This window comes from Myroides sp., from assembly GCF_032073645.1.
In the GTDB taxonomy this organism is placed as follows: Bacteria; Bacteroidota; Bacteroidia; order Flavobacteriales; family Flavobacteriaceae; genus Flavobacterium; species Flavobacterium odoratimimum.
Genome location: NZ_DAMANB010000017.1, coordinates 1 through 57,671 on the forward strand (window position 1 = coordinate 1; position 57,671 = coordinate 57,671).

The 57,671-nt window shown below is 34.0% G+C and carries 47 protein-coding genes (1 of these 47 running past the window's edge); 17 read left to right on the plus strand and 30 right to left on the minus strand.

The annotated features are described in order from the left end of the window. The first annotated feature begins 232 nt into the window (after positions 1–232). Genes murQ through RT228_RS12605 form a run of 4 tightly spaced genes read left to right on the plus strand, consistent with a single transcriptional unit; the run spans position 233 to position 2,488 of the window. Positions 233–1,051 (plus strand): N-acetylmuramic acid 6-phosphate etherase, encoded by an 819-nt coding sequence (murQ, locus tag RT228_RS12590; protein ID WP_313138693.1) that lies wholly within the window; start codon positions 233–235, stop codon positions 1,049–1,051. Beyond that, a complete protein-coding gene (locus RT228_RS12595) occupies positions 1,051–1,281 on the plus strand; it encodes a DUF6095 family protein (protein ID WP_006258491.1) in 231 nt (76 codons plus the stop codon). The genes murQ and RT228_RS12595 overlap by 1 nt, the downstream gene beginning before the upstream one ends. A gap of 4 nt (positions 1,282–1,285) precedes the next feature. Continuing rightward, the gene (locus RT228_RS12600) at positions 1,286–1,669 is read left to right on the plus strand and encodes a hypothetical protein (RefSeq protein WP_041893113.1); all 384 of its coding nucleotides are present in this window, start codon (positions 1,286–1,288) and stop codon (positions 1,667–1,669) included. 21 nt (positions 1,670–1,690) lie between these two features. Beyond that, positions 1,691–2,488, plus strand: a complete 798-nt coding sequence (locus RT228_RS12605; protein ID WP_058699701.1) for a TerC family protein — start codon at positions 1,691–1,693, stop codon at positions 2,486–2,488. Positions 2,489–2,547: 59 nt separating this feature from the next. Here the strand turns inward: RT228_RS12605 and RT228_RS12610 are convergent, their stop codons facing one another. Next, positions 2,548–3,228, minus strand: coding sequence for a TrmH family RNA methyltransferase (locus RT228_RS12610; RefSeq protein ID WP_006258494.1), 681 nt, complete (start codon positions 3,226–3,228; stop codon positions 2,548–2,550). Between the two features lie 41 nt (positions 3,229–3,269). On the opposite strand from RT228_RS12610, the gene RT228_RS12615 reads away from it, so the two are divergent. Then, positions 3,270–3,965, plus strand: a complete 696-nt coding sequence (locus RT228_RS12615) for an SIR2 family NAD-dependent protein deacylase (protein ID WP_006258495.1) — start codon at positions 3,270–3,272, stop codon at positions 3,963–3,965. Between the two features lie 59 nt (positions 3,966–4,024). Next, positions 4,025–4,447, plus strand: coding sequence for a hypothetical protein (locus RT228_RS12620; protein ID WP_006258496.1), 423 nt, complete (start codon positions 4,025–4,027; stop codon positions 4,445–4,447). A gap of 102 nt (positions 4,448–4,549) precedes the next feature. Here the strand turns inward: RT228_RS12620 and RT228_RS12625 are convergent, their stop codons facing one another. The 3 genes from RT228_RS12625 to ccsA all read right to left on the minus strand — a co-directional run bounded on the left by RT228_RS12625 (position 4,550) and on the right by ccsA (position 11,335). Further along, positions 4,550–5,860: a hypothetical protein gene (locus RT228_RS12625; protein WP_006264187.1), complete on the minus strand. Its 1,311-nt coding sequence runs from the start codon at positions 5,858–5,860 to the stop codon at positions 4,550–4,552. An 18-nt stretch (positions 5,861–5,878) separates the two neighbouring features. Continuing rightward, complete coding sequence (locus RT228_RS12630; RefSeq protein WP_058699700.1) at positions 5,879–7,612, minus strand: hypothetical protein; 1,734 nt, start codon at positions 7,610–7,612, stop codon at positions 5,879–5,881. A gap of 549 nt (positions 7,613–8,161) precedes the next feature. Next, complete coding sequence (gene ccsA / locus RT228_RS12635; protein ID WP_006258501.1) at positions 8,162–11,335, minus strand: cytochrome c biogenesis protein CcsA; 3,174 nt, start codon at positions 11,333–11,335, stop codon at positions 8,162–8,164. Positions 11,336–11,544: 209 nt separating this feature from the next. On the opposite strand from ccsA, the gene RT228_RS12640 reads away from it, so the two are divergent. Then, positions 11,545–12,744 (plus strand): pyridoxal phosphate-dependent aminotransferase, encoded by a 1,200-nt coding sequence (locus RT228_RS12640; protein WP_006258502.1) that lies wholly within the window; start codon positions 11,545–11,547, stop codon positions 12,742–12,744. Between the two features lie 631 nt (positions 12,745–13,375). Here RT228_RS12640 and RT228_RS12645 read toward each other — a convergent pair. The 6 genes from RT228_RS12645 to RT228_RS12670 form a co-directional block, all read right to left on the minus strand. Further along, on the minus strand, positions 13,376–15,334 hold the full coding sequence (locus RT228_RS12645; RefSeq protein WP_225581779.1) for an OmpA family protein: 1,959 nt from the start codon (positions 15,332–15,334) through the stop codon (positions 13,376–13,378). 15 nt (positions 15,335–15,349) lie between these two features. Then, positions 15,350–16,282 carry a type IX secretion system membrane protein PorP/SprF gene (locus RT228_RS12650; RefSeq protein WP_006265791.1) on the minus strand — a complete coding sequence of 311 codons (933 nt, stop codon included), beginning with the start codon at positions 16,280–16,282 and terminating at the stop codon, positions 15,350–15,352. A gap of 10 nt (positions 16,283–16,292) precedes the next feature. Continuing rightward, positions 16,293–17,540, minus strand: a complete 1,248-nt coding sequence (locus tag RT228_RS12655) for a gliding motility-associated C-terminal domain-containing protein (RefSeq protein ID WP_058699699.1) — start codon at positions 17,538–17,540, stop codon at positions 16,293–16,295. A 23-nt stretch (positions 17,541–17,563) separates the two neighbouring features. After that, complete coding sequence (locus RT228_RS12660) at positions 17,564–18,181, minus strand: hypothetical protein (RefSeq protein ID WP_058699698.1); 618 nt, start codon at positions 18,179–18,181, stop codon at positions 17,564–17,566. A gap of 101 nt (positions 18,182–18,282) precedes the next feature. Then, entirely contained in the window at positions 18,283–20,400 is a 2,118-nt protein-coding gene (locus RT228_RS12665) for a hypothetical protein (protein WP_058699697.1), read from the minus strand. A 32-nt stretch (positions 20,401–20,432) separates the two neighbouring features. Further along, positions 20,433–26,630 carry a DUF11 domain-containing protein gene (locus RT228_RS12670; RefSeq protein WP_058699696.1) on the minus strand — a complete coding sequence of 2,066 codons (6,198 nt, stop codon included), beginning with the start codon at positions 26,628–26,630 and terminating at the stop codon, positions 20,433–20,435. Between the two features lie 1,676 nt (positions 26,631–28,306). Here RT228_RS12670 and RT228_RS12675 point away from each other — a divergent pair. Both RT228_RS12675 and RT228_RS12680 read left to right on the plus strand, forming a co-directional pair. Further along, complete coding sequence (locus RT228_RS12675; RefSeq protein WP_006258511.1) at positions 28,307–28,477, plus strand: hypothetical protein; 171 nt, start codon at positions 28,307–28,309, stop codon at positions 28,475–28,477. Between the two features lie 386 nt (positions 28,478–28,863). Further along, entirely contained in the window at positions 28,864–29,955 is a 1,092-nt protein-coding gene (locus RT228_RS12680; RefSeq protein WP_313138694.1) for a LuxR C-terminal-related transcriptional regulator, read from the plus strand. A 326-nt stretch (positions 29,956–30,281) separates the two neighbouring features. Here RT228_RS12680 and hisIE read toward each other — a convergent pair whose 3' ends face one another. From hisIE to RT228_RS12765, 17 genes are all read right to left on the minus strand, one after another. Next, entirely contained in the window at positions 30,282–30,878 is a 597-nt protein-coding gene (gene hisIE, locus RT228_RS12685) for a bifunctional phosphoribosyl-AMP cyclohydrolase/phosphoribosyl-ATP diphosphatase HisIE (protein WP_006258513.1), read from the minus strand. After that, positions 30,875–31,627 carry an imidazole glycerol phosphate synthase subunit HisF gene (hisF, locus tag RT228_RS12690; RefSeq protein ID WP_006258514.1) on the minus strand — a complete coding sequence of 251 codons (753 nt, stop codon included), beginning with the start codon at positions 31,625–31,627 and terminating at the stop codon, positions 30,875–30,877. Before hisF ends, hisIE begins: the two co-directional genes overlap by 4 nt. After that, positions 31,621–32,334, minus strand: coding sequence for a 1-(5-phosphoribosyl)-5-[(5-phosphoribosylamino)methylideneamino]imidazole-4-carboxamide isomerase (gene hisA / locus RT228_RS12695; RefSeq protein WP_006258515.1), 714 nt, complete (start codon positions 32,332–32,334; stop codon positions 31,621–31,623). Before hisA ends, hisF begins: the two co-directional genes overlap by 7 nt. Continuing rightward, positions 32,331–32,912: an imidazole glycerol phosphate synthase subunit HisH gene (gene hisH / locus RT228_RS12700; protein ID WP_006258516.1), complete on the minus strand. Its 582-nt coding sequence runs from the start codon at positions 32,910–32,912 to the stop codon at positions 32,331–32,333. The genes hisA and hisH overlap by 4 nt, the downstream gene beginning before the upstream one ends. After that, positions 32,909–34,000 (minus strand): bifunctional histidinol-phosphatase/imidazoleglycerol-phosphate dehydratase HisB, encoded by a 1,092-nt coding sequence (gene hisB, locus RT228_RS12705; protein ID WP_006258517.1) that lies wholly within the window; start codon positions 33,998–34,000, stop codon positions 32,909–32,911. The genes hisH and hisB overlap by 4 nt, the downstream gene beginning before the upstream one ends. Continuing rightward, entirely contained in the window at positions 33,993–35,039 is a 1,047-nt protein-coding gene (gene hisC, locus RT228_RS12710) for a histidinol-phosphate transaminase (protein ID WP_006258518.1), read from the minus strand. The genes hisB and hisC overlap by 8 nt, the downstream gene beginning before the upstream one ends. Then, complete coding sequence (gene hisD, locus RT228_RS12715) at positions 35,032–36,321, minus strand: histidinol dehydrogenase (protein WP_006258519.1); 1,290 nt, start codon at positions 36,319–36,321, stop codon at positions 35,032–35,034. The genes hisC and hisD overlap by 8 nt, the downstream gene beginning before the upstream one ends. Before the next feature lie 11 nt (positions 36,322–36,332). Next, a complete protein-coding gene (gene hisG, locus RT228_RS12720) occupies positions 36,333–37,190 on the minus strand; it encodes an ATP phosphoribosyltransferase (protein WP_006258520.1) in 858 nt (285 codons plus the stop codon). Positions 37,191–37,533: 343 nt separating this feature from the next. Continuing rightward, positions 37,534–38,820, minus strand: a complete 1,287-nt coding sequence (locus tag RT228_RS12725; RefSeq protein ID WP_006258521.1) for a DUF6051 family protein — start codon at positions 38,818–38,820, stop codon at positions 37,534–37,536. Positions 38,821–38,928: 108 nt separating this feature from the next. Next, positions 38,929–39,399, minus strand: a complete 471-nt coding sequence (locus RT228_RS12730) for a hypothetical protein (RefSeq protein ID WP_006258522.1) — start codon at positions 39,397–39,399, stop codon at positions 38,929–38,931. A gap of 92 nt (positions 39,400–39,491) precedes the next feature. Then, a complete protein-coding gene (locus RT228_RS12735) occupies positions 39,492–40,937 on the minus strand; it encodes an aminopeptidase P family protein (protein WP_006258523.1) in 1,446 nt (481 codons plus the stop codon). A 37-nt stretch (positions 40,938–40,974) separates the two neighbouring features. Further along, positions 40,975–42,015, minus strand: a complete 1,041-nt coding sequence (locus RT228_RS12740; RefSeq protein WP_006258524.1) for a hypothetical protein — start codon at positions 42,013–42,015, stop codon at positions 40,975–40,977. Between the two features lie 257 nt (positions 42,016–42,272). Beyond that, positions 42,273–42,677, minus strand: coding sequence for a DUF2262 domain-containing protein (locus RT228_RS12745; RefSeq protein ID WP_006258525.1), 405 nt, complete (start codon positions 42,675–42,677; stop codon positions 42,273–42,275). Between the two features lie 2 nt (positions 42,678–42,679). After that, a complete protein-coding gene (locus RT228_RS12750) occupies positions 42,680–43,312 on the minus strand; it encodes a hypothetical protein (protein WP_006258526.1) in 633 nt (210 codons plus the stop codon). 6 nt (positions 43,313–43,318) lie between these two features. Beyond that, positions 43,319–44,995 (minus strand): hypothetical protein, encoded by a 1,677-nt coding sequence (locus tag RT228_RS12755; RefSeq protein ID WP_006258527.1) that lies wholly within the window; start codon positions 44,993–44,995, stop codon positions 43,319–43,321. A gap of 73 nt (positions 44,996–45,068) precedes the next feature. After that, positions 45,069–50,132 carry a DUF4132 domain-containing protein gene (locus RT228_RS12760; RefSeq protein WP_006258528.1) on the minus strand — a complete coding sequence of 1,688 codons (5,064 nt, stop codon included), beginning with the start codon at positions 50,130–50,132 and terminating at the stop codon, positions 45,069–45,071. 10 nt (positions 50,133–50,142) lie between these two features. Further along, positions 50,143–50,580 carry a hypothetical protein gene (locus tag RT228_RS12765; protein WP_006258529.1) on the minus strand — a complete coding sequence of 146 codons (438 nt, stop codon included), beginning with the start codon at positions 50,578–50,580 and terminating at the stop codon, positions 50,143–50,145. A gap of 349 nt (positions 50,581–50,929) precedes the next feature. Here RT228_RS12765 and RT228_RS12770 point away from each other — a divergent pair, with 349 nt between their 5' ends. Next, entirely contained in the window at positions 50,930–51,232 is a 303-nt protein-coding gene (locus tag RT228_RS12770; RefSeq protein WP_006258530.1) for a DUF6804 family protein, read from the plus strand. A 36-nt stretch (positions 51,233–51,268) separates the two neighbouring features. Here the strand turns inward: RT228_RS12770 and RT228_RS12775 are convergent, their stop codons facing one another. The 3 genes from RT228_RS12775 to RT228_RS12785 all read right to left on the minus strand — a co-directional run bounded on the left by RT228_RS12775 (position 51,269) and on the right by RT228_RS12785 (position 53,418). Continuing rightward, positions 51,269–51,853: a hypothetical protein gene (locus RT228_RS12775; RefSeq protein ID WP_006258531.1), complete on the minus strand. Its 585-nt coding sequence runs from the start codon at positions 51,851–51,853 to the stop codon at positions 51,269–51,271. A gap of 630 nt (positions 51,854–52,483) precedes the next feature. Beyond that, the gene (locus RT228_RS12780) at positions 52,484–53,098 is read right to left on the minus strand and encodes a class I SAM-dependent methyltransferase (RefSeq protein ID WP_006258532.1); all 615 of its coding nucleotides are present in this window, start codon (positions 53,096–53,098) and stop codon (positions 52,484–52,486) included. A gap of 2 nt (positions 53,099–53,100) precedes the next feature. Next, entirely contained in the window at positions 53,101–53,418 is a 318-nt protein-coding gene (locus RT228_RS12785; protein WP_006258533.1) for a rhodanese-like domain-containing protein, read from the minus strand. Positions 53,419–53,709: 291 nt separating this feature from the next. On the opposite strand from RT228_RS12785, the gene RT228_RS12790 reads away from it, so the two are divergent. From RT228_RS12790 to RT228_RS12820, 7 genes are all read left to right on the plus strand, one after another. Next, positions 53,710–54,045, plus strand: coding sequence for a PadR family transcriptional regulator (locus RT228_RS12790; RefSeq protein WP_006258534.1), 336 nt, complete (start codon positions 53,710–53,712; stop codon positions 54,043–54,045). Positions 54,046–54,071: 26 nt separating this feature from the next. After that, on the plus strand, positions 54,072–54,713 hold the full coding sequence (locus tag RT228_RS12795) for a hypothetical protein (protein WP_006258535.1): 642 nt from the start codon (positions 54,072–54,074) through the stop codon (positions 54,711–54,713). A 14-nt stretch (positions 54,714–54,727) separates the two neighbouring features. Continuing rightward, on the plus strand, positions 54,728–55,363 hold the full coding sequence (locus tag RT228_RS12800; RefSeq protein WP_006258536.1) for a hypothetical protein: 636 nt from the start codon (positions 54,728–54,730) through the stop codon (positions 55,361–55,363). A gap of 14 nt (positions 55,364–55,377) precedes the next feature. After that, on the plus strand, positions 55,378–56,097 hold the full coding sequence (locus RT228_RS12805) for a hypothetical protein (RefSeq protein ID WP_006258537.1): 720 nt from the start codon (positions 55,378–55,380) through the stop codon (positions 56,095–56,097). Between the two features lie 11 nt (positions 56,098–56,108). After that, positions 56,109–56,771, plus strand: coding sequence for a hypothetical protein (locus tag RT228_RS12810; protein WP_006258538.1), 663 nt, complete (start codon positions 56,109–56,111; stop codon positions 56,769–56,771). Positions 56,772–56,843: 72 nt separating this feature from the next. Further along, on the plus strand, positions 56,844–57,449 hold the full coding sequence (locus RT228_RS12815) for a hypothetical protein (RefSeq protein WP_006258539.1): 606 nt from the start codon (positions 56,844–56,846) through the stop codon (positions 57,447–57,449). Between the two features lie 6 nt (positions 57,450–57,455). Beyond that, positions 57,456–57,671: the 5' portion of a hypothetical protein gene (locus tag RT228_RS12820; RefSeq protein ID WP_006258540.1), read on the plus strand. 420 nt of this gene lie beyond the right edge of the window; only the first 216 of its 636 coding nucleotides appear in the window; its start codon is at positions 57,456–57,458; the stop codon falls past the right edge of the window.

Below are 57,671 nucleotides of genomic sequence, written 5' to 3' on the forward strand. Positions count from 1 at the left end.
TAGCGACACAAATTTCTATAACCCTTCTTTATTTTACAAAAGTCAAGACGACTTCGTAAAGAAATACTTACCTAGCTTAATAAAAGAATAAATATAATTTTAAAGAAAATTTCTCTTCTTAATAATCTGCTTTTTTGGCATAAAATTATATCGTTCCTCTACTACATAAATAAGGGTTAGTAAACTATTTTGCTTACTTTTGTGTTCATACTTTTTTAAAAACTATTCAAAAGTGAGTTTTATAAAAATTACAGAACAATCTTCTAATTATGATAATCTAGACAAGATGTCTATCCAAGAATTATTGTCTAATATCAATCAAGAAGATCTTTCTGTTCCCTTAGCTGTAGAAAAAGCAATTCCTCAAATAGAAAGGACAGTAACACAAGTTGTTTCTAAATTAAACAATGGAGGAAGACTATTCTACATTGGAGCAGGTACTTCAGGACGATTAGGAATCCTAGATGCTTCAGAATGTCCTCCTACTTATGGAGTATCACCTGATTTAGTTATTGGAATCATCGCTGGAGGAGATCACGCCATTAGACATGCTGTAGAAAATGCAGAAGACAATCCTTTACAAGGTTGGTTAGATTTACAACAGTACAATGTCAATTCAAAAGATATTGTCGTTGGTATCGCTGCATCTGGTACTACTCCCTATGTTATTAAAGCATTAGAACAATGCCAAAAAAATGCAATCACAACAAGTTGTATAACTTGTAATCCTCAAAGTCCTCTTGCTGAAGTAGCTGATTATCCTATAGAGGTGGTCGTAGGACCTGAGTTTGTAACAGGTAGCTCTCGTATGAAAGCCGGTACTGCGCAGAAACTCGTTCTTAATATGATTTCTACTAGTAGTATGATACAAATTGGTCGAGTAAAAGGCAATAAAATGGTCGATATGAAAATGACTAATGCTAAACTACAAGAAAGAGGAATACAAATGATTATAAACGAATTAAATATAGACTACACTATCGCTAAAGGACTTTTAGAGCAATATCAGAATGTCCGCTTAGCAATAGAAAGTTTTAAATCAACTAAATAATGGAAGAACCACAAACTGATCGAAAACTGTTGAGCAAAGGTGTAAAATACTTAATGATTACTTTACCCCTTATGTTTTTAGGCCCTATCGTTATCCATAGTTCTTTAAAAAATCAAGCTCATCCTTTTTTCTATCCTATACTTATTTTAGGATGTTTAATATGCTTAACTTCTATGCTATTATTTTTTAAAGGATTACAAACTATTATAAAATCACTTTTTGGAAATTAAAAACATGAAAACTAAACTACTTTACTTTTTACCTTTTTTATTTTTATTAGCCTCTTGTTATAATCAAGAAAGAAATTGTGCTAAATTTAAAACAGGTAAATTCGAATTTACTGCTGAAATTAATGGAGAAAAGAAAGTTTCTACTTTCATTAGAACTGAAGAATTAGAAATAGAAACATTCGAAGGTAAAACAGATAGTGCTGCTATACGTTGGGTAAACGATTGCGAGTTTATCTTAGAGAAACTTAATCCTAAGACTATGGCTGATAAAAAGCCTGTTAGCATTAAGATAATTACTACGGACGGAGATCTATGTACTTTTGAATATGGGTATGTAGGAGATGCAAGAAGAGAAAGAGGAACTATTAAAAAAATAGCTGATTTATAATCTAATCCACAACTAAATACTATGGAAGTATTTTTAACTGCAGATGCTATAGTAGCATTTATTACATTGACATTCTTAGAAATTGTATTAGGAATAGACAATGTTATCTTTATCTCAATCGTCACAGGTAAACTACCTGAAGAACAACGCAAAAAAGCAACAAAAATAGGGCTGTTTTTAGCCATGTTTATGCGTATTGCATTATTATTTGGTGTTACATGGCTTATCGCTATGAAAAAACCTTTATTTAGTGTCAATTGGAGTTGGTTTAGCGCAGACTTCAATGGTCAAGCATTAATCTTATTAGGTGGAGGTATCTTCTTGATTTATAAATCGACCAAAGAGATACATGAAAAAGTAGCTCACGTGCATGATCATCACCCTATAGATGAAGCCCCTAATGCAAAAAAAATAGCGACTAAATCATTTAGCAACATTATCATGCAGATTTTAATGATTGATATTATATTCTCTGTTGATAGTATTCTAACAGCTGTAGGTATGACTAATGGCTTACAAGGAGCTCTATATATTATGATTGCTGCAGTTATTGTTTCTGTTGGAGTGATGATGTTGTTTGCTATACCTGTAGGTAACTTTGTGAATAAGAACCCTTCTATTCAAATTCTTGCACTTTCATTCTTAATATTGATTGGATTCATGCTTACTACAGAGAGTATGCACATCTCACATGCTGTATTAGCTGGTCAAGAAATAGGAGCTGTACCAAAAGGGTATTTATACTTCGCTATTGCTTTCTCATTAGCTGTAGAGTTCATCAATATGAAACTACGCAAAAAAAGCAATCCTAGTACTTAAATAACATCACTTATATAAAAACAAAAACTCCTTCAATTGAAGGAGTTTTTTGTTTTATATTATTGCTTAGATTCTAAATAACGTTCAGTTACAAAATCAATATCTTTAATAGACTTTCTAGCCCAATCAATTCTTTTTGCAAGTATTTCTTCTTCCTTTAACCTCCACTCAACATCTGAGTTCCTTACTCTCGTAGTTAGATTCTGAATAATAATCGCAGCTGACACTGATATATTCAAACTTTCTGTAAAACCAACCATTGGTATTTTAATATAAGCATCTGCCTGTTCTATAATTTCAGGAGACAGTCCATTTTTTTCTGTACCAAAGAATATAGCAGAAGGCTTACTAATATCAAAGTCTTCTAAATGATTTGCTTCTACATGAGGAGTAGTTGCCACAATCTGATAGCCCTTCTTCCTGATATCTTCAATGGCTGTAGGTATAGATGCATAACGGTGAATATCTACCCACTTCTCAGCACCTAAAGCTATTTCTTTATCTATACGCTTTCCAAATTTTTGTTCTATAACATGTAAGTCTTGTACACCAAAAACCTCACAACTACGCATTACAGCACTCGTATTATGCAATTGATATACATCTTCAGCTACAACAGTAAAATGATTTGTACGATCCTTTAAAACTTCTTTAAAACGCTCTACTCTATTTTCAGTCAAGAAAGTCTCTAAGTATTCTAAATAATCAACGTCCTGAAATAGCTTATTTGAAATATTCATTATATATTTATTTTTAAGACAATTGCAAAGGTAAGAATATTATGGAAAAAAAATTAGTCGTCCTTTCAGGCGCAGGAATGAGTGCTGAAAGTGGTATTAAAACATTCCGAGATGCTGATGGATTATGGGAAGGTCATGACGTTATGCAGGTAGCTTCACCTGAAGGGTGGCAACAAAACAAAGAACTAGTCTTGCAATTTTATAATGATCGCAGACGCCAACTATTAAGTTGTCAACCGAATAAAGCTCACAACATTCTAGCTCAATTAGAACAACACTACAATGTAAGTATCATCACTCAGAATGTAGATGATCTTCACGAGCGTGCAGGATCTAATAATATTATTCATTTACATGGAGAACTATTGAAAGTGCGTAGTGAACAGAATGAAAAACTAATATACCCTTGGACAAAAGATCTCTTAGCAAATGACTCTAATGAACTCGGTCATTCACTTAGACCACATATAGTTTGGTTTGGAGAAATGGTTCCTGAACTAGAGAAAGCTATTCCATTAGTAGAAGAAGCAGATATCATCATCATCATAGGAACCTCTATGCAAGTATATCCTGCAGCCTCACTAATATCTTATGCTAGATCAGATGCTCAAGCCTATTATATAGACACGAACCCAGCGTTAGTTCAGCATACACCTTGCTCACTAACCGTTATTAAAAATACTGCTTCAGAAGGGCTAAATTCGATACTAAATGAACTAATAAAAAAGACACAATAATTTGTTAGAATTAAAAAAGGTACTACTTTAGAGTTCTAAACAATTAACTAATCAATTTTATGAAAAAACTTTTTTTATTCCTTATTACCTCAATCTCTTTGAGCGTTGTAAGCTGTTCTAGTGATGACAATAGTAAGAATGACCCAAAACCTACAGGATACCCTGAGCAAATAAACAATGTTGATTTCTCAAATAAACAACCTGGGGATACAGCTATTTTAAAAGGAAAAGGTTTTGATGAAAGTAAAGCTGGAGAATACACAATCAATTTTACTAAAAAATTACCAAGTAAAAAAACAAATGCTGAAAAAGGAACTCGTGCATTACAACCTGGAGCATCAGACACACCAACTCCTGCATATATTTTCAAAGTAACACCAACAGAAGTACACTTTGAAATCCCTAAAGATGCAGGTAATGGAAGAGTAGACTTCATCTATAAAAACTACATAACACCGATAGGTACTTACCAAGTTAAATAACATAAAAAAGGTCTCAAAAAATATTTTTGAGACCTTTTTTATTTAAAAGAGAAAGCCTTTAGACAATGTCTAGAGGCTTTTTACTACTCTTTGTTATAAGTTTTACTTTGTAAACTGAACAACTACCTTGTATGAACCAGCAGTAATTGGTGTATATAACCCTCCACTACCTAAAGAAAAATCTAGTAACCCTCTATCATACTTAATATCTGTAATACCTACAGTTATCAATTTTCCTTCTAAACTATACAATTTGATATCAAAAATGTTAAGTGCTTTAATACCTACTTCATCAGGAAATTCTACACCAACAACCTCAGCGTCTAGAGAGTTAACAGTTGCTGTGCTTGAAAACACATTAACTACTTTACCTTCATACTTAATATTTGTTTGTGTAATGGCACTACTAATATTATAACTAACAGCTTCTTTAAGTTCTTTTATAAAGTTTTCATTCTTTAATATTTCACGAAGCGTTTCTGTTATATTAATAATCTTTTTTTCTCTCTTACCTGTCGTATTATTGATTACATAAGAATATAAAACATCTTCAGTAACAGCATTTCCATCTTCATCATGATCACCATAAAATACATTACCTCCTTCTGTCAAAAACTTATTTACTGTTTCTTCAAAAATTTGTTGTACCTCTTGATTATTAGTAATGGTTTTCTTAACATCTCCAGTTATATCAAGATAAAAAGGAATTTGCTTTCCATCTTTATCTCTCTCTTCTCCTAAATACTCATAAAAAATCTGACCTTTCTTCAACTTTGTCTGGTCATAATTTAAAGATTTAACTAATTCTGGTTTTTGCCCATCAGCAATAACTTCTCCTCTATTAATTAAAGATTTTGTTTCTGCCTTTTGGATTACATTCGTCAAGTCAACAACCTCAGAACTAACAACGTTATCTTTATCATCTTTAACTAATGTATAAAATTGCTCTTTATCAAAATCATACAACACGACAGAAGTTCCTTTCAAAGATTCTCCAGGTTTAGTTTGATTAATAAGTTGATTAATGACCGCCCAAATTTCTTCTAGAGATTGATTACTATTGTTATCTCCAATTAGCTTTAAAATTTCACTTCGTGTTGTTAATCTATCCCAAGATGTACCAGACCACACATAAAACCCTTCCGATTTTCCAGCAAGATCTTTATCTTGTAAATTAGGATTAATATTAAATACAACTAATCCTTTAATCTTTAAGTCTCCTTTTTTTCCAATAACAGGATCTAATTCATTCAAATCTTTTAAATGAACTCTTGGAAAAAGCACCCCTCTATCCTTAGCGTGTATGTCTAAGACAGTACTCTCAGAAGGACTTAGTGTACCAACCCCTACTTGGGCATGTCCTATATAGGACATACCAAATAGAGCAGCACATGCTATTAAATACTTTCTCATAGTGCTTAACTTTTTTTATTATTGTTTTGTTGCCCCAAGATATTCAAAAACAACCTCATATTTATCATTAGGTAATGGATAATAACTGTTTCCAACACCAAAAGCAAATCTAAATTGATTATCACCAGGTGAAGTTACATCTGTAACTGTAGTGAATAATACTTGTCCATTTTTATCTAATACTGATGCTTTAAGTAATCTACCAAATTTATCAGCTTTATTCTCAACCCAAGAACCTTTCTTAGTTGCGTCATCTACTACAAATTTCATTGGTTTAGTAACTACATAAGTATTAGCAGCTAATTCAGAATCATAACCATCCGCATGGTTAACAAGTATCTCTGCAGTACCTTTATATACAGTATATCCATTGATAACTTCCCCAGTAGGTACATTAGTTTCTGTAGTCACTACAACTTTTGTTTTCTCATTGATTAACTCTGTTACTTTATCATTAGTTTTAATCGTTTCGATTATGTTTTCACTAATATCAATTGGTTTTTTTGTAAATGTTCCATCACCATTATCAATTAAATGATATAACACGAATTTACCATCACCTGTAGTGATTTCACCATAGTAAACATTACCTCCTTGAGTCAAATATCTATTTAACTCGTCTTTGATATCTTGATGATTAAATGAATTTTTAACCTCTTCTGTAATATTTAAATAATAATTTACAGGCTGCTGATTAGCATCTAATTCTTCAGATTTGTATTTAAATAGTATTTGACCTTCTTTAAGAGTTCCTAATGTAGCATCTGTATAAGTTCCCTCTTTTCCAGAAGCGTCAACAATCGTTTTCTGAATATTAGTTTTTGTTTCAAAAGTATTGAAATTCACTTCAGTTTTACCATTAGTTTTGTCAATATAGTATAACTTAACTTCATTATTAACTACTTCAGCAAAAACATTCCCTTCAGATTTAGTAATAAATTTATCAATAAACTTACGATTATCATTAAATACTTGTTCTAAGTTAGAACTTACAGTACCTACTACGTCGATTTTAAATCCTGAAGTAAAAGGAATCCCCTTAACTGGGTCATTAATATCTTTAATATCATTTCCAGCAATTAACCAGGCGTTAACTGCATCTTCATTGAAATAGTAATAAGCTTTTACTACTTCAACTTCAGTTTTACCAGTTTCATCATTTGGATCTTTTATTTTATGCATCTCTGCTTTCATAAAAGTTTTAGTCTCAGATAAGGCGATTAACTCAGCAAATGTAATTGCTTTTTGAGTATACCCTCCGCTACCATCAGGAACTAAATAAGAAAACTCTCCTTTACCATTTGCTCCTCCAGTAGGATTAAAAGCAACTAAATAACTTAGGTTAGCACCATCTACTATATTAGTTATCTTTTTTATTTCTGTATCAACATAATTCTTAAGTTCATCTATTTTTTGATTTAATACAGATTCAGAAGTAATAAGTTCCCATTTACTTTCTGCAGGAGTCGTAGTATTATTAGTCCAATAATAGAATCCTTTTGCAGCAGTACCTTTATCATTAAAGACCAACATACTTTCAGTTTTAGAATCCCCTTCTAAACCAAATACTTTAACATCATTTAAAGCAACTCTAGGAATCAAGACCCCTTTCTTACTCGCAGCAATATCTAATATTGCACTTTTATTAGGTACTAATGCAGTACCAACCCCCATACCAATAGGATCAGGAGTCTGTGCATACATACCAGCTCCTAGAGCTAACAAAAACAGAGTAGTAATTTTCTTTTTCATGTTTAAAAAAATTTATTTAAAATATTTTACTAATTAATCTGAAGTGATCACATTTTCCCCAAATCGTTAATCAAATCATAACATCCTATATAGACAATAAGCTTTAACCTAAAATCTTAAACAGTTTGTACTACAAAGTTATAAAAAAAACGACTTAACAAACATCAAATGTTAAAATTTAATTATTACTCACACAATTTAACCTTATTTAGAAAATATACTACAACAAGAGAAGTTTTTGTATATATATTTAAATTTTACTCAAAAAAGATGTATATAAAACACAAAACAAAACTAAACATTTTAAAGATTTCACCTTTAAAAACTACATTAAACAGAAAATTATATTTTTTAAGAAAATTAAAACACTAATTTTTCTAAAATAAAGAAACTAATCACAATATAGTTAATTATACCTATATAATATGTAATACATATCGTAGTTTCTCCTTCTATATCACAATTCTACTCTTGAATCAGATATAAAAACAAAAAAAGCCCAGCTTCTAAAAGAAGCTGGGCTTTAGATTATATTCTACTTAGAGAATACTATTTCTTCAAGTACTTTTTATATTTAATATAAGAGAAGACACTTAATACTATCACAAATCCTAATGACCACCATACAGCAGTAGGTGTGATCACTTTATCTCCTGATGCATAAGAGTGTAATCCACTTAAGTAGAAGTTAACACCGAAGTAAGTCATCATAATTGAATAATACGCTACTACACTGAATACATTATATAACCATGTACCTCGCATAGCAGGCACTAATCTGGCATGGATCACAAAAGCATAAATCATAATACTAATTAATGCCCATGTCTCTTTAGGATCCCATCCCCAGTAGCGTCCCCAGCTCTCATTAGCCCATTGACCTCCTAAGAAGTTACCAATAGTTAATAGAACTAGACCTACCGTTAATGTCATCTCATTAATATAAGTCAACTCCTTAATATTAAGATCCATTTTCTTCTTATTCTTATCATTGGTAAGAATCATTAAGAATAGAGTCACTATTCCTAATATCATACCTAATGTGAATGGACCATAACTACCTACGATAACTGCTACGTGGATAATCAGCCAATATGAATTCAATACTGGTTGTAAATTACCAATCGCAGGATCCATAAAGTTTAGATGTGCTCCCCATAATACTATAGCGGCCACGAATGCTGTTGAAGCAATCGTTAACTCAGACTTACGCCCAAAAATCAACCCAAATAATGTAGTTGCCCATGCCACGTAGATAACTGACTCATACGCATCACTCCATGGAGCGTGCCCTGATACATACCATCTCACAGCTAATCCTAATGTATGGATACCGAATAATAAGACTGTAGCCCAGCTACCAATTTTTATCATCGTCTTATTAATACGTCTTGGTTTTAATATCTCTGATATAATGAAGATGAATAAGAACACAGCAGCTAACATATAGTAACTATATAGTGTCTTAAATATATCGTACTTATTATATTGGATTTCGAAATGAATCTTTTTCTCAGAAGGTATTACAGTTTTACCATAAGCATTCTGATACGTTTTAATACTCTGTAAGAACTCATCTGCCTTCGCATAGTCCCCTGATTGTTTTGCCTCAAATAACGCTGGTACATACATTCTAGGCAATATGCTCTTCGTGAATGTAGAATCCATTCCTTTAAGACCAGCCTCGTTTAATTCTAATGGAGATACCCATTTATCATTATCGTGACCAGGTATAGGGAATATCGTAAGGCTACGTGTAGTGAATGCTGCATTCAATAGAGCCATCTTAGAATCCAAATCTAAATAGTCTTTCTCAAACTGATTTTTAACAGCAGAGTGATTAGCATCTTCTACTACTTTTGCTAATCTATAATTACCATTTTCATCAAAGAAATCAATAAACGCCGCATACTTAGCACCTTTAGGCAGCTTTAATGCCTCTAGTATTTTATCATTCCCTCTAGGTAGTTTTATCAATTCTGCATAATACCAGTAGTTAGGTGCTCCTTGTAATTGTTGAGCTACTGTGAACTGAGTCATCGATAGAAACACCTGATCAGGATTTAATCCTTTATAGTTTTCTCCTTTATATACTTTACGCAATAATTCTGAAGCAAAAGTATTCACTGGTTTCATACGACCACCAAAGTCCTGAATAACCAATTCTCCGAATCTTGCTGCATGTTCTTTATCTACAGCAGTACTCTTGATCAGCGAATCTATCACTACCTGATTAGGACGTGTAGGTGTCTCGTGATTATGTTGTGCGAATGCTCCTACTGATAAGAACAAGAACAACATCGTAAGTATAGAAGCTTTCTTCTCTCTAACTTTATCTAATTTTCGTTTCAAATCACCAAATCTTGTATTCTTATCGAATAAGATTACTATTAATCCTACATATAGTAAGAAGTACCCTATATAAGTAATCCACGTTCCCCAGAAGTCATGGTTCACAGATAGGATAGTTCCTTTCTCATCTCTATCGAACTCTGCCTGGAAGAATCGGTATCCTTTATAATCTAGAATATTGTTCATATAGATACGTGCATCGAAGTTCTCTGCTCCGTCTAATACAGTCACCTGACTTTCGAATGAAGCATAGCTACTCTCTGTACCAGGATATTTCTCAGCAATGAATTTATTTAACTTGATTTGGAACGGTGTAGTATACACTTTACTACCATACATCATCGTAAACTCTAAGTCACCTAGTTTAAATGACTGAGGTTCTCCCATTCTTCCTGCTTTACCCATTAGCGTTACTTCCTCCTCTTTTCCTTGAGAACGAACAGTAAGAACTAAAGCATCCGTATTTCTTTTATTCTTAAAGTCACCATCAGACTCTAGAACCATCTTTCCTTTAATAGGCATTTCTGGAATAACGAACTGTGTTCCTGCCATATTATATAATGATCTAAAGTTCAGAGGAGCTTTTGTACCAGCTACTACATCACCTGTCGCCTGTGTTGCCATCACCATATACGTTCCTCCAAAAGGTGTATCTAAAAAGAACTCATCCCCTTCTTTTGTGATATTGATTGCTCCATCAGTAGGCTTATTCAATGAGAATAATACATTGTGGATACTCACAACTTTTCCTTCTTCTAAGAAATGTTCATGACGATCTCCATCACCAGACTCTACTAATTTTAAGAACATTTTTCCATTAGGATCTTCTGCTATTGCCTCAGTAGCTCCCATGATAAAATCTTTATACTCTATCTCGTAATCGATACCATTAAAGTCTTCTCTTACTTTAAAGTGATTATTCGTCACAGGAGAGAATAATATTGGTCTCTCATACGTACGTCTACGTTGTTCCCCTTCATACTCACCATCTGTCATAACAGTAAGGAACGTTTTATCAGAAAAAATACTATCTGCCGTCTCCCCTTCTCTAATAGGCATCATTCCCTCGAAACTAATATAACGAGTAATGAAAGCTCCTAATAAAATTAAAATAAAAGCCGCATGCAGTAGTAATGTGGCCCACTTCTCCTTGCTCAGTAGTCTGTATTTCTTAATATTTCCTATAAAGTTAATCAAGAAAACAAACATAATAAACTCGAACCATTTAGTATTATATATTAAAATACGGGCAGTAGTTGTGTTATAACGATCTTCGATGAAGGTTCCTAGAGCTAATGCTACAGCATAAACTATAAAAAGAACCGCCATTAACCGTGTCGAAGAAAAAAAAGATATTATTTTTTTATCCATGAGTTGTTAATATGTTGTTTTAATAGTGCAACAAAAATAACCAAAAAGCCCAGTAATTCAGTATATTTAACTTAATATTTAGTAATCAATTTGTTGCAAATTTTTGCATAAAATAAGTTACATTTGCGATAGTAATATTCTAGAGGATTATTGATTTCTAATCCAATATTGATTTAGAGAGTTACTATGTTTATTTAAATTTCAAAACTATGCCAAAGATTTCAAACAAAGGGCTTCAAATGCCTGAATCACCTATCAGAAAATTAGTCCCTTTTGCAGAGGTAGCAAAGCAAAAAGGACACCATGTATACCACTTAAATATAGGACAACCTGATATTAAAACACCTGAAGGAGCTCTTAAAGCTGTAAAAGAAGCTAACTTCGAAGTATTAGAATATAGCCACTCTGCAGGAATCGAAAGTTATAGAATAAAGTTAGCTAAACACTATCAAGACCAAAATCTTAATGTAGATGTAGCAGATATTATCGTTACTACTGGTGGATCTGAAGCATTATTATTCGCTTTAGGAAGTACAATGGACCAAGGTGACGAAATCATCATCCCTGAGCCATTCTATGCTAACTATAATGGATTCTCTACTTCTAATGGAGTAAACATCGTACCTGTAATGTCTTCTATCAATGATGGATTTGCATTACCTGCTATATCAGAATTCGAAAAACTAATCACTCCTAAGACCAAAGCGATCTTAATCTGTAATCCTGGTAATCCTACTGGTTATTTATATTCAGAACAAGAGATGAAACAGTTAACAGATCTAGTGGTTAAACACGATCTATTCTTAATCGCTGATGAAGTATATAGAGAGTTCGCTTATGATGGATATAAGCATATCTCTGTGATGAGCATCCCAGAATTAGCGAATCACGCGATCATGATTGACTCTGTATCTAAGCGTTACAGTATGTGTGGTGCTCGTATAGGATGTATCGTTTCTAAAAACAAAGAGCTTATGGCTGCAGCAATGAAATTTGCTCAGGCGCGTCTATCTCCTCCTACTTTTGAACAAATCGCTGCTGAGGCTGCTCTAGACACTCCTAAATCTTACTTCGATGAAGTAATCACGGAGTACAAAGAGAGAAGAGATGTATTCATCACTGCGCTTCAACAGATAGAAGGTGTTCAAGTGACTATGCCACATGGTTCTTTCTACTGTGTAGCTAAGTTCCCTATTAAGAATGCTGATAACTTCGCTAAATGGTTATTAGAAGAGTATGACCTAAATGGAGAGACTGTAATGATCGCTCCTGCTGCAGGATTCTACTCTACACCAGGTGTAGGATTAAACGAAGCTCGTATGGCTTATGTTCTTAAAAAAGAAGACTTAATCCGCTCAGCTGAGATCTTAAAACAAGCTCTTAAAGTATACCAAACAATAGAAAAATAATCAATCTATTATCTATATGAAAACCACCTCTAAACAGGTGGTTTTTTTGTTGAAATAGTATATGAGATAATCATCACCCTATCTTCGAATCCTATTTCATTCTGTTGTGAATAATTCTTATCTCTTTTTTTCATTTTTAATGAGTTATGACGTACTTACCTAGTGTAAAAGACGTTTTATACCCTCTTTTTTTGATATTTATCCTTCATATCATCCATTTACACTTCTTTTTGAAAAAAAGTATAGTGTTTTTTTCCTTAAAAAAAAGCCTCTAAAAAAACATAAACATCTAACTATAAAAACATTAAATATAGAACACTTCAAAAATAGATAATACACGAATACCTCTCTATCCTAGTATATACAAGCCTTTGTCTGAATTCCTTCAACACTTCTTCAACAATACGACAAGATTGCTCTAGTTCAAGCCTGTTTTCTTGAAGAAGTCTTGAAGAGATCTTGTAGCGGTATTGAAGGGAGAGTACTGAAGAATAGAATTACAAAACAACCTCACTCTAATAGGGCTATAGAATCATTCCTTTCTGTCCGTTCTATGACATTTGACTAAAAAAGTAAAAAGCCAGTCTGTCATCACAAACTGGCTTTTTTAAAATTACTAACCGAAACAGTGTTATTCTATATTCAGAATAATAAACTCACTTCTTCTATTTTCTTGATGCTCTTTAATAGTACATGGTACTTTATTAGCACATTTATTAACTAACTGTGATTCTCCATACCCTTTACCCTTGATACGATCTTCTTCTATTCCTTGTTTTACCATCCAAGCTATCGTTGATTTAGCTCTTCGGTCAGACAACTTCATATTATAAGCATCATTACCTCTACTATCTGTATGCGAACGCACATCTATCTTCAGTTTAGGATACATATTAAGCACTTCTACTACCTTCGCTAGCTCTACTGCTGCATCAGGTCGAATAGTCGCTTTATCAAAGTCAAAATAGATAGGATCTAACTTCAATTTCTTAAATAAATCATCATCTTTCTCTATTTTTTCAACTATAGGATCTAGTCCTATATCCACCGTCTTAGATACATTAAACTCTCGTCCTAATACCGTAGATACCTCTGCTGTCAAAAATTTATCTGCACTAGCCTTTAATCTAAACTTATAATTACAGTCTAAAGCTTCTGTAAGATAATATCCCTTCGCATCTGTAGTGATCGTAGCTAGTTCTTTATACGCATTATCATATAATACTACTGTGGCATTCGCTATCGGTTCTTTTGTACTCGTATTGAACACTTTTCCTTCTATCTGCTGCTTACAGTCTACTACTTGGAAGAAATAAATATCATCACTTCCTACTCCTCCCTCACGATTAGAACTGATAAATCCTTTTCTATTTTTATCATTGATATAGAATGCAAAGTCATCTGAAGGACTGTTAATAGGAGCTCCTACACTCACTACCTTACCGAAGGTATTATCCACATTTAACTTAGCCATATATACGTCTAACCCCCCTAGACCTGGACGTCCATCTGATGAGAAGTATAGATAGTTATCCTTAGAGATAAAAGGGAATGTCTCACGCCCTTCTGTATTAATTCTAGCCCCTAAGTTCTCAGGGGTACCATAGCTTCCGTCTTCTTCTATAAAGACTCTATAGATATCAGACTCTCCTAGTGTACCACTTCTATCAGAAGCAAAGTATAACCATCTCTCATCTGGAGATAAAGCAGGATGAGCAGTATTAAAATTATCTGAGTTAAATGGTAACTCTACAGCTTCTGTCCATACACTATCTTCGTCTAGAGTAGATTTATATAACTTCAGTAAGATGTAATAGTCTTCATTGTGAACTTTCTTTTTCTTCTTAAAGTTATTACTCGTGAAGTACATCGTCTTACCATCTTTAGTAAAGATAGCTGATGCTACGTTGACCTTTGCATTTCCAAACTTATCCAAAGGCTCAGGCTCGCTAAAACTACCGTCTTTACTGATCACCGTACTGTATAGAGTAGTAAATGCTTCATTAGTCCACTTATGTACTCTACCTCCATGCTCTGTTTCTCTAGCAGAAGCAAAGACTAATTGGTCTCCTAGGATACTCGATCCATAGTCAGAATACACACTATTAATAGGCAGTACTTTCAGATCATAACGCTGTATCATGGCATTAATCTCCTTTAAGTAAGTATCTTTCTTTTCTTCGAATAATATACCTCTACTGTCGCTCTTCTCTAATTCAGCAAAGCGACTTACATACTCATCTGCCTTTTTATAATCCTCTATAGAACGCAGCGTCTGCGCATATCTATAGTAGTACTCTGATGGTAGTTTATGTCCTTCTTGTTCTGCAAAAATAAATAACTCTTCGTACCACTTATGAGCAGTCTTTAGCTCACCTTTAAAGTAATAAGCATCTGCTAACTTAGTAAGTGTATTAACACTTTTGTACCCTTTATTTATAATTTTCTCATAGATTTCGATTGCATTGACATACTCATAGTAGTCAAAGCTCTTATCCGCTTTTTTCTCCTTACTAGTCTGAGCTACTGCCCCTACCGTTATTAAGAAAAAAGAGGCTATTGAGAAAAACTTAATAACCTTCTTTTTCATACTTTATAGTTTTCGTTAAAAGAATCTTGGTGTATTCATACGAGTGCGATTATTAAACAAATCGAATCTTAGGAATATCTCATGAGATCCAGAGTTATAATTCGCTAACTTAGTCGTATCAGCATCATAAGAATATCCTACGAATAAGTTATCATTCACTTGGAATCCTGCTAATGCACTAACTGATGCATCCCAACGATATGCTGCTCCTACAGTAAACTTGTCTATAATTAAGAAGTTAGCTGTCAGATCCATCTGTAATGGTGCCCCTGAAACTGCCTTCGCTAAGAAAGCTGGTTTAAACTTCAAACTAGGGTTTAGTTCAAACACATATCCTCCCATTAAGTAGAAGTGCGCTTTCTGACGCATCGTCGTCACCTCGTTATCATCGTAGCGATCTGTAGTCAAAAAGTTAGGTACAGACAATCCTAAATATGACTTCTCAGAATATAGATACAGACCTGCCCCTATATTAGGTGAGAATTGATTATCTATATTCGTCATCGCTACAGGGTCTTTTCCACTATAGATATTAAGACGAGTATAATCTACATTCAGTAAGTTAGCCGTAGCTTTTAAACCAAATGCTAATTTATAGTCTTGATTAACATCGATAGCATACGATAGGTCTACAGAGATATTATTCTCATCCATCGCTCCTATACGATCATTCATATAGTTCACCCCTAATCCTAATCCTGAATCTCCTAGAGGTGTACTCACCGACAGATTAGCTGTCTTAGGCGCTCCATCTAAACCAACCCACTGTGTACGGTAGTTACCGAAAATACTTAGGTTACCTCTAGTACCTGCATAAGCAGGGTTAATATTAGAGGTATTATACATATACTGTGTGTACTGTGGGTCTTGTTGTGCTTGCATTTGTTGTGCTCCTAACAAGGTTAACATACACACACTTATATTTCTTATTGTTCTATTAATTGTCATTCGTAAAATCTTAGTTGTTGTCTAAATGTAGATACCCTGATTTTCTAATTGTATGTGCTTCGCTAGCATTTCTGTATTCATAGCTAATCACATAATAATAAGTTCCTGTAGGTAGTTTCTCTCCAGAGTTAACTGTAACACGTCCATCAGAATACCCTCTGAATACGTTATTATTACTGTCATAATTAGAAGTCTCATAAACCTTCACTCCCCAACGGTTATAGATCTCAACTTTATTATTAGGGAAACGATTAATATTATCAATTAAGAAGAAATCATTCTCTCCATCTCCATTAGGCGTTACTAGATTATAGATCACTACGTCTCCATCTAATATCAAATCTGTATTCACAGTACCTAATGTAAAGAATCCGTATCCACGTACAGATGTAGGTGTAGTCACTGTCTTATTATCGACATCTACTATACCTCCCTCATCTACCCAAAGCTGATCCTTAGCATCCCAACGAAGAATGCGTAAATTCTTCTCTGGAGTCTTTAATAACTCTGCTGGAGTAGTATCTGTATGCCAGCCTAATGTCAAGATAACATCACTCTTCGCATTAGAGTTACGGTCTACTAACCAATACTCTCTTTCGTTTACTAGTTCTACTACACCAGACTTATGCTTATGAGAAGTAAAAAAGTTCTTATCATCTAAGTTATACTTCCCTACGAAAATGTCTTTCTCTTCTTTAGGCGCTGTAATCGTAGCGTTACGATAGTACTTCTTATCTCCAATAGGGAACACAAACTCGTTGTTTCCTTCCTTATCTACAGTTCCTTGGATATGGCTATTATCACTTGCATTGACTGCCGTTGCGTCTTTTAAGAATGTAAATGATCCATCTTTCTCATCTACATTGACAATACCGTCTTGGAAGTCTACTTTGCCCTGTACTACCACATCATTAATAACATTAAATGCTATATTATCGGCTGTGTTATTTAGCACTACATTGTTAAACTTACTGATACTGTTACCTGATACAGTCTGTTGTTTATCACTTTTAAAAATAGTAGTCCCTTGTGCTAGTTTTCCTTTATAATCAAAGAAAGCACCGTTGTTTATAATATCATTATAGACATATAGTGTACCGTTATTTTTAAAGTCTGCCTCATCTGTATTCTCTAAGGCATAATGTGTAGACATTATCCCTTCTGGGCTTACATATAGCCCTCCCTTGTTTACTGTCTGTGCCATAGTAGCTATAGAGCACAAGCCAGAAACTACTAAGAGTGTTCTTTTCTTAACCATAGTGAATCACTTTTACTAGTTAGTTATTTTACTACGAATACGATATTCATGATAGAAGTAGGAGTACCATTACCAATAATCTTGTAAGTCATTACTCCATTATCATCTATAACGATATCTGAAAACACAGCAGGATCAAAGTCAGTTACATAGTAGTATAAATCAGTTGCAGCTGGAAAATGAGGAATAACAGCAGGTGCGCTAGTACTCTTTACTGCATTTCCGCTTGTCATTGTGAACTGCTTTTTATACTCTTCGTATAGTTCTTTTGTACCATCTCCAAGAACACTCGTATCAAAAGTGATTGTAGGCATATAGAAGAATTTCACAGCTTTATTGTCCGTTGTTACCATCTGTTGCCATTTCGAACCATCGTTATAATAAAACCCCGGTACTACATCCGCTACAGTAGCTGTATTATACACCGTCATCCCACTTACATGAGCACTTAGAGGATCTGCTTTCGTAGTTTCAGTTAACGCAACACGAGGTAAAAGAAGCCCTTTATTCTCTGCTTCTAATTCTAAGATAGCATTCGTGTTTACATCTGGATTCGATTTACCAACAACACCGATCTTAGTCTGAGCAAAACCAGCTGTTGCAAGAAATGATATGGCTATACTTAAATATATTTTTTTCATAATGTGAGTTTGATTTAATAAAAGGGAGAGGCCGTTATTGTGAGTTGGCTTTAGCCTCTCCCTTTCTGAAAAGAATTAATTGTTGTTTGTTGTTTTCTAAATTATTTTACCTCTTTACCTAAGTACTCTACTACTACTTCGTAAGTATCTGCTGGTAAAGCTGTATAGATATTTCCTACACCGATATTAAAGTCAATCTTAGTACCTGCTACCACAACATCTTTTGTTGATTCTGTAACTACTACACCTGCTTTTAGTACCTTGATAGATAACACACCATTGATAGCGTTATCACCTGTAGCATTCGCTAATGTTACTCCTTCAGTTCTAGCAGAGCTTCCATTTGCTTTAGTACTTCCTTTAGCTAATAATACTTGGCGTCCATTATAGATATTCCCTGTGAATACGATATCTCCTTCGTTTGTGATATTATCTCCTAAAAGTGTTTTAAACTCATTTATACTGTTTTCAATTACTTTTTTGATAACCGAAGCTGGAATTTTAATTTCATCTTTACTAACACTTCCATCAGCGTTCACGACCATTGTATAGAATACATCATCTGTAGTTGCATCATTATCATGATCACCAAAATATACGTTCCCTCCTAAGTTTAACACATTAGTCAATGCATTCTTCACTTCTTCATTGTTGTTAATAGAAGAGATGATATCTGCCGTCATATTGATGAATTGCTCACCTTTATCTTCATTATTATACTTATAGAAGATTTCTCCTTTCTTAACAGCTGTTTCTACTGGAGCAGCAACTACTTTATAGTCTTCTAACGTCCCATTAGTTAGAGTTTCACTTCTAAGGATATTAGTCTTAGTTTCTACTGAAGCAACAAGATCTGTCAGGTTAATAGTTTTGTACTCATTTGCAGTATTGTCCCAGTACTGTAATACCCATACTTTTTTAGAAGGGTCTTTAGGATCTTCTATCTGCGTATAGATAACATTACCTTCTGAGAACTGAGTGATGTACTGTAAATACTCTTCTACTGTTGTGAAAGTTTTGTTCCCTTCTTTAACTTCTGTTTTAGATTTTAAGATCTCTTGGATGTTATTAACGATAGTTCCTTTAACATCAACAGTTACAGCCCCTTCAGCATTGTTAGGAATATTGTCAATTGTGTTTGCTTTATCTTTAGCTAACCAATCAATGATTGTTTGTTCTGAGAAATAAACAAATCCTGTTACTTTACCATTTTCTTCAGTTTTTCTTACAAAAGTCTTCGTCTCTGTACCTGCTACTAGATCACGTAAACTGATCGTCTTATAATCTTCTGTAGCTTTATCATAGTATTGGAATACCCAGTTAGGAGCTACATCAGTACCAATATTTTTATAGATTACATTACCATCAGCAGACTGAGAGATATACTGTAAATACTCTTCTACAGTTGTGAAAGTTTTTCCTCCTTCTGTAATAGAAGTTTTAGATTTTAAGATCTCTTGAATGTTGTTTACTACAGTTCCTTTAACGTCAATTTCAATAGCTCCTGGTGCATCGTTAGGGATATTATCAATTGTGTTTGCTTTATCTTTAGCTAACCAATCAACAATCGTTTTCTCGTTGAAATATACATAACCAGTTATTTTACCATTTGCATCTTTGATGTCTTTAAAGAAAGTATTTGTTTCTACTCCCTGTACCATTTTAGTGATATCAATCTGCTTAGTCGTATACTTTCCATTTTCATAAGTCACATAGAACATCGCTTTCGTCTCAGGATTATAAACGATAGTAGTATGCTTTTCAGTAACCACTGGTTTACCATCTTTATCCTTATTATCAGGGTTAGATGGTAATATGTAGTTCACTACAGCTTGAAGATTCTTAACATCTCCTTCTAATTTAGTAGTGATATTCGTGATATTATCACCTAAATTCTTGATTACTGTATCTAACTCTTCTTTACCTACTATTCTATTCCATTTAGCACCATCCCAGTAGTAAAAACCTGTAGGTACTAAATCCTTTACTTCTGTTTTATTAAATACTAATAAGCTTGTACTCTCAGCAACCTTACCAGCCATTTGGAAGTCTTTTGTATTTTTTAATTCAACACGAGGAATCAAGATACCTTTATTTCCTGCTTTAGCTACGATGTCTAATTCTGCAGAAGTAGCAGGGTCCGGCGTACCGATCCCTACTTGTGCATTTGCGAAATATGTTGTTCCTAATAATACCGCTAATAATGTGATTTTTTTCATATCTTTTTATATATAAATATTGTTGTTTCTAATTATTTGATTTTATGTGTGATGTTCAGGTTAGATTTAACTGAACAGTTTTTCACATCCACTTTAACTGGGATACGTGGCCCTAATGGACAACCGCTTCGAACATTCTGAATCCAGATGGTTTGTTCACCTTGCTCCAATCCTTTTAAGTAGAATTCGAACGGAGTTACTTCTGTTAATTGGTCTGATCCCGTCTCTGAAGTATATATCTCATATGTAGTACAAGCATCTATCATAGATAACTTTAACATCCCATAATTACATACATCAATGACTTCATCTTCTTTTACTCCTGTACCGATCGTAGGTACAATATTCACATCATAGATACGTGTAAAATCTCCTAATACTCCTACAACACTACCATAAGAGATTTTTACTCTATCATATGGCTGTTCATCAAATGGCGCAACAATAACTTTATGCTTATTACCATACCCTAGACCTAATAACTTAAGTCCTAATACGTTTATTCCTCCTTCTAATTTAGGCCCTACTTTTTTATCACCTAAATAACGTTGAATACTATATCCCTTAATCAATTCTAAACTTAAAATAGGGTTACCTGGGATCTCTGTAGTGATATGTAATTCATCACCAGGCATAGCTTGTTGTTTAAATACAACAGTCAATGAAGCTTCATTTAATACCGCTACTCCACGAGATATTAAAGCATAAGTATCAGGTTTATTATCAACCGCATCCCAAGGGTTAGTAACTGAGGCAGTAGCACTTGCTACACCTAAACCAAGATCTTGTACCCCATGAAGTACATCTAATACACCTGAGTTTATGTTAGTCGCTACAGGTGCACAACTAATATTACCTGATTTAGAATAATATACTCCATATACTTTTGAGATTTGAGCAAGACCTAATAAAGAACCTTGAGATACTCGAACTCCCTTAAATGCTTTTGGTTTACCAGAAGAAGTAGGAACAAATGTATACTCGATCACATTATCTGCTGCTAATAAATCAAGTAGTCCACCTTGTACCGATTTTAGCGTTCCTATAGTATTGCCATTTTCATCTAATCCCTGTACAGATAATCCTCCAGCTAACATTAAGCCACTGTATTGTTTTCCTAACTTAATAGTCACAGGTGTTCCTGCAGGCACTACTTCATCAAAATATATGTTTTGCCATGTAGTACCTATTCCTAATAAACCTAACCCTGTTACTATTTCAGAATAAGTAGTAGGATTACCATCTATTGCGTTGGTTTTATTCGCAATTCCCCCAGTTATTATAGATCCCCAAGTTGTCTTGTCCTTTGCATAAACTCTTTCTACCTGAGGAGGACAATTGTCAGAATCTAATACAGTGATAATAATATTCTCCGCTGTAGAACAGCCATTTAAGTCTGCTACTACAGTGTAAGTATAAATACCAGGTACAGCAAAAATGACTTCTGTTTCATTAAATAACTCACCTTTTTCGTTATACCATGTTACTGTTCCATTCTTACTAGTCACTTTAGGTAACTTAGTAGCGACATTCACTTTAGTGATAATCCTTTGATCACCTTCGATAAATAATTCAGCTACTTCTTTTACATTAACAGTTAAAACATCTGACTCTTGAGAATAACAAATTCCATTAGAAACTATAACAGTATAATCCCCCCCAGTATTAACTTCTATTGAATGACCAAAACGAACCGGTTGTCCATTTTCATCTTGAGCTTCAATCAATACGCCATTAAGGAACCATTGATATTCCATTGCTCCTTCTATAGTTGATAATGTTGTTAATGTACCTTCACAAATATCAGCTTGAGTACTTGATACAACAGGTTTCGCTGGACTTACTAAAGTTTTAACTTCTACTTCAGCTGGCATTCCATTAAAGCAATAACCAAGTCCCTCTAAAGTCACATAAAATTTAGTATTGCTCGCTATAGTTGTTCTAACTTCCTGACCTACTAATGGTATGTCTGATAAATCAGCATTCTTATACCATTTAAATATTGGGTTCTTTAAATCTTTAGGAGCTAGATTAGTTAATGTCGCTTTTAATACAAATTCTGTATTAGCACATATATCTGCCACTTGTTCTATATCAATGCTATTTTCAAAAATATCATTACAATTACTAGCTAACTCAAATACAACTTCTTTTGTTTCCGTCGTATTATCTGGTAATGTATAGATAGTAATGGCTTTATTAGAGATCTTATTCGTTGTAGGTAATCCGATTACTTTAGTTCTAACTACGAAAGTCTCTTTTTGACCTACATTTAACTGAGCGATAACATAACTAATAGTACTGTTTTGAATCACACCTGATCCTACCTCTACAATTTCTATTTCTGAACCAATCACATTACCAAGAACATCGTTAAGTAAAACATTTCTTAATGCTTTATTCCCTTTATTCTCTACTGAGATAGTATATGTTATCTCATCACCAAGCTGTGCTTGATTACTAATCTTTCCATTACTTGATCCTACTTTAGATAATTCGATATCATAAAGAGGGTCAACAACTAATACAGTACCCGGTTTTTCGCTTGTATTTGGGGCTTTAGGGTCTTTATTGTCAATAGCTGGATAAGTATTTACTCCTTTATCTGTCTCATCAACTTTTACTACCGCAATATTTCTAATTTGAGAAATCCCTTCTAAATCTGTATTTACTCTAGCTTTAAAACTAAATGTAACTACACCATCTACTACTAAAACATCTTCTTTTTTGAATGTAACTACACCATTACTGTGAGTCCCACCAGAAGTCCATGTTAACCCAGCAGGTAATCTGTCTTCTATTAATAAAGTCGGTACATCAGCAGCACCTACATTTTTAACATGAATAATATACTCTACTTCTTCTCCACCAGTAACTTTTTGAACTGTTGAATCACCATTCACTTTATAAGACTTCCAACTAACAAGATCTTGATTTAAAGATTGACAGCTTCTTTCTACGCTGTATAAATTAATTGGAGGAAACACAGATACATTTAACACACTCTTAAGTCCGATAGATATACGATCGTACTCAACACCAGGTGTGTATGGTAAATTAACTATATCTCCTTTATTAATTAAGTCTAAAACATTAATACCATTAATTAAACCACTAGATAAATCAAGCGTATTAACTACTTTATCTCCTAAATATGCTTTAATCTCTAATCTACCTAACACATTAAGATCTACTCCTCCTGACTCTGTTCTAAATTTGATATTAGTAACATCATCTTTATCAGAAACTGAGTTAAAGAATACCCACTGTTTTACACTTCCTGCCACATTAAGCGTTCCTAAACTAATACGTGAATAGTTAGTCGTATTAGAGTCTATAGCACGCTCTGGATACTCAACACCTGCTCCAGATAAATCATTAACTGTTAAGGCTAATCCAGTAAAGTCAAATGATGTAGCAAAAGCATCAACACAAGAATCAGCATTACCTTCATAACACATATTATACACATTCATAGAAGTAGCTGGGGCTAATATGCCTAATAAACTCTCGTTTCTATCTGTGATCTTAACTGATTTATAATCTTTAGTCGGTGTTATAGCTAAATAAGTGCGTCCTAGCTTATCACTTACCACTCTTATTTCTCCATTTTTGAATGTTGTTGCTATACCTCTACTGTTACCTTCTAACACAACACCATTCTCATCTTTCACTTCTATTTCGAAAAAATGATCACCTAAAACAATATTATTTAATAGTCCACTTACAATGTTACCTAAACTACCTCCTAATAAACCTTTTAATATCCCCTTATCATAATCAAAACGAATATAAGAGGTCGTACCAGCCTTCACAATGTGGTCATAACCAACTTCAACAAAACCAGCTCTTTTATTTCCTCCTAATAAAATTCCCGCATCAGAGTTAATCGTCGCGAATGAATCAAAATTCCCATTAAAAATATTAGAGATATCATCTACATACTTACTTCCTAACAACTCAGTAGCACATATAGAAGAAACAAAAGGGCTTTCGGTCATTGGATCAATACATACATCATTAATACGTTTCACATTATACAAACGAATAGCAGGTGTTACTCCAAGATTAAGTAATGTAACTGTAGAAATCTCAACTCTGTCAAAAGCTTCTACACTTGTATCAAAAACTAAAGACTGAACTCCACCAGACTGCAATAGACCTAATAAATCAAGGTTATTTAATAATCCCTGTTTCAAAGTAAACTCTTGTTTCTTAGTACTACCTAAGTAAGTAGTCACTTTATAAGAACCTAATAAATCTAATGAAAGTACACTATTAGGGTTAAACTGTACTCTCACTTCTAATTTATCACCATTAGAAGATGGTTTAGGAAAGTAAATAACTTGTTTTACTCCTGTACCTACAGCTAGAGTACCAGAACTAATCTCTGAATAATTAGATGAATTACCACTTATAGCATGATAAGGATTCTTAACACCTGCTTCATTTAAACTAGCAATACTCAAATTTAACCCTGCTTGATTATATGAAGTAAACTGAGCAGGATAACATGGATCTGAACCAATCTCACGACACATATTATATACCTTTAACATACGTTGTTCTCCTGTTGGTAATCCTGTTACTTTATTGGTTATACGTATACTATTATATTCAGTTGTTGGTGTAACTGCTAAATAATAGCGACCTATCTTATCCTGTACTAGTGATACTACTCCATTAGTAGTTCCTTCAAAACCACTTATACTTGAGCTTTTCGATACAGATACACCATTACTAAAGGCTTCTACTTCAAAATAGTGATCTCCTAACAATAAACCTGCAACACCATCAACTAGCTTGCCTAAAGTTCCTCCTAATAAAGCTTCTAATACATCTTTATCAGAATCAATTCGAATATAGGAAGTTGTATGCGCAGCTACTTTTTGGTTATATGCTAATTCTATCATTCCTGAAGAAGGTAAAGCAGACAATAAAGAACCATTATTAGCATATAAAGTAGCAAATGTTTCATTATTACCATCTATAGCATTTGTAACAAAATCAACATTTTTAAAATCCTTTAAAACTGTAGCACAAGCTGCTATATCAAAAGGAGATTCTGTCGGAGCAGGAACTATAATATTAGGATTAGGGCATTTAGCTGTATCAAAGCGTTCAATATCATAAATACGCAGTCCATCGCTTAACAACCCAACATTTAATGTATTGTTTGCTCTTAGTTCTATTCTGTCAAACGCTTTTCCCGGTGCAAATGTCAAAGTCTTTTTTCCAGGTGTCTTTAATAATCCTAAGAGATTTACACCATTAAGCAACCCTCCTTCTAGAGACTTAGTATATACTTCCTTATCTCCATTATATGCTCTTAATTCGATAGCGCTTAACAAATCTAAACTAAGTAATCCCTTTGGTGACTCTATGGTTAAATTAACAGTAGTAGCTTCATTAGAACTAGTAGGAAAATAAAAAAACTGAGAGATATACCCCCCAACTCCAACATTTACTGCACCATCCCTTTTTAACAAAGAATAAGTATTTTCTTTTCCATCTATAGCTTCATAGAATTTATTTTGTAATAAACCTCCTAATAAATCTATTTCAATACCTGCTGAATCAAATGAAGTTCCTATAGGTCTACTACAGCTCCCTCCATCTTCTTTTACATAATAAGTATCGTAAACATCTAATAACTTATCACCTGTTAAACCCAATAAAGCTGTACTACTATTACCTACAGTCATACGATCAAATGATTGATCTAACTGAAATGCAATCATGTACTCTCCATCCTTATCTTGGATTAATTTAGCCTGTTTAGTTCCAAAACCATCTACTGATTTTACTTCAAGAACTTTATTATTGCCATTATAAGCACTAACATCAAATCTGTGACTTCCTAACAATAGTTCATTCAAAAGGCCTGATAATAATTTACCTACTGAACCACCTAATAAACCATTAAGTAATTCATTGTTTTCCATCCCTATTTTTATATAGGTTTGTTTACCTTTTGGCACTGCATTAGGGAATTTGTACTCTAAGAATCCGCTCTTCTTACCTAGCTTTAATGCACCTGGATGTGCATGTAGTGTACCTTTACTTGCCAAATTCCCATCAGTTGCATACCTAGGATTATCAACATTCTTATCACTTATAAGATCTGTTGCATAAATCTTAGTCTGCCCCAAGGACTGTACTAAAGGAACGAACAGGACGAGCAAAAGCAGTAACCTCTTCCATAGAGAAAAAGTAGTTTTTTGTTTCATTTGTTGTTTGTTAATTGTGTTTTATAAAATATTATTATGACCAGACTCCTATTGTGAGTTTAGAGCACAGATCATAATCATTACATTGAAGAGGATGTAAGATTTAAATTACGGGAGTAAAAAAACATCATACATGACTATTGTGAGTTGTCATGTAATGTATTCCAGCTATTGTGAGTTGTGGAATAACAATTAAACGAAGAACTGAATTCGCGAAGAACAATTACTATCGAATAAAAGATTTACTTACCCTATAAGTCTCATCTTAACACCACTTCGTGGCGAAGTTTTCAAAACCTAGTTTCAAAACCTTTTATACTTACTTCTTTCTTATTCCCATACTTACTTTTTCCATAAATGATAAAGATTAATTTATTAAGCTCCACTTCCACTCCACAGTGAAACTTAGAACTTATCTACTCGATAATTACTAATTCCTATGTACTACATCGAAACACAGTTCTCTGCTTGTTGCATTCACAGGCACAAAACGACTAGCTAGATATTAGGCTACAGTTCATAAAATTTACAACTAGTAAATCACTATCTCGCTCTCTACTACTTTCGCAGTACTACATGTGAGTTCTTAATTAGAGCGAAATAACGGATACTACTGATGCTATCTATTTTTATCAACCAATACCAAGTATTCAAATCGTTTTTGCTAATAAACTTCTTCTGTCATCCATAGGAAAACCTAAGGAATCAGATTTATAATAATTCGTTAGTAAGGGAATTTGTTTAGACATATAGCACTATCTCCACTCCTCTAAAAAAACTCCCTCAATTGAATGTACTATTAAAACATCTTGAGGGAGCGTAACAGTTCTCCATTGTCCCCACAAAATCAGAACTGCTAATATTATCTAGATTCATTGGAACTATATCTCTTCCCAAATTCAAAAACAAAATTAGTCACTGCACGAGAGGTAGTGCCTATACTTAAGCATGGTTTTTATCATAAATAGAAGCCCAATACGGTTGTTAATAATCTTAAATTGATACTTTTAAAAAGTTTAAAAAGACGCTCTTAAAAACAATAAACAGCTAAAAAACAGATATTTAAAAACTTAAAATAGTACTAGTACCTAACTAATTTCAACGATTCTAAAAAACAGTATTTACCCATTATTTGTTACACCAAAAAATGTGAAACATCAACAATTCGAATGATACAATGTGATTTTAAAAAATGTAAAATAGTGTCAAAATAGTCTAGGTTACGCTATATATAAAAGATTCTTAAAACCTAAAAAGTCTTAAAATAGAATCGATAATACGATATATGATTTTTATAATAATCTAGATAAATAGTGCAATCAACGTACCTTCAGTAGTTAGAAGTTGACTATTACTTTAATATATTTTACAGAATAATATGTTATAAAACTAAAAGGAAACAGATCACTAAAACACTCTAAAAATTAATACTTTCCTAGCCTAGTCTATATTTAAGATATCATAACTTAAGCTCACTTTTAACAACAGCCTTAGTCTAACTGTTAATAAATGTCATTAGTCTTATAAAACCTTCCTCTATTCGCATAACACACTAATTCACAAATGTCTTAAACAGATAAATAGGGTAATTATTTAACAAAGAACTATACTTTGTTATAGTACATATTACAGCTTTTCACTCTATATTGCTTAGTCAAAACAAAACAACAATAAACATGAGAAAAGAACAACAACAACCTAAAAACAAAGAGGTTACACTAAAATCAATTCTCTTAGATGTATTCAAAATCAAATACATAACACCACCTATTAGAAGCTATACTTCTAAAATATTTAACAATTACAGAAAAGAAGATTTAGAGATCAATATATCTTTTAAGTACTAAAAAACACTTAGTATATCACATATAGTTTGTTTTACGCTAGTATTATTCACCACTCTATCCTTAACTAATACTAACAGTACACTAACTATATAGACTTTCTCACTATCAAAGTCAAAAATTGCTATTATAGAAAAGTACAGATGTCTACTGTTTTGGGCTAAGACAGCAGCTATCCCCTCGTACTCTATTCTATGGTATTGATTATTTATTGTTAAAAAATTAAAATGGATTCGAAAAAAAAACAACAATATACCCATATAGGATTGATTCCTATATCGGTAATACTGAGTTATGTCCTTATAACTTGGCTACTTACTTTATTCATTAATATAAAGGATATAGTACTCACCTACACCTCATATACCCTATTTGATATAGCTCCAAAAATGCTTCAGAATATTGGATTGGGTCAGCTATCTATCTTTCAAAGCACTATAAGCATTAATAACTTCAGCGGTGTACAACTACACCATGAAATGACATCCTATATAGATCTACCTATCAACTATTTTGTATCAGGTATATTCTATGGTATGGCTTTCTTAGGATTAATAGCTAGTTTTATTATCTACCAAATCTTTAAAGAACGTAAGTGGATTAGTTATTTATCTATACAGTTACTTATTACACTTTGTTTTATAACAGGTGATATCCTAAACCTATTTCATATTCATTTACAAGCAGTTGAATCTTTTTTAAAAGCAACTATTCTTTCTTCCTCTATCATTTTTACAGGTATGTTACTATCTACATACTACCCATTCGGAACGAAGAGATTTATGTATAAGAATGAATTAAAATTATATTCTCTTACCTCTATCATAGCCATTGTATTATACTTCTCTAGCTATCTATATGGAGGCAAACATTCAGTAGTATTGGACATTACTGTTTTAGTATTCTTTATTTTTGTACAATTAACTAAAAGGAATTTAAAACACAGAAAGCAATACTATCTTTATGTAGCTTTTGTAATATCATTGTGTATTCTGTTAGGACTGAGCTTTATCAATCTAGAAATAGATGACCCTATCACTATTCAGAATCACGCTATGCCAAACTTAAAGCTATATGTATCAGCGATTATCGTATTGAGTATTATTAATAACTATGTGCTAGTCAGAAAAAACCAAAAACACAATGTACGCAACCGTGTTTTTATGTTTCAATATGTATTAATGCTGAAGAATTACCATAAACTGCTAGTTCATGAAAAGAATACACAAACTCTAAAACAACCTGATACTATTACACTTAAGGATCATCAAGGAGACTTGTCTTATCATTTAAAGAACAATTATAAACTAACGGAGAGAGAAGTAGATGTACTCTACCTCATCTGGGATGGACTGACTAATAAAGAGATAGCACATGAATTGAGTATAACGATAAGTACGACTAAATATCATATTAGTAATATATATCTGAAGTTAAATGTAAACTCGCGTTCACAGGTATTTGCATTAAAAGATTGGTAGCATACTTCAGTTACTTTTCTATTACTAATGTAGCACTTAAAGTAGGGATGAGTCCGTAGTGAGTCCGTTATGAGTCCATACTGACTCCATTAATTCATACAAAATAACGGACTGAACACGAACTTATTGACCTCTTACTAGTTGTCATCCAAAAGGAAACAGCTAATCAATATAAATTAAACAAAAACAGACTTGATCATAAATGACAAGTCTGTTTTGTTTTGACATATAGCTTATCAAAATTCGCATATTTAGAAAATATTTTTTTCTAAACCGAAATATTAGAATTTTAAAACAAGACTATATATCACTACATATAGGGATAGTTATTTAAGGTGTCTTTCTTTTAAAACAGATTCTATATCACTTAGAGTAAATCCTTTTGCTTTTAATAAAATAAGGTAGTGATATAATAAGTCTGCTGCTTCATTCTTAAAAAGAGTATCATTATCGTCTTTGGCTTCGATAACTAACTCCACTGCTTCTTCTCCTACTTTTTGAGCAACTTTATTGATTCCTCTCTTAAATAGTTGATTGGTATAAGATGATTCTACATTGTTATCAATACGCTCACTGATGATATTCTCTAAGATGTAAACAAAACCTTTATCACAAATCTCTCCAAAGCACGAAGTACTTCCTGTATGGCAAGTAGCTCCAATAGCTTCTACTTTTATCAATAGGCAGTCTCTATCACAGTCAGTCAAAATCTCTTTTACTAGTAAATAATTACCTGAAGTTTCTCCTTTAGTCCAGAGTCTATTTTTAGTACGGCTATAGAACGTTACTTTACCTTCTGTAATCGTCTGTTGATAGGCTTCTTCATTCATATAGCCTTGCATCAATACCTGCATGGAATCCTTATCTTGAATAATCACAGGTACTAACCCGTTGCCTTTATTAAAATCTATATCTAGTTTCATCTTACACTTATATTATTTGTTTTTAATATTTGCTTTAACTCTGGTATACTTATTTCTCCATAGTGAAATATACTAGCCGCTAACGCACCTGTCGCTTGCGTCTGAGTAAACACTTGTGCAAAGTGATCTATACTCCCAGCGCCCCCAGATACGATCACGGGTATATTTACCGTTTTAGCTACCTCAGCTGTAATATCCAGTGCAAAGCCCGCTTTCGTACCGTCATTATTCATTGAGGTTAACAGTATCTCACCTGCTCCTAAACTAGCTACTTGCTTTGCCCAGTCTATAGTCTTTAACTTAGTCTTGATACGCCCTCCTGCACTGTATACCCACCATTCACCCTCTTCGTACTTCGTGTCTATCGCTACTACTGCACATTGACTCCCCAATGCCTGAGCGATCTCCTGTATTAGCTCAGGTCTCTTGATAGCAGCTGAATTGACACTTACTTTATCTGCGCCTGCTCTCACTAAATCTATTGCTTGTTCTCTAGTACTAATGCCGCCACCTACGGTAAAAGGGATATTAATCTGACTCGCAATCTCATTGACTAAACTGATCAGCGTCTTCCTATTCTCTATCGTAGCTGTAATATCCAGAAAGACTAATTCGTCTGCGCCCTCTACCACATAGCGTTTTGCCAACGCTATAGGATCACCAGCTCGCTGTATATCAACGAAGTTAACCCCTTTGACTACCTCACCATTCTGAATATCCATACACGCTATTACTCTCTTCTTTAGCATAATTCACTCAACTCTTTTAATGTTATTCTTCCTTCATAGATCGCTTTTCCGATGATCACTCCTTCACAACCTATCTCTTTTAGCTTGTATAATTCTGCTACCGTAGTTAATCCTCCACTAGCGATCAGTTTCACCTCAGTATTCGTTATAATCTCTTTATACAACTCAATAGCAGGTCCGTTTAGCATTCCATCTTTTTCTATATCAGTGACTATGGTATAGGATACTCCTCTCTGCTCATACGATTGGATAAACTCTAGCACATCTGTATCCGCAGAGTCTAACCACCCTTGGGTCATAATCTTGCGCTGTTTACAGTCTGCTCCTAATATAATCTGCTCACTTCCGTATCGCTCTAACCATGTTAAGAATAGCTCAGGCTTAGTCGCCGCTATACTTCCTACAGTCACTTGCTTAGCTCCACTGTTAAAGGCAGTGATGATATCCGAGTCATTCTTAATACCTCCACCAAAATCTATCTGTAGATTGGTCTGAGTAGCTATCTCTTCTAATACCTTAGCATTCATTATTTGGCTTGACTTAGCGCCGTCTAGATCCACTACGTGTAAATACTTAATTCCTGCATCTTCAAACTGCTTCGCTACCTCTACTGGACTTGTATTATACACTTTAGAGGTATTATAATCTCCTTTTGATAGTCGAACACACTGTCCGTCTATTATATCTATCGCTGGTATGATTCTCATAATTCTAAAAAATTCTTCAATAATAGTTCTCCTACTTTACCTGACTTCTCAGGGTGAAACTGTACTGCATAAAAATTACCTTTAGCTAAAGCAGCCGAAAAGGGCACGATATAATTATTAACAGCAATAGTATCCTTAGATAAAGTAGCATAATAACTGTGTACAAAGTAGAAATCATCTAGCTCTTCAATCCCTTTAAACAAGGTCTCTTCTTCTATCATATCACAATTATTCCATCCCATATGAGGAACAATATCTGTGGCAGGAAAAAGCTTTACTTCATTGTCAAAGACACCTAATCCTACTACATTCCCTTCTTCACTAGAATTGCACAACAATTGCATTCCTAAACATATCCCTAGTATAGGCTGTTTTAAACTTACGATAACCTTATCCAATCCTTTATCTACTAAATACCTCATCGCAGAAGAAGCCTCTCCTACTCCTGGAAAAATCACTTTATCCGCAGAGGTAAGTATCGCTACATCATCTGTGACTATGGTCTGATACCCTAGTCGTTCTATAGCATTCTGTACAGACTGTACATTTCCTGCATTGTATTTTAAGATTGCGATCATAGTATGCCTTTAGTACTTGGTATATTATAGTTCTCCGTTTTACTTACTGCCATCTTTATTGCTTTAGCAAAGGCTTTAAAGATCGACTCTATCTTGTGGTGCTCATTGTCACCTTCTACCTTTATATTCAGGTTGCAACTCGCTGCATCAGCAAAAGATTTAAAGAAGTGATAGAACATCTCTGTTGGCATATCTCCTACTTTCTCTCTCTTAAACTCTGCGTCCCACATCAGCCATGCTCTCCCTCCAAAGTCTATAGCTACCTGAGCTAAACACTCATCCATCGGTAGTAAAAAGCCATATCTCTCTATGCCTTTCTTATTGCCTAAGGCACGCTTAAACGCAGAACCTAGTGCAATAGCTGTATCTTCTATTGTGTGGTGCTCATCTACTTGTAAGTCACCTTTGACTTTTATCTTTAAACCTATATTACCATGTCTATTGACTTGTTCTAACATATGATCAAAGAATCCTAAACCTGTCTCGATAACACAGTCTTTAGCGCTGTCTAGATTCACTTCTATATCAATCGTAGTCTCATTCGTCTTTCTGTATTCTTTACCTATACGGGGTTGTTGCTTTAAGAACTGATAGATCTCCTGCCAATCTATTGTGCTCAATGTGGCACGCTCATCTGCAACTTCATTGATATAAATAACTTTGCTTCCTAAGTTCTCTGCTAACTGTATATCTGTCAACCTATCGCCTAAGACATAAGAGTTCGTTAAATCATAATCTCCATAGACATACTTACCTAACATTCCTAATCCAGGTTTACGCGTAGGTTTATTTTCATAGTCAAAAGAATCATCTACATAAATATCTGTAAATGTCACTCCCTCTCCTGCTAGTGTATCCAATATAAAGTTCTGCACAGGCCAAAAGGTATCTTCTGGAAATGAAGCAGTTCCTAGACCATCTTGATTACTAACTAAAACTAAAGTGTAGTCTAACTCTCTAGCTATCTTAGACAAACTAGAAATAGCTTTAGGTAAGAATACTAACTTCTCAAAACTATCAATCTGAAAGTCTTCAGGTTCTTTAATAATAGTTCCATCTCTATCTATAAATAATACTTTCTTACTCACGATCTATTGTTTTTAATGCAGTTATTAATTGATTGTTTTCCTCTGGTGTACCTATCGAAACACGCAAAGTATTCTCTACGACCTTACTTCTATTTCTCACGATAATTTGCTTATTAATCAAGGCTTCATATACCTTATCCGCATTACCAAATTCAACTAATAGATAATTAGTCTGTGAGGGACATACTCTCTTCACAATAGAAAGTAGCTTCAACTCTTGGATGAGTTTCTCTCTTTCCTCGATAAGTAGCTTTATCCTTTGTTGAAATCCCACTGTATCTTGTAGTTGCTTTATAGCTTCTTCTTGTGTTACACTACTTAGATTATAAGGAGATTTCACCTTGTTAAAATAAGAGATTAACTCCTCACTCATCCATGCCATACCGATGCGAAGTCCTGCCATTCCCCATCCCTTAGAAAGAGTCTGTAGAACGATTAGATTATTATACTTCGCTAACTCCTCTAACCAAGAAGGCTCATTGCTAAAGTCTATATAAGCTTCGTCTATAATGACTATCCCTTTAAATCTCGTTAATAATGCTGTGATACTGTTTCTATCTAATAGATTACCCGTAGGATTATTAGGCGAACAGATAAACATCAGCTTCACAGTAGGGTCTTCTAAATAAGGTTCTAGTACTGCTAGTTCTAAATCAAATGCATCATTAAGAGGAAGAGGTATTAACTCTACCGCATTAACATCTGCATAAACTTCATACATCGCATAAGTAGGCGTAAATACGATAGCCTTATCCTTATTAGGCTGACAAAAGATACGATACACTAGATCAATAGCTTCATCACTTCCATTCCCTAAAAACAGCTGATTTGGTTTCCCTCCTTTTACTTTACTGATCACTTGTTTTAATGCGAATTGATATGGATCAGGATAGCGGTTAACTGTTCCGAATGGGTTCTCATTTGCATCTAAGAATATCCCTTGTTCTCCTTTATACTCATCTTTAGCACTTGTATAAGGGGATAAAGCCTTGATATTCGGACGAACTAATTCGTTTATATTTATTTTATTATTACTCATTGCTTAGTTTTTTAAGGCGAATACTAACAGCATTTTTATGAGCGATTAACTCTTCTGCCTCTGCCATTACTTCGATTGTTTTACCTATGTTCTTTAGTCCTTGTTTCGTTAGCTTTTGAAAAGTAACCTTCTTTACAAAGCTGTCTACCGATACGCCACTATAGCTCTTAGCATAGCCATTCGTAGGTAGAGTGTGATTCGTACCACTTGCATAATCACCAGCGCTCTCACAAGAATAAGCTCCTAAGAATACAGAACCTGCATTGATCACTAAGTCTATATACTTCTCAGCATTCTCTATATTTAAGATTAAGTGTTCAGGCGCATAAGCATTGCTAAAAGCAATACATTCTTCTATAGTCGATAATTCTATCATCAAGCTATTATTAAGCGTCTGTTTCGCTAAGTCTCTTCGAGGTAGTTCCTCAAGCTGTTTCTCCAATGCCTCAGCTACTTCACTTATCTTCTGCTTCGTTGTGGTCACAAAGACTACTTGACTATCTGTTCCGTGCTCCGCCTGTGATAATAGATCTGCTGCTATATAATCTGCATCAGCCTCTTGATCTGCAACGACTAAGACCTCACTTGGCCCTGCTGGCATATCGATAGCTATGCCTTGTGCCTGTACTAACTCTTTAGCCTTAGTTACATATTGATTACCAGGGCCAAATATCTTATAGACTTGAGGCACTGTCTCTGTTCCATACGCCATGGCAGCAATAGCTTGTGCTCCACCAATCTTAAAGATAGTCTCTATACCTAGGTACTGCGCAGCATAAAGAACTACCTCATTTACTTTGCCTTGTTTATTACACGGTGTACACAATACTAGTTCTTTACAACCTGCTAATTGAGCAGGAATAGTTAGCATTAACAAGGTGGAAAACAACGGAGCTGTACCACCCGGTATATAAAGCCCTACCTTCTCTATTCCTACACTCTTTCTCCAGCAAGTCACTCCTTCTGTTGTCTCTACTTTATCTTCTGTAGATAATTGAGACTGGTGAAATGTTCTGATATTCGATGCAGCTATAGCTATAGCATCTTTGATATCCTGATTGACTAAAGTAGCAGCTTCTTCTATCTCCTGTCTACTTACTCTGAAGTCTGTTAACTGTACTCCATCAAATAATGAAGCATAATTCTGAATAGCCTGATCTCCTCTTTCTTTGACTTGTTTAAGTACTGTACCAATACTCTCATTTAGACTTTCTGTTGTGATAATAGGACGCTTTGTTAACCCTATCCATTCTTCTCTTGCAGGTTTATATACTGTTATCATAGCTTCTTATTTTAGTAAATCATTTTTTCTATCGGAGCGACTAGAATTCCCTCTGCTCCTAAGGCTTTTAACTCGTCGATGATATCCCAGAATTGGTCTTCTTGGATAACAGAGTGTAGACTACTCCAACCTTCATCTGCTAAGGGTAAAACAGTAGGACTCTTCATCCCTGGTAGTATAGAGATGATCTGTTCTAACTTATCATTAGGAGCATTTAATAAAATATACTTGCGTTCCTTAGCATTTAAAACAGACTTAATTCTAAACAAGAGTTTGTCTAATAAGACTTGTTTCTCCTCTCCTAAAGCTTGGTTGCTAATTAAGACTGCTTGGCTGTCTAGCACCTTGTCTACTTCTTTAAGTCCATTAGACATTAGCGTAGATCCACTACTCACGATATCGCATACCCCATTAGCTAGCCCTATGCTAGGTGCTATTTCCACACTTCCTGAGATAAACTCTATAGAAGCATTCACGCCTTGTTGTTTTAAGTATTTTTCTAGGATAAAGGGATAAGAAGTTGCAATCTTTTTGCCTTCAAAGTAAGTAATACCAGTATAGTCAACTTCTTTAGATACAGCTAAACTCAATCTACAACTACCAAAGCCTAGGTATTCTAATACCTTAACAGGTAGATTAGCCTCTAAGTACACATTCTCTCCTACAATACCGATATCAGCTACTTGTTGTTCTACATATTTCGTTACATCATCATCACGCAAGAACAGTACTTCGATAGGGAAGTTCTTACTTTCGGCAATTAGTTTACCACCACCATTAGGAAACTTAATGCCACATTCTTTTAATAATTCTAGGGATTTCTCACTAAGACGTCCACTTTTTTGGATTGCAATTTTTAATTTACTCATATTATTTTTTGATTAAAATGTTCGAGTAAACCGATAGGAAGTATCAAATAGCAATACGCTTAAAAACAAAAAATCCCGTCTGATTTACTCAAACGGGATAATTAGATATTTTGGATTCAAATACACCATATCATTACCAGCTCGTAAGAGTACAAGTAGAATGATGATGATGATGTAATTGACTTGGATACATGTCTTTTTTGTTTATTTGATAGGTCAAATGTATATATAATTTTAATACACTTGGTTAATTATTTTTATTTATTTCTTATACTTTTCAAATATCGCCTATTTAAAACAGCTTTCAAACTCAATGAGAGCAAGCCTTTTAACCTATTAATAACTACAGATAAAAATTAGCCATTTTAGCCATTGTTAGATTAAAATGAGTATCCACTTCTTCTGCATTCTTGATTGTTAAAGGGAAAGGAACCATATGACTATAGGAGAAAGGATAGTCTAAAATATCCACTCCAATAGGCACATCTCTATACGGTCCTTTTAGCATATTTAAAGCTTCTACAGCAGGAGCTACCTCATCATTTTTAAGGTTGACAGAGTAGATTTGATTCTCTAATTCTTTTAAGCGTTCTTCTCTTTCTTCTTGGTGATGATTGTAACGAAGCATTGTTTTAAACCAACTCTCCCCTGGGTGTAATTCTTTGGATTGATAGTGATTTAGACGAGGTTCTGCTATAAACTTAGTTGTCAGTAATTGAGCAAAGACTTTTTGCATCATAATAGTTGCTTTTCCATCCATAATATACTTCGATACTGGGAACATACGATCAATAGTCATTCCTCCACAGAAGCAAACTAACTTAGCATTATTCAATATGCCATTAGGATTCGCCATCAGAATAATAATAGATAAAAACGAGCCTATAGAATATCCAAACAAATCAATAGAAGCTGTTTTAGAAAGACTCGGGAACTTACCTTCTCTTAGTTGAGTCTCCCATTGTATAAAATCGTAATATGTCTGTAATCCCGACCAAAACATACGTTGTGGATTAGCCTCCATACGTGTACTCAATGCTGCATTGACATAGCTCGTATCTGAATTCTCTTGCCAATGCATCGCTCTCTTCTGAGCCACCTCAAACATCAGTTTTCGATCAGACCATTCAAGAGGTGCTCTATCCATGTGAAAGCTTATAGGAAACAAGACTAGGGCTTTTTTAGTACGTTTTGCTAACTCATATGCCCAAGGTAGATACTTATCCCACTTCTTCTCATTTAAGCCGTGAAACATGACTATAGTCTCTTCTGAAACCTCTTGCTCTAATGTCTTTAAAACAATAATCTTAAACTTCTTATTCTCCTCTACACTATAATCAGAAATATCTAATAGGTGATCTGTATCTGTAATCAGCTTACAAAAAGTATCTTCAAAACTCTCGTGATGTTCATCACAATACAATTTATCTGAACCACATAGTACATTAGCTGCTTGTGTAGATTCAAAATCGTATTTAAAGAATTCAATACCTAGTTCTTCACTTTTTATATAGTCATCTTCTGTATTAAAAAGCTTTTTGAGTTGATCGTGTAATTGGTAGTAATGCATGGTGTTAGGATTAGGTTGGTTTAAAATACTATGTATGCATAGTATTAACGCAATAACCATTGAAATTATTACACAAATCAGACATTATTAATATATAATTATTTTGAACTACTACTTGTATTTATTATATCACCAATCGTTATTTCAATTAATTATAAAAAACAAAATCTACTTTTTATAAGACACTCCTGATATACTACTTGCACTTCTAGGATCATATACAGACCATAAAGTCCCCCACTCAAAAGCGATACTCCACTGAGGATAAGGTGAGTTCTTTTTCTTTCCTTTCTCCCCTGACAGTTTACGCATAAAAGAATTATTGCGTTCGAAGACTTCCATTTCCTTCTTTTCTGACCAATCATCCCAAGTCTTAGCATCTCTATCATCGCTAGTGTATATATACATACTCTCTAAGCTATCTCCAAAGAAGCAAATACTAATCCGAACTTGATACCCTTCCCAATCACAATGATTAAAACCATACCAGAAATATCCTGTATTAACATCTCTAAAGCTATCATATTTAGCCTTGTAATAATCCGTTTGTTTTAATTCTTCTAACTGCATTCCCTTATACAATCTACAATTAAATTCTTCTAAAACTATACTACCATTTGTTTTATCTAACATCCCCATGTGTACACTTATTAAACATTTATACTTCTATATAAAAAGCCGATAAGTTCATTAGTACTTATCGGCTTCATATTAAATATAAAAATAGCTTCTTAGTAATTAGATTTATAATCTTCTATCTCCGCAACAGTTCTGATTAACTCTGGTCCTAAATACTGATAACCATTATCTTTAATCAAGAAGTTGTCCTCAATACGGATACCTCCAAAGTGAGCAAACTGTTTTACCTTGTCATAGTTTATAAACTCTGCATATTTCTTCTCAGCCTCCCACATCTCGATTAACTCTGGAATAAAGTAAATACCTGGCTCTACAGTTAGCACATGTCCTGCTTTTAGCTCTTTTCCTAAACGCAATGATTTAATACCAAACTGCTTCGTATCTTTAGGGTCTTCTGTTGTATATCCTACATACTGTTCTCCTAAATCTTCCATATCGTGTACATCAAGTCCCATCATATGTCCTAATCCACATTGGAAGAACATCGTATGTGCATGATTAGCTACAGCATCTTGTGCATTTCCTTTCATAAAGCCTAAGTCGATTAATCCTTCTGCTAATATCTCACAGGCTTTTAGGTGTACATTTTTATACTTCACTCCAGCTTTAAGCTCTGCCTTAGCTCCTTCAAAAGAATTAAGAACTACATTATAAAGATCGCGTTGTTCTGGTGTAAAAGTCTTATCTACAGGATATGTACGCGTCAAGTCAGATGCGTACCCCATTGGCGTCTCGCAACCAGAGTCATTTAACAATAACTTACCTGATTGTAACGTATTCATTTTATAATGATTGTGTAAGATCCCTCCGTTGATTGTCACAATAGAGTTATAAGCTAACTCACAGTTATGACTCCCTGCCACATTCTGAATAGCACTCACGATTTCATACTCCTTCACACCAGGCTTAGCCATGCGCATCGCTAGTAAGTGCATCTGATTAGATACTTTTAGTGCTTCTTCTATCTGTACTATTTCTTGTGCTTCTTTGATTTCTCGTTGTGCTACGATAGCTTGAATCATCGGCACAGATGGTTTAAAGTCCACTATAGAAATATGTAGTAACTCACTTAATAAAATCTTGTTGAATGATTGATAAGGAGGTAGGTAGTGAATATTTCTTTTCACGCTCATAGCAGTCGCTAAATAAATAGCTAATTCTGCATAAGGTCTTGTCTCTACTACACCTGCTTTCTCACATTTTTCTTTTAAAGTCTCTTGACGTCCCATCCATACAATAGCATCCATAGACATCTCATCTCCAAATACGATTGTCTTATGCTCATCTAAATCAATGATAGCAGCTAAGTGTGGTTGTTGGATACCAAAGTAGTACAAAAACGTACTATCCTGTCTGAAATGTGAAGCATTGTCAGCAAAGTTGATTGGATTCTCTATATTTCCTAAAAACAATAAGATTCCCTTTGCTTGAATATTTTGTTGAAGAACTTCTCTTCTTCTCTTATAAGTTTCTGTATTAAACATGGTATTGTTGGTTTGATCCTCCCAAGGTAACAACTTTGTCTGATATATACTCACAAATTGAGTAGTTTTTATCTAGTTGTTAGAGCAGGTGCTAATTCTTATAAATATCTATTGAAAAGAACTGTTGTACTTTATCATATACATCTTGGTCTAGTGCTACTTCTTTTAAGAAAAGTACATATTCAAAGTCCATCAATTGACGTTTGACAGACATAGAAAGTATGTGTACTACTAGCTCATCTGCAATATACTTTTGTTGTTCTTTGTTAGCAGAGTGATAGACCTCTTTTACTAAGAAATTATAATAGGTCTTACCTTCTATTTTCTTGTTTACAAACTGTTCGAAGGTCTTATAAACAATATTCTTAATCACCTCTTCCCACACTGATTTAACTTGTACATTATTAATGGTCAATGCCAACCAATGTATATACTCATCATAGAACAAATCAATCTTCTTACTATACGTTCTAATGCGATTCTGAAAGTCTGTCATGGTTTCGATCACAGTCGAAAAGATATCCAATGTGATTGGTTTATTAATACTGACAGTCACATAGTGATTCACAGGCTCTAAAGCAATATTCATCAAGTCCATCAGCTTCTTCACATTCGCCCCTTCTAATGTTTTTCGACGTCCCGCAACCGACTTTATCGTCTGTTCCATAATCTCTCTTACCTGATCTGTGGTGTATTGTGTTTCATCAGTCGAAAAAGTAAGTAAAAAGAGCTGTTCTAAAGGTTTATTCTTTTTAAAGACTTCTGACAGCCATCCTGTGATAGCTTCCTTATCTACACGAAGCATTACTTCTTCTGTCTCAGTTAGCTTTTTCTTTTTAGTCTTCACTCCTGTAGTAGTGGATTTCTTTTTCGTTCCTCCCTTACTATCTTCCATAGCTAGCAATACCGCTACTTTATGGAGGCAAAGTGTTTCTCCATTCGGACAATCACAAGTAAGCGCAGTAATCTTAGCAGCCTGAATAAACAACTGTACATCATAGCTCTGTTCTCCATCATCTACAAAAGCTACATAGTGCCCCTTACTCTCTTGTTCTAGCTCACGAACAGGCAATTGCATTGCTCTATTTTTATCTTTTGTAGTTATTGATTTGATTACTTCTGCTACTTTCATAATACTTTTATTGTCAGAACACAAAGTAACATATTTATCTCCACTATAACACTATTTCAAAGATCGTTTTGAGTATATACTCCTTTTCTACTCATCAGCAAATCTAGTATACTTCTATTCATCTTATTTTAATTGTGATTATAATGACCTCAGTTGAACTTATATACTCACTTATGGTTGTATAAAGTGGGACACTACGATATAAAAAAGGCTTGAGAATTAATTCTCAAGCCTTATATATCTAATTTAATACTTACTTATCCATTCATCGCTACATGAGATTCAAACTCTCCATCAACCATCTCAATAGATAAAATATGATCTCCGAAATATGCTCCGCCTTCATAATTAAACTCTACTTCACCATCTCCAGTAAAATATAACGACAACAGTCCTAACTCATCTCTAAACTGCTCTTCAGACAATCCTTCGTTCTTTTCACTATACACATCATACAGCTCATCTACAATAATATCTTTTCCTTCAGCATTGTATTTCTCTAACTGAACTACTACCTTATTGACATCTTTTAGAATCTCTTCTAACTCATCATCGCCATTATAAATAGAAAGATTAATTACTTCTTCTCCTAAAGTATAATCCATCTCTAATGTTTCTTCATCATATTCTGATATTTTAAAATCTTGTGCTGTTAATATCATATCTATTGTTTGTTTAATGCTTTATCTACTATACTAATCAATTCCTGTGGAGTCATAAACGTATTCATGAATGCTTCTAAACTTCCTTCATTAGTCACTTCACTAAAGAAAACCTCGTGATCAGTACCAAATAATGTAGGATTCTCTTGATTAGGATCATCTATACAAATGTAATAATGATCAGGAAAACCATAACTATAGAATAGCTGTATCATGCTTGGATATTTTGTACCTACTACTCTCTCTATCTCGCTTAGATTAACAAAATCCTCATCCATAAAATCTGTATTCCACTCTTCATAATCATCAGTTCCTTCCTTATAGGGTGTAAAAGGAGTTGCTGTCCAAAACACCTGCCCTCTCCCTTCTTCTGTATGTACATAGTAATGAGCTATCATCTTATCCATAAATGCCTGTCTATCTGACTGAATCAACTCTTGATGTTCATCTATATACTCTCCTAAACCATAGATAGGCTCTTGATCCTCTTCATCTGCCCAAGGTGTATCTTCTGGCTTCGGATATAATACCATATCAAAAGTGATAGACATCAAATCTTCTGCTAATGACTTCCCTTTTACTTGACTAATATCTCCTCCAAGTGCCTGTATTCTATCTAAAATTGTTTGTTTCATTACTATCTACTTTTGTTTTTTCTCGACAAGTGTCTTGATTTTTTTATTCAAACTTCCATCTGTATACCTATACTTCATCAATTTCTGTACGATATCTTTCGCTGAGAATTTCTCTACAATAAACTTAGCCAATCTTTCATCAGTATATCTAGGATAAACAGGAGTTTGTCCAATACTCATAACCTTGTCTAAGTACGATGCAGCATTAAACTTACACATCTGTTCGCCATAAGCCCACATTACATCTTGAGGAACATCTCTACTTAGTACTTCTAGCATTTTCTTATAATTATGCTCTGTTTCCAGAATAGCAAAATACAACATAGAGGCTGATTTTGCATGATGAAAGTTATTTATTAAACTACTTAAAACCTTAGCTCTAAATCTCTTAACCTCTTCAGTATCATCTAAATACTTAATTACATAACTATAATCTTCAAGGTCATAGGTCTCAAAGAAAAGTTGCTTCTTTATATTTGCTAAACCTCTTTTATCCCCATTATTCTCATAAATCTCTTCTAGTATCTCTAGATAAGGTTCGTTATACTCTGTCTGAATATTACTCTCTATTATTTTTAAACAATACTCCTCTACTAGTTTAAGATCTATATCCATTAACCCTTTTAATAATAGCAAATTGTATTCATTCTGAAACCTAACTGGTTTAAACAATTTATAACAATCTTTTAAAACTTGTTGTTCAACAGCTATTATCAAAAAGAACAAATACATCTCTATCTCAACAACATAATTATTATCTTGATAATGCTTCATTATTTTCACTACCTCATCCCCAAAAAGAGAAGTATATCTCTCATCTTTACTTTCGTATAGTTCTATAACTAAAGCTGAAACTAGACTGTAGTGTAAACTATTCTTAGGCTCATACAGTTGTTTCAATAAGTTTACTATCGTATTCTTGACAACATCTTGATCTTTGACATTTAATAATGCTAATACGTATCTTTCAACAAACTTATTCATATAGGTATCAACTCGTTTGCTAGTATAATTCACACTATACTTTAACGTAAATAGAGAAGACATTATCTTTAAATAAAGTTCTAAAGCAATAGGTTTTGTAATATTAACAACGATATATTTATCCACTGGCTCTAATGCAAGTGAAACCAAATCTACCAGCCTCTTAATATCTTTAGCATCTGCATTCTTTCTTTTTCCAAAAACAGAAGTATAAATATCTTTCAATATTTTATCAACGATATCAACACTATATTCGGCACTATCTTGTTTTTTAAAAGTTAATATAAACTCCTGCTCTACCTCCTTATTTTTCTTAAACAATTCAGTCAGCCATGTATACACCTCCTCTTGATTAACATCTTGAAGTAATGCTACACTTTCGCTTATTTTCTTTTTACTCAAAGCTTTTTTCACAACGGGTTTCGTAGCAATTTTCTTCCCTTTTAAGGCATCATTTATTGCCATCAGTAGCTTAGTCTGGTGTGAACACATGACTATATTGTCAATCTCACATTCACAACTTCTACTGACTACAGTACGGCCATCTATTACGATTTGTACATCATAGCTACTTTCTTCGTCATCTACATAAGCTACCCAATGTCCTTTACTCTCTTCCTCTACTTCTCTTAGAGATAACCTTTCTGTTTTCCTTAATGTCGATTTTTCTACTAATTTTAATATCTGTCCTATTGTCATTACCTTCTTTTTTCTATTGTCAAATATACTTACTCTCCACTAAAGAACTATATCATATATATATAAAGATTTTCTACTCTATCTGCCTTAAGATACCCGTATCTCTAATACTCCCATCCCTAGCTAAAATTAAAGCCTTAGACACAATCTCTGTGGTCTTAGGGTCATCATCTACAAAGGGTAGGAACAACTTCCCTCTATCCTGTGTATGTACAGGCTCGATATAGAGATGCGTACCAGATATCAAGTGAATCACACCACTACCGACATGTAAGCTATAGATTCCCTTAGTCCCTGTGATCACAAGGTGGCGTTCTTTGTACTCGATATTTGTTAACTTCAATAATCGTGCTGTTTCTCTCACAACAGCCATACGCATCTGTACCGTAGACAGACTTGTCTCTGGATCTACTCCTCCTACATAAGCGACACTTACCACCAAGTCAAGGTCTCTCATCACCTCACTGAAGACAATAGGATTAACCTCTGTTAGGGCAATCACGTCATCTGAAGAAGCTTTAGTGAACAAGACATGCTCTAAGCTAACATAGTCACCATACTCTGCATTACTACCTCCTAAATAGTCAATATAAACCTCAACTCGAATATCCTCCTCAAAATACAGTTTGCTGTAATTCGCATAGTATTCATACTGCCAGTTTCTTGTCTTAAACAGTCCTAAAGTCTGTTTGTCTTTGACCTGATATCCCGTATAGCGATTAGAGCTACCGATATTTGTTTCCTCTGCTTCGTTGTGTAAATACAACTCTCTAAACACTTGTTTAAAGGGTTGTTCTATCTGTTTGTCAAACAAATAAGCTTGTATATTGACCCATTGTCCACTTTGATATAAACCATAACAGTGTACTATCACGAACTCTTCCTCTCCTTGTACATCCATTACCACGCCATCTATAGTGGTAAATACTCCCTCTACAAACAAACCGTAAACCTCACCACATTTAAAAACCAACTTAGCCAAATGGTGCTTAATAATCGGATGCAGTAACAACTTCTGCATCTCTGCATAAGAGAACGCATCTTGTCTAAGCATTGCCTGCTCTAAATTCAGACGAGAGCGACTATACTGTTCTTTCAGTGCCTTCTGACGTTCTACTAGATCTATGATTTGCTCATTTTTCTTTAGTTTAGCAGGTATCGCTTTTAAGGGCTTATCCCCTTTACTCTTCACTGTCAACTCTACTTTTCCTTCATCAGATACAGTCAAAGAGAATGTATACTCATCCAATACCAGTTCCTTATAGTTCTCTAGAATAGACTGCACTTGTACACTCTCCATAGACCATTGAAAACGCACTGCATCAGTATACCCTGCCGCTCTAGCGATGTTCTGCATCGCTACATTATATATCTTTAAGTCATTCTCTTGGCGCATAGCTCCATACTTCTTAGAACCTTTCTTAAACTGTTCTAATAACTCATATCGATCCATCAAATCTCCTTCTCTATCTGTCTCAGATAAGGGGAATAACCCACATGCACGTACATAGTTTCTATCGCGTTTAGAGATAACCCTCGTTTTCAAGTCTTTCATAGAGACTTTGCCTAACAGCACATCTGCATATAGCTTCACACGAGTATGCCCCTCTACTGCCATAAACTTAGTTGAATCATAAAGCATCTGCCAACGCTCTTCTCCTAGTACGTGATAAAAACTAAAGAACCAATCTATATCTACTACACCTCCTTCAAACTCCTCTAACGCTATAGCAGAATAGCGTTGTATCTGTTTTTGTATCTTGTTTCTCTCCTCTTCTTGTTCGTTATCCAGCAGATGAGCGAACAGCCACCATATCGCTGACTCTAATCCTTGCCAGTCTAAGTAAGTCGTGATGTACTTTATCCACTGCGGACATGCTACAGCCACTTCGATCCATTGTATTGCACTGAAGTTTATCTCTGCTACTTGAGCATTAAACATCTCTTGGCTATCCGTACTTAAAGGTGTTGTTCTACGAATAAGTTTACTATAGATTTGTCCTAATTCCTTAATCGTGATTTGCATCTCTGCATAATAGTAAATACTTTCTTTAGATATCCCTGTGTGCTTGATCTTATGCAATAATCCAAAGAAATACTGCATTCCTTCTATCTCCTGAAAGTCAAAGACAATATCAAATACCTTAGTCGTAGGGTTATCCCTATCCATAACCTGTTGTAAATAATACGCTTTAAACTCAACCAAGACTTGCTGTACTTTATCGTTTATAAATCGCTTTGTAAAAGGAGATAACATTGAACTGAAATAAGACTTTCTATTATCTATAACTACAAGATACTGTATAAACTCATCTCGCGTAATTTCATTCTTATCATAGGCAATAGCCATCAATTCAAAAGGTAACAGATAATAGCTATCATCTACTTTATTACAATTCAATTGACGCCAACGCAATAGTCTGAAATATGCTAAACACTGTTCTTCTGTTAAATCCTCTATAGGTATAAACTCAGCATACCAAGATAAATCTGTATAATCTACCCATGTATAGCTATACTCTTCTCCATAAACAGAAGTGCGTATCTCTAAATCTAATACTTCTTGAGTAATACTGTTGTATATTGTTTTTAAACCATCTAAGCAATAGGTCGTTTTTTCTTTAAATGGATATTGATAGGTTAAACAAGAAAAGACTGTTCCCATCGCATACCAGTAGTTATCATATTTAGCTGAGAGTTCATTATAGAAATAAGGCAACTTCCCATCTAATAATGGTTTTATCAATTCAGGGACCTCTGTTTCTGAAGTAGCGCAACGCAGTAAGAATAAGTCTAATGCATCTAACTTACTATCCATAAACCACTGATTCCATACTTCATACAATGGGTAATCTTGGAAGTGTTGTTCTGCTGTCCATTCATCATCACCTGAATAACTATGCATCTTCGTGAAATGTGTTCCTAAGAGTACCTTCTCTGCTTTTCCATAATTAAAATGTTCATATTCATACATAGCATATTGTTTCATCAGGTGCTCTAGACTATCTAACTCTCGTACTACCTCTTCCCATTTCTTAGAAAGTCCCCAATTATGTGCAATGCGCTGGCTAAATAAAGTATTCTCTTCCACTGAAGGCAATACGACAGCACTCACCACAGTAGCATCGTATAATGCCATATCTGTATCTTGTCCTTCTTTTCCTTGACGCCCAAAGTCACGCAAGAGTACTAAGTATTCTTCTTCCTCTTTAGCATACTGAATACCTAGCTCATCTAACTGTGCAAGCCAAATACCTAGTTGATGGTGTATTTCATCTCTCTGAGCTAGTACCACTAACCCTTCCATTGCTGTTAAACGTTGATTTACATCCTCACTTAATATTAATTGTTCTAACAGTCTATCCTTAAAATCATCTTGTCTAGATATTAATAGGCGGATAAAGTGCTGTTGTGTCTTTTTAAACTTCCCTTTAAAGTATGCTACTATCTCTTCTTCATCTCTACTTGATAAGGTCGCTATTGTTAAGAATCGCATACAACCAAAAGCTATTGTCTCTTTGCGTTCTTTCAGATAAGCGAAAGCTAACTCATTTTGCACCTCATAGGTAGGTTGTATCTCTCCTTTAAAACTATATCCATACCCCTGAAGTCCATATTCTTTACCTCCAAACAACAATACGTTTAATAACTCTTCTTTAAAATCAACAGTAAAGGTATTTCGCTTGTCTATAAACAGCCTCGCCTTCTCTGATGACTCCTCTGTCAAATACAACAGTGAAGTCAATAACTCTTCTTTATTTAACTCAAAGCTTCTGTAATAATCTGGTATTACACTACTCTTCAAGATAAGTGTCTTTCCACTTTTATATTGTTCATATAAGTCATAAAACACTTGGTATATGTCTTCATAGTTTTCTTGTCGAATAAAATACCTCGAAGCTCTACTCCCTTCCAAATATTGGTTTATTCTATTTAGAAGCATAGCGATAAACTCTTGATCTCTACTTTCTAATATTTTATTAAATAGGACAGACTCTACCGTATATTCATTAAAGTTTGGTAAGAACTCTAATATTACAAGCTGAAACTTGCGCTCTACTTCCTCAAATGCACTCTCAACAAAGCCAAACGCCATCTCTCTGTGTATCCATAGATAACAGTGCATCAATGCGTAAAACTCTTTTTCATTAAACGTAGATAATTCTTTCTCGTCAAAATAGTCATAGTGATTTATAGCATAGAGCATCAACTCACATAGTCGCTTTACATTATCTTGTTTGTCATCCTCTACATGACTTCTAAAGTGGTATGCTAATTCTGTACGCACTGCTTCATAACGCACTAAATTATGAGAGAGAATAACTTCTAAAAAATACTTTAAGTTAGCTACCTGTACATGTGATAATAACCTCGTAATATCTTGTCTAATTCCCTCTTCACGACCAGCGTTTACCAATATATCTTTTACTTTCTCCCAATACTTTGATTGCTTTGAAGCCATTAGCATCAATAAAAAAGAAGGTGTCCATCGTCCATGCTCATTATCCCCATCACAGATAGTATCGACTACCTCGATTAACTGCCCTTCTCCACTATCTAAAGCTACTGCCCATACATAAGGAAGATAGTTAGGTAGCGAGAGGTGCATACTATACTCCACCTGCTTATGAAGTGGCAACTCTATGCTATAGGAATCATAGTTATGATTATCATAGAACGATATACCATATAACAGTCCTGAAATAACATTACACTGTTTTAAGAATGTATGTTCTGCATTGTGCCACGTCGCTTCTTTTATATCATATTGTCCTCCTAAGATATATTCATCCACTCGATCTAATAATTTCTGTACCCAAGGCGCTAGCTTCTCTCCAAAAAAACACACCAATAAAGCGTAATACTCTACTTCTCTCCACATCCCAACAGAATTACTTGCTAACATCTCTACAAAAGTCTCATCACAACGCGTAAATACCTTAGGGCTATAAATAGAATCTTCTGGATCATTGCTATTGCCTGTAAAGTGTAGTCCTAACATAGCGATATGTGGCTCTAATTTCACACCTACGTACTCTTCGTTATACACCATCGCATAAAGCTCCTCATGCATCTCTGCGTAAGTACGGTTCTCTACTTGATAATCTCTTAGTATAGTTACAATATTATTATTCATTGGGATCTGTTTAAAAACTAGCTTTTAAAAAATTAAGGGGAATAAATACAAAGGCATCTGCATCATTCAACACAATGGCCTCTTCTAATGACAGCAACTCTCGCTCTCCATAAAACAATAAGAACAACTGATCTTCATACGCCTGTATCACACGCTGTACCTCTTCTGCTATATTGATATCTCTATACTTCTCAGGAGAAGTAAAACGGAGTTTACTAGTGAATAGAATATGATCTAAAGCTTCTTGTGTAATGGTTAACTGCTCTATGGTATTGCGCTGTTTGAACTTCTGTATATGTTGTTCTACCTGCTGTGTCACTACAGCTCCAAGGAACTCTCTTACCGTGACTTCAGCTGTGGATACTACTATCGCTATCGTCAGTCCCTCTACCTCAGCACTTAATCTATTCAATTGTTTGATCTGTATATTCACTTGCTTTACAGTCATAATCTCTTTCTTTTTCAAAGAGGAAAGATAAGACTTTTAACAAAAAGGTAAGTAGCTATAACTGGCTATATTCTATAGCAAATCATACATCTTAACACCTCAATAATACTTACACAGCGTTCTTCAACTTGCCGTTATCGGCAAAAAAACCATCTAAACAGATAAATTATTTTAAAAACTTGCCGATATCGGCAAAAAACTCATATAAGCAGATAATTTATTTCAAAACTTGCCGATAGTTATAAAAGATAAATACGAATAACCTATTCTCTAGAAATAGTAATTAGCGACATCGCATTTAATCTAGTTATTTCGTATCTTAATACTCTATTTCACACCTGTCATACTCATGGAAAAAGCTATCAAAATCACTATTGCAGTTTTACTCTTAATGTGTCTTTTAAAGTTGCCTTATGGGTTCTATCAATTCGTTCGCTTTGTGGCCTGTATAGGATTTAGTTACTTTGCGTACAAATCTTATTATAGAGAAGAAAAAACGGAGATGTTTATCTATATCGTACTAGTGCTACTGTTTCAGCCTTTTTTAAAAGTCGCTCTTGGTCGTAGTATTTGGAATATAGTGGATGTCATAGTTGCTATTGGTCTATTTATCAATATCCCTAACAGCAATAAAAAAATAAACCGCGAATAGAATTAATCCATCCGCGGTTATACTTTATTTTAGTGATTAAAACTCATATACATCTAACTTCTGCTCTTGATCGAAGACTACCTCAGCGTGCCCACTCGGTGCATCATACTTCGCTTTCTCTACTACAGAAGGATTAGAAGGATATGTACCATTAGCATATACTAGTGATTTCCATTCTCCATCTGATTTTACAGTTAAGACTTTCCAATCATTCTCTACAGTAGGTTCTACAAAAATAGCTCCTTGCATCACTGTAAACTTCGTGATTAACTTATAATCAGACCCAAGCAACAAAGTAGTACACCCACCTGATCCACAGAAATAAGTACCTGTAAGACTTACAAAGATTTCTTTCTTCCCATCTCCATTTAGATCAATAGCATACAGCTTAAACTGACGGTCTGTATCTGTCATCACCTTCAAATCTGCTTCTGTCAGAAACTCATTCTTTAAAAAGTTACTTACTCCTAATACAATATCTGATCCTACAGCATCAGCTTTAGGCTCCTGAAATTCTATTACCTCTTCTAAAGGTTCTATAGCCTCTACTTTCTTCTCTTTCTTACAAGAGACAAATGCTATTCCAACTAATAATACTGCAACAATACTTATTCTTCTCATCTTATTTTATTCTTTTTAATAGTATACAAAGGTGGCTAATTAATTCAATTGTAAAGTCTTTTTAACAACAATTTGATGTTCTTTTCTACAAAAAAAAGTGTTACTTTTTTACTATTTCAATAATTATTCAATTGATAAAGTTATTATTTTAAACTTCTGCTCAACTTTTTTTCTCTAAAAACAGTAATTATCCGTTTTTTGAGCACAAAAATAAAAAAAAAACAACCTCTTTTTTTTATTCCTAAAAAACAACAACACACTTAATAACAGCATGTTACTAAAAAAACTAGTCTATACATTAAAATACAATCATGCTATAACCCTAGTAAAATAGGGGCTTCAATGCAAATCCTTCGACAATACATGGACAATAACCCAAGAATGGTGGAGCTAAGGCAAGCTTTGTCCAACAATGCTCCTTTTATACTCCATGTATTCTCCTTTGATGAAAGACTCATACTTCATAATCATTAGATCATCATACTATTGCTATTTTGCTGATTAGAGATTGAAAAAACACTTTTCATTTTTCGTTTACCTCTGTATCACCCTATCTATATTCACTATCCTGTTGCAACAAAAAAAGCCTTGAAACTAGTGCTTCAAGGCTTATATATATTCTTTTATGTCTTATTTCTTCTTCGCTATCCCTCTGATTACTTTTGCTATTCCTCTGTGATATAGACCTTCTGACAGCTCTATATCTACCTCTTCTAGATTGATAAATTCGAAATCGCAGAAATCCTCTTTTAATTCTTCTACGCTATACAGCATCGTAGGGTTACTAGGTCCTCCTACATCGGGATTCTCTTTTTGTTTATAGATATGCTCTTTAGCAAAGGCTTCTAGTATCAATGTTCCACCTGCTTTGACATAACTTCCTAACTGTCTGTGATAGGCCCTCCTTACACTCTCTGGAAAATGAGCATAAATCAACGCTATTGCATCCACTGATGCTAATTCGTAAGATAACGATTCAACATCACTGACAAGATAGTCAATCTCTACATGGTGTTGTTTAGCTAATTGAAGTGCTTTATTCCTAGCTTCTATACTTTGATCAAAGGCTTTTACACTCCAGCCTTTTTGCGCTGCATATACCGCATTTCTCCCCTCTCCCTCAGCTGCCATTAATATAACCTCCTTGTCACGACTAGACTTGAGTACTTCTTCTAGATAGGCATTAGGCGCTATCCCATAAGCATATTCTTGTTCTTTATATCGCTCATTCCAAAACTCTTTCATGCTTATCTTCCTTTTACATTAGCGACTTTAGTCCACGTTCCACCATTTATCACTTGTGTATATCCTTTCTGCTCTAACATACGCTTCGCCTGACCACTGCGCATTCCACTTCTACAGAATACGACAATCTTGCTTTCTTTAGGTAATTTATGCAACTGTGATTCTAATGTATCTAATGGGATATTCAGAGCGCCAGGTACAGAACCACTTTTAAACTCTCCTACTGTACGTACATCTACCAGCATAGCTCCTTCCTGAATATAAGCGAATAGTAACTCTGCCTTATCTAATCCTAATAACTTATTTATAAAACCAAACATAGTCCATTGTTGTTTAAAAGAGTAAAGGTATGACTTCCCTTGTAGGTTAACTGTAACTTAGGTTACTGTACTCAAAGAAGCCTTTTATTTAACATTCCTGCAGCCTTCCACCTAAAAAAGGCAATTCTCTGACAGTCTCAACCATTAACACTTTACACCTATTTTACGCTAATTACTTACACTAAACAAACATTTATACATCAAAACATAAAAAGTATCTAAAAAGTATATACCTAAGATTTGGAGGTATCAGATATTTTTATACTTTTGCTATACATAAGAATCTTAAGTATGAAAAAGCAACAACAACTTTATAAAGGAAGTCTCAATGCCATCATCATGAAACTACTCGATCAGAATGGGAGAATGTATGGGTATGAAATCACGCAAAAGGTAAAGGAAGTAACCGAAGGAGAAATGAGCTTGACAGAAGGTGCTCTCTATCCTGCCCTTCACAAGCTAGAAGCTGATGGATACTTAGATGTAGAACTAGAGCGTGTAGATGGACGAGTACGTAAGTACTATAAGCTCACTGAGTCTGGAGTAAAAGAAACTACTTCTAAAATGGAAGAGCTAGAAAGCTTTATCCGCAATATGCAGAACATTGTCAACCTAAAATTGACATAATTGGTAACCACCAAAGACAAAACACAATGAAAACACTTACTATAAACCAACAAAAACTAATTATCGCTGAGATAGCAAGATATAATGTGCGTTATGCCAATCTTAAAGAAGAATTGACAGATCATATCTTCTGTGAAATAGAAGAGCTATATCATACAGGATACGAGTTTGAACAAGCTTTTATACAAGTATTTGATAAATGGCATCCTATGCTGACTCCTAGAAAAGACTTTAAGTATAGACACGTCCCTTCTTTTATCTCTAATACGTGGTATCTCAGAGATGATAACAGATGGAGAATAGCAGGTGTTATCACTTTCTTGTTTGCCTTAATCAATTCACTCTTTTTAAAATTAGATCATACCACTCATAATATTAGCTTTTTTGCGATCAGTTTGATAGGTCTTGTATTATCTATTCTACTATTCATGAAGAACCGCAAGAGACAGAACTATAGAGCTTCTTATTTGATTCTAAAATCTATGGTATCTGGTAGTATACTACTTGTATTCACTCTTATACTTGGTATAAAAGTTTACGGATATATGATTAATGGCTTTACTATGGGAGACCTTGACCTACTATCATTAGTTGCCCTATACCACTGTATCAGTATTATAGTGTTATCTAGAGAAAATAGTAGACAACGTCGTACACAGATTGCTTAAAAAAAGAAAATGCTATGAAAACATTAAGTAACCTAGAAATAAAACAAATAGAATGTGAGATAAATGAATATAATATTCAATATGAAGATATTATAGCAGAAGTAACAGATCATGTTATATGTGAAATAGAATATGAAATAAATCAACATAACCTTGACTTTGATAGTGCATTCATATTAGTATTTAATAAATGGCGACCTATGCTAAGGCCTAATCTAAGTTCTAAATACAATCATATTCCTTCTTTTATCTCTAATTCGTGGACAGAAAAAGATAGTGCTAGATGGAAAATAGCTGGAGCCCTGACTGCGCTATTTGGTTTATTCTACTTCGGTATCTCATATTGGACTAGGTATGACTTACTTCTGTTTGCTGTGGTGCTCTTAGGGATTACTGTCTTGTTATCTTTTAATATGTTTAGATTCTTAAAAGAGACACAGAATTATAGAAGCTTTTATTTAAAGACCTTATCTAAAAAACAAATTATTAATGTCTTAGTATTTATGGGGCTAACTATATATGAGCTATCTAGATATATTAGTAAACCTAACACAGACTTTGGTACTCTGATAATAGGATTAATAGCAATCTATACGTTCATAAATACTGTATTGATTTACAGAGAAAGCTTGAAGCTGATAAAAAACTAAAAAAAGAAAATGCTATGAAAACACTACAACCACTAGAACTAGATAAAATTAGACAAGAACTAATCAACCACAAGATTGAATACATAGAGGTAATAGAAGAACTGACAGACCATATCGCTAATGGTATTGAGCAACAATGGAGTGAATCTAATACTCAAATATCTTTTGAAGAGGCGTTAGCTATAGAGATTAATAAATTCGGAATTAAAGGATTAAGCAAAGTGCAAACTCAGATGAATAAAGCCCAAATATATGAGTACTTGCGTATCATCGGTTTAGGTATAAAAGAGTACTTTGTAACTTCTAAAGTGTTATATCTACTAGCTATTTTTATTGGTACACTTCTACTATTTAATATTTCAAGTACATGGTATTTTATAGACAGAATATTTAATGTTGGTTATTTAGCTACGATTGTAACTTTTAATCTAGTTATCATGATAGAAAGTGATAGTAGTTGTAAATTACCTTATCTGGGAAATACAAAAAGATATATTTCTAATGCGTACTATTTACTAGTAAAGCAGTTAACCTATTTCTCTTTAATACCTATGATAATTCTTTGTTTTAGTAAAATTTCTCAACAGTTTATCTATTCAAACAGCGCTTTTATCTGGGTACCTAAAAGTATTCTATTTACACTCTTGCTGATTATCCCTTTCATCATTCTCAATAAACTGAGACCTATGGTACTTAAAAAAAAGAATGAACTATCACAATCTAAAGTAATCTAATTAATTACACTATGAAAACACTACAACCACTAGAACTAGATAAAATCAGACAAGAACTAATCAACCACAAGGTTGAATACATAGAGGTAATAGAAGAACTGACAGACCATATCGCTAATGGTATTGAGCAACAATGGAGAGAGTCTAATACTCAAATATCTTTTGAAGAGGCCTTGACTATAGAGATTAATAAATTCGGGGTTAAAGGTTTAAGCAAAGTACAGTCTACCATCCTGAACATAAAAACACAAGAGTTTGGTCTAGTTGTCTTAAAAGGAGTAAAAGATTGTTTAACCTCTTTTAAACTATTAGCTGTAATAGCTGTTGTTCTTTCTTTATATTCATTAATGACACTAACACAGCATTCACTATTGTTAGCATCGCTATCTAACTTAATAATACTTATAATTTTTGGTATAGGACAGGTAATTATTTTTAGCGAAACACTTAAAGCTTTGCAAAAGTATAGATATATGAATGGTTATAAAAAAACTCTTAATGATAAAAGTTATAGTATCATAGCTAGTGTTATATGTATAATAGTATTTGGAAGTACTCATTCTATAAAGAATTATATGTCTGTAACTGACAACGGAATACTATCACTAAGCTTTATATATACAACTAAGAGTATACTATTTACACTATTACTACTTACACAGTACAGTGCATAATTCTATCTAAAACCAAAATATATTAGAGATAAAAATAACTTACTAAAAACTAACTAGTAACCAAAAATCGCTATGACAACACTATCTACTAACCAAATAGAAGAAATAGAAGAGTTCTTAATCACTCAATACAATATCAAGTATCAAGATACTCGTGAGGAGGTACTAGATCATATTGCTTGTGAGATAGAAGAACTGATGAGTGAGGGTTTTGGCTATGAGATTGCTTTTAAAAAGACATTTAATAAATGGCATAATGACTTAAAACCACACCCGTTTATAAGATACAATAATGTACCTTATTATTTAGGTCGTCAATGGGTAAAAAGAGATGTATTCAATATCATCCTAGCCATGCTAATAGGTATAGGAGTACCCTATATCTTTAAAAATATAATAGAAGATTATCATTTAGCGAATACAATAGGAATATTTATATCCTTGACTAGTATAATGACAACATTATTTATAACTATTAAGTACTATGGAGTCAAAGGGTACAGAATAAGTCAACTAAAAAAAGATATATTGGGTTATAGTGGTATTTCCTTATTCTATCTTGTATTTTTTTGGGGAGGTTTTACGTATAAATTGATTCCACTACTATTGATTATATCCTTATATCAACTATATTACATAGTAGAAATAAGCAAGTTAAACATTCGAACTATTAACTAGGTACTTATGACAACACTATCTACTAACCAAACAAAACAGATAGAGGATACTCTAATCTCTAAATACAATATCAAGTATCAAGATACTCGTGAGGAAGTATTGGATCATATTGCCTGTGAGATAGAAGAACTGATGAGTGAGGGGGATGAATATGAAAACGCTATGGAATTAGTATTTAAAAAATGGCATTCAAAACTACTACTAGAGCATTTTGGAGTCTAC

Bases quoted from the DNA above. Each gene is read 5' to 3' on its own strand.
- RT228_RS12595 (WP_006258491.1), top strand. From the start codon at position 1,051: ATGGAAGAACCACAAACTGATCGAAAACTGTTGAGCAAAGGTGTAAAA.
- RT228_RS12600 (WP_041893113.1), top strand. From the start codon at position 1,286: ATGAAAACTAAACTACTTTACTTTTTACCTTTTTTATTTTTATTAGCC.
- RT228_RS12605 (WP_058699701.1), top strand. From the start codon at position 1,691: ATGGAAGTATTTTTAACTGCAGATGCTATAGTAGCATTTATTACATTG.
- RT228_RS12610 (WP_006258494.1), bottom strand. From the start codon at position 3,228: ATGAATATTTCAAATAAGCTATTTCAGGACGTTGATTATTTAGAATAC.
- RT228_RS12615 (WP_006258495.1), top strand. From the start codon at position 3,270: ATGGAAAAAAAATTAGTCGTCCTTTCAGGCGCAGGAATGAGTGCTGAA.
- RT228_RS12620 (WP_006258496.1), top strand. From the start codon at position 4,025: ATGAAAAAACTTTTTTTATTCCTTATTACCTCAATCTCTTTGAGCGTT.
- RT228_RS12625 (WP_006264187.1), bottom strand. From the start codon at position 5,860: ATGAGAAAGTATTTAATAGCATGTGCTGCTCTATTTGGTATGTCCTAT.
- RT228_RS12630 (WP_058699700.1), bottom strand. From the start codon at position 7,612: ATGAAAAAGAAAATTACTACTCTGTTTTTGTTAGCTCTAGGAGCTGGT.
- ccsA (WP_006258501.1), bottom strand. From the start codon at position 11,335: ATGGATAAAAAAATAATATCTTTTTTTTCTTCGACACGGTTAATGGCG.
- RT228_RS12640 (WP_006258502.1), top strand. From the start codon at position 11,545: ATGCCAAAGATTTCAAACAAAGGGCTTCAAATGCCTGAATCACCTATC.
- RT228_RS12645 (WP_225581779.1), bottom strand. From the start codon at position 15,334: ATGAAAAAGAAGGTTATTAAGTTTTTCTCAATAGCCTCTTTTTTCTTA.
- RT228_RS12650 (WP_006265791.1), bottom strand. From the start codon at position 16,282: ATGACAATTAATAGAACAATAAGAAATATAAGTGTGTGTATGTTAACC.
- RT228_RS12655 (WP_058699699.1), bottom strand. From the start codon at position 17,540: ATGGTTAAGAAAAGAACACTCTTAGTAGTTTCTGGCTTGTGCTCTATA.
- RT228_RS12660 (WP_058699698.1), bottom strand. From the start codon at position 18,181: ATGAAAAAAATATATTTAAGTATAGCCATATCATTTCTTGCAACAGCT.
- RT228_RS12665 (WP_058699697.1), bottom strand. From the start codon at position 20,400: ATGAAAAAAATCACATTATTAGCGGTATTATTAGGAACAACATATTTC.
- RT228_RS12670 (WP_058699696.1), bottom strand. From the start codon at position 26,630: ATGAAACAAAAAACTACTTTTTCTCTATGGAAGAGGTTACTGCTTTTG.
- RT228_RS12675 (WP_006258511.1), top strand. From the start codon at position 28,307: ATGAGAAAAGAACAACAACAACCTAAAAACAAAGAGGTTACACTAAAA.
- RT228_RS12680 (WP_313138694.1), top strand. From the start codon at position 28,864: ATGCTTCAGAATATTGGATTGGGTCAGCTATCTATCTTTCAAAGCACT.
- hisIE (WP_006258513.1), bottom strand. From the start codon at position 30,878: ATGAAACTAGATATAGATTTTAATAAAGGCAACGGGTTAGTACCTGTG.
- hisF (WP_006258514.1), bottom strand. From the start codon at position 31,627: ATGCTAAAGAAGAGAGTAATAGCGTGTATGGATATTCAGAATGGTGAG.
- hisA (WP_006258515.1), bottom strand. From the start codon at position 32,334: ATGAGAATCATACCAGCGATAGATATAATAGACGGACAGTGTGTTCGA.
- hisH (WP_006258516.1), bottom strand. From the start codon at position 32,912: ATGATCGCAATCTTAAAATACAATGCAGGAAATGTACAGTCTGTACAG.
- hisC (WP_006258518.1), bottom strand. From the start codon at position 35,039: ATGAGTAATAATAAAATAAATATAAACGAATTAGTTCGTCCGAATATC.
- hisD (WP_006258519.1), bottom strand. From the start codon at position 36,321: ATGATAACAGTATATAAACCTGCAAGAGAAGAATGGATAGGGTTAACA.
- hisG (WP_006258520.1), bottom strand. From the start codon at position 37,190: ATGAGTAAATTAAAAATTGCAATCCAAAAAAGTGGACGTCTTAGTGAG.
- RT228_RS12725 (WP_006258521.1), bottom strand. From the start codon at position 38,820: ATGGTTATTGCGTTAATACTATGCATACATAGTATTTTAAACCAACCT.
- RT228_RS12730 (WP_006258522.1), bottom strand. From the start codon at position 39,399: ATGGGGATGTTAGATAAAACAAATGGTAGTATAGTTTTAGAAGAATTT.
- RT228_RS12740 (WP_006258524.1), bottom strand. From the start codon at position 42,015: ATGAAAGTAGCAGAAGTAATCAAATCAATAACTACAAAAGATAAAAAT.
- RT228_RS12745 (WP_006258525.1), bottom strand. From the start codon at position 42,677: ATGATATTAACAGCACAAGATTTTAAAATATCAGAATATGATGAAGAA.
- RT228_RS12750 (WP_006258526.1), bottom strand. From the start codon at position 43,312: ATGAAACAAACAATTTTAGATAGAATACAGGCACTTGGAGGAGATATT.
- RT228_RS12755 (WP_006258527.1), bottom strand. From the start codon at position 44,995: ATGACAATAGGACAGATATTAAAATTAGTAGAAAAATCGACATTAAGG.
- RT228_RS12760 (WP_006258528.1), bottom strand. From the start codon at position 50,132: ATGAATAATAATATTGTAACTATACTAAGAGATTATCAAGTAGAGAAC.
- RT228_RS12765 (WP_006258529.1), bottom strand. From the start codon at position 50,580: ATGACTGTAAAGCAAGTGAATATACAGATCAAACAATTGAATAGATTA.
- RT228_RS12770 (WP_006258530.1), top strand. From the start codon at position 50,930: ATGGAAAAAGCTATCAAAATCACTATTGCAGTTTTACTCTTAATGTGT.
- RT228_RS12775 (WP_006258531.1), bottom strand. From the start codon at position 51,853: ATGAGAAGAATAAGTATTGTTGCAGTATTATTAGTTGGAATAGCATTT.
- RT228_RS12780 (WP_006258532.1), bottom strand. From the start codon at position 53,098: ATGAAAGAGTTTTGGAATGAGCGATATAAAGAACAAGAATATGCTTAT.
- RT228_RS12785 (WP_006258533.1), bottom strand. From the start codon at position 53,418: ATGTTTGGTTTTATAAATAAGTTATTAGGATTAGATAAGGCAGAGTTA.
- RT228_RS12790 (WP_006258534.1), top strand. From the start codon at position 53,710: ATGAAAAAGCAACAACAACTTTATAAAGGAAGTCTCAATGCCATCATC.
- RT228_RS12795 (WP_006258535.1), top strand. From the start codon at position 54,072: ATGAAAACACTTACTATAAACCAACAAAAACTAATTATCGCTGAGATA.
- RT228_RS12800 (WP_006258536.1), top strand. From the start codon at position 54,728: ATGAAAACATTAAGTAACCTAGAAATAAAACAAATAGAATGTGAGATA.
- RT228_RS12805 (WP_006258537.1), top strand. From the start codon at position 55,378: ATGAAAACACTACAACCACTAGAACTAGATAAAATTAGACAAGAACTA.
- RT228_RS12810 (WP_006258538.1), top strand. From the start codon at position 56,109: ATGAAAACACTACAACCACTAGAACTAGATAAAATCAGACAAGAACTA.
- RT228_RS12815 (WP_006258539.1), top strand. From the start codon at position 56,844: ATGACAACACTATCTACTAACCAAATAGAAGAAATAGAAGAGTTCTTA.